The organism is Sunxiuqinia dokdonensis, assembly GCF_001270965.1.
Lineage (GTDB): Bacteria > Bacteroidota > Bacteroidia > Bacteroidales > Prolixibacteraceae > Sunxiuqinia > Sunxiuqinia dokdonensis.
In genome coordinates, this window is sequence record NZ_LGIA01000214.1 from 1 (window position 1) to 46,006 (window position 46,006).

34 protein-coding genes and 1 pseudogene are annotated in these 46,006 nt (G+C 46.2%); 20 read left to right on the top strand and 15 right to left on the bottom strand.

The window, feature by feature from the left end:
- A pseudogene (locus NC99_RS22210) lies at positions 1–260 on the top strand (hypothetical protein); the annotation flags it as partial.
- 3 nt (positions 261–263) lie between these two features.
- Here NC99_RS22210 and NC99_RS20350 read toward each other — a convergent pair.
- The 3 genes from NC99_RS20350 to NC99_RS20360 all read right to left on the bottom strand — a co-directional run bounded on the left by NC99_RS20350 (position 264) and on the right by NC99_RS20360 (position 3,236).
- Positions 264–695, bottom strand: a complete 432-nt coding sequence (locus tag NC99_RS20350) for a hypothetical protein (protein WP_053188434.1) — start codon at positions 693–695, stop codon at positions 264–266.
- 49 nt (positions 696–744) lie between these two features.
- Positions 745–2,163 carry an adenosylhomocysteinase gene (ahcY, locus tag NC99_RS20355; protein WP_053188438.1) on the bottom strand — a complete coding sequence of 473 codons (1,419 nt, stop codon included), beginning with the start codon at positions 2,161–2,163 and terminating at the stop codon, positions 745–747.
- 137 nt (positions 2,164–2,300) lie between these two features.
- Complete coding sequence (locus NC99_RS20360; protein WP_053188441.1) at positions 2,301–3,236, bottom strand: bifunctional riboflavin kinase/FAD synthetase; 936 nt, start codon at positions 3,234–3,236, stop codon at positions 2,301–2,303.
- Positions 3,237–3,400: 164 nt separating this feature from the next.
- Between NC99_RS20360 and NC99_RS20365 the strand changes: the two genes are divergently transcribed.
- From NC99_RS20365 to NC99_RS20375, 3 genes are all read left to right on the top strand, one after another.
- Positions 3,401–4,549 (top strand): TlpA disulfide reductase family protein, encoded by a 1,149-nt coding sequence (locus NC99_RS20365; RefSeq protein WP_053188444.1) that lies wholly within the window; start codon positions 3,401–3,403, stop codon positions 4,547–4,549.
- A 102-nt stretch (positions 4,550–4,651) separates the two neighbouring features.
- Positions 4,652–5,419 carry a UDP-2,3-diacylglucosamine diphosphatase gene (locus NC99_RS20370; protein ID WP_053188447.1) on the top strand — a complete coding sequence of 256 codons (768 nt, stop codon included), beginning with the start codon at positions 4,652–4,654 and terminating at the stop codon, positions 5,417–5,419.
- Between the two features lie 10 nt (positions 5,420–5,429).
- Positions 5,430–6,512 (top strand): 3-oxoacyl-ACP synthase III family protein, encoded by a 1,083-nt coding sequence (locus tag NC99_RS20375; RefSeq protein WP_053188450.1) that lies wholly within the window; start codon positions 5,430–5,432, stop codon positions 6,510–6,512.
- Positions 6,513–6,626: 114 nt separating this feature from the next.
- On the opposite strand, the gene NC99_RS20380 is transcribed toward NC99_RS20375, so the two are convergent.
- From NC99_RS20380 to NC99_RS20395, 4 genes are all read right to left on the bottom strand, one after another.
- Entirely contained in the window at positions 6,627–8,000 is a 1,374-nt protein-coding gene (locus NC99_RS20380) for a dipeptidase (protein WP_053188453.1), read from the bottom strand.
- Between the two features lie 85 nt (positions 8,001–8,085).
- On the bottom strand, positions 8,086–10,260 hold the full coding sequence (yccS, locus tag NC99_RS20385; protein ID WP_053188456.1) for a YccS family putative transporter: 2,175 nt from the start codon (positions 10,258–10,260) through the stop codon (positions 8,086–8,088).
- 174 nt (positions 10,261–10,434) lie between these two features.
- A complete protein-coding gene (locus tag NC99_RS20390; protein WP_204375077.1) occupies positions 10,435–11,979 on the bottom strand; it encodes an acyl-CoA dehydrogenase family protein in 1,545 nt (514 codons plus the stop codon).
- Between the two features lie 164 nt (positions 11,980–12,143).
- Positions 12,144–13,037, bottom strand: a complete 894-nt coding sequence (locus NC99_RS20395; protein WP_053188458.1) for an AraC family transcriptional regulator — start codon at positions 13,035–13,037, stop codon at positions 12,144–12,146.
- Between the two features lie 199 nt (positions 13,038–13,236).
- On the opposite strand from NC99_RS20395, the gene NC99_RS20400 reads away from it, so the two are divergent.
- From NC99_RS20400 to NC99_RS20430, 7 genes are all read left to right on the top strand, one after another.
- A complete protein-coding gene (locus NC99_RS20400; protein WP_053188461.1) occupies positions 13,237–17,856 on the top strand; it encodes a PEP/pyruvate-binding domain-containing protein in 4,620 nt (1,539 codons plus the stop codon).
- An 18-nt stretch (positions 17,857–17,874) separates the two neighbouring features.
- Positions 17,875–18,525 carry a response regulator transcription factor gene (locus NC99_RS20405; RefSeq protein WP_082326614.1) on the top strand — a complete coding sequence of 217 codons (651 nt, stop codon included), beginning with the start codon at positions 17,875–17,877 and terminating at the stop codon, positions 18,523–18,525.
- Between the two features lie 240 nt (positions 18,526–18,765).
- A complete protein-coding gene (gene gdhA, locus NC99_RS20410) occupies positions 18,766–20,118 on the top strand; it encodes an NADP-specific glutamate dehydrogenase (RefSeq protein WP_053188467.1) in 1,353 nt (450 codons plus the stop codon).
- A 251-nt stretch (positions 20,119–20,369) separates the two neighbouring features.
- The gene (locus tag NC99_RS20415; RefSeq protein ID WP_082326615.1) at positions 20,370–22,883 is read left to right on the top strand and encodes a S9 family peptidase; all 2,514 of its coding nucleotides are present in this window, start codon (positions 20,370–20,372) and stop codon (positions 22,881–22,883) included.
- A 163-nt stretch (positions 22,884–23,046) separates the two neighbouring features.
- The gene (gene gpmI / locus NC99_RS20420) at positions 23,047–24,579 is read left to right on the top strand and encodes a 2,3-bisphosphoglycerate-independent phosphoglycerate mutase (protein ID WP_053188474.1); all 1,533 of its coding nucleotides are present in this window, start codon (positions 23,047–23,049) and stop codon (positions 24,577–24,579) included.
- 160 nt (positions 24,580–24,739) lie between these two features.
- A complete protein-coding gene (locus NC99_RS20425) occupies positions 24,740–25,315 on the top strand; it encodes a DUF3109 family protein (RefSeq protein ID WP_053188476.1) in 576 nt (191 codons plus the stop codon).
- Between the two features lie 125 nt (positions 25,316–25,440).
- Entirely contained in the window at positions 25,441–25,818 is a 378-nt protein-coding gene (locus NC99_RS20430) for a hypothetical protein (RefSeq protein WP_157625111.1), read from the top strand.
- Between the two features lie 62 nt (positions 25,819–25,880).
- Here NC99_RS20430 and NC99_RS20435 read toward each other — a convergent pair whose 3' ends face one another.
- From NC99_RS20435 to NC99_RS20445, 3 genes are read right to left on the bottom strand one after another with little or no spacing between them, the layout of a single operon-like run.
- The gene (locus NC99_RS20435; RefSeq protein ID WP_082326616.1) at positions 25,881–27,770 is read right to left on the bottom strand and encodes a sulfatase-like hydrolase/transferase; all 1,890 of its coding nucleotides are present in this window, start codon (positions 27,768–27,770) and stop codon (positions 25,881–25,883) included.
- Between the two features lie 34 nt (positions 27,771–27,804).
- On the bottom strand, positions 27,805–28,194 hold the full coding sequence (locus NC99_RS20440) for a VOC family protein (protein ID WP_053188482.1): 390 nt from the start codon (positions 28,192–28,194) through the stop codon (positions 27,805–27,807).
- A gap of 34 nt (positions 28,195–28,228) precedes the next feature.
- Positions 28,229–28,885 carry an HD domain-containing protein gene (locus NC99_RS20445; RefSeq protein ID WP_053188485.1) on the bottom strand — a complete coding sequence of 219 codons (657 nt, stop codon included), beginning with the start codon at positions 28,883–28,885 and terminating at the stop codon, positions 28,229–28,231.
- 262 nt (positions 28,886–29,147) lie between these two features.
- Between NC99_RS20445 and NC99_RS20450 the strand changes: the two genes are divergently transcribed.
- The 3 genes from NC99_RS20450 to NC99_RS20460 all read left to right on the top strand — a co-directional run bounded on the left by NC99_RS20450 (position 29,148) and on the right by NC99_RS20460 (position 32,500).
- Entirely contained in the window at positions 29,148–30,797 is a 1,650-nt protein-coding gene (locus NC99_RS20450) for an AMP-binding protein (RefSeq protein ID WP_053188532.1), read from the top strand.
- A 100-nt stretch (positions 30,798–30,897) separates the two neighbouring features.
- Positions 30,898–31,605 carry an OmpA family protein gene (locus tag NC99_RS20455; protein ID WP_053188488.1) on the top strand — a complete coding sequence of 236 codons (708 nt, stop codon included), beginning with the start codon at positions 30,898–30,900 and terminating at the stop codon, positions 31,603–31,605.
- Between the two features lie 283 nt (positions 31,606–31,888).
- Positions 31,889–32,500 carry a hypothetical protein gene (locus NC99_RS20460; RefSeq protein ID WP_053188491.1) on the top strand — a complete coding sequence of 204 codons (612 nt, stop codon included), beginning with the start codon at positions 31,889–31,891 and terminating at the stop codon, positions 32,498–32,500.
- 18 nt (positions 32,501–32,518) lie between these two features.
- Here the strand turns inward: NC99_RS20460 and NC99_RS20465 are convergent, their stop codons facing one another.
- Positions 32,519–33,463, bottom strand: coding sequence for a diacylglycerol/lipid kinase family protein (locus NC99_RS20465; protein WP_053188494.1), 945 nt, complete (start codon positions 33,461–33,463; stop codon positions 32,519–32,521).
- Positions 33,464–33,520: 57 nt separating this feature from the next.
- Between NC99_RS20465 and NC99_RS20470 the strand changes: the two genes are divergently transcribed.
- Positions 33,521–34,666: an App1 family protein gene (locus tag NC99_RS20470; RefSeq protein WP_053188496.1), complete on the top strand. Its 1,146-nt coding sequence runs from the start codon at positions 33,521–33,523 to the stop codon at positions 34,664–34,666.
- 13 nt (positions 34,667–34,679) lie between these two features.
- On the opposite strand, the gene NC99_RS20475 is transcribed toward NC99_RS20470, so the two are convergent.
- From NC99_RS20475 to NC99_RS20490, 4 genes are all read right to left on the bottom strand, one after another.
- Complete coding sequence (locus NC99_RS20475) at positions 34,680–34,955, bottom strand: hypothetical protein (protein ID WP_053188499.1); 276 nt, start codon at positions 34,953–34,955, stop codon at positions 34,680–34,682.
- Between the two features lie 355 nt (positions 34,956–35,310).
- Complete coding sequence (locus tag NC99_RS20480) at positions 35,311–35,697, bottom strand: hypothetical protein (protein WP_053188502.1); 387 nt, start codon at positions 35,695–35,697, stop codon at positions 35,311–35,313.
- 203 nt (positions 35,698–35,900) lie between these two features.
- On the bottom strand, positions 35,901–36,497 hold the full coding sequence (locus NC99_RS20485) for an aminotransferase class IV (protein ID WP_053188506.1): 597 nt from the start codon (positions 36,495–36,497) through the stop codon (positions 35,901–35,903).
- The gene (locus NC99_RS20490) at positions 36,481–37,455 is read right to left on the bottom strand and encodes an aminodeoxychorismate synthase component I (RefSeq protein WP_204375078.1); all 975 of its coding nucleotides are present in this window, start codon (positions 37,453–37,455) and stop codon (positions 36,481–36,483) included. The genes NC99_RS20485 and NC99_RS20490 overlap by 17 nt, the downstream gene beginning before the upstream one ends.
- Positions 37,456–37,583: 128 nt before the next feature.
- Between NC99_RS20490 and NC99_RS20495 the strand changes: the two genes are divergently transcribed.
- From NC99_RS20495 to NC99_RS20515, 5 genes are all read left to right on the top strand, one after another.
- A complete protein-coding gene (locus NC99_RS20495; protein WP_053188512.1) occupies positions 37,584–38,255 on the top strand; it encodes a YggS family pyridoxal phosphate-dependent enzyme in 672 nt (223 codons plus the stop codon).
- Between the two features lie 58 nt (positions 38,256–38,313).
- Complete coding sequence (locus NC99_RS20500; RefSeq protein ID WP_053188515.1) at positions 38,314–39,300, top strand: dihydroorotate dehydrogenase-like protein; 987 nt, start codon at positions 38,314–38,316, stop codon at positions 39,298–39,300.
- A gap of 57 nt (positions 39,301–39,357) precedes the next feature.
- Positions 39,358–42,525 carry a PKD domain-containing protein gene (locus NC99_RS20505; protein WP_053188517.1) on the top strand — a complete coding sequence of 1,056 codons (3,168 nt, stop codon included), beginning with the start codon at positions 39,358–39,360 and terminating at the stop codon, positions 42,523–42,525.
- A gap of 216 nt (positions 42,526–42,741) precedes the next feature.
- Positions 42,742–42,951: a hypothetical protein gene (locus NC99_RS20510; RefSeq protein ID WP_053188519.1), complete on the top strand. Its 210-nt coding sequence runs from the start codon at positions 42,742–42,744 to the stop codon at positions 42,949–42,951.
- 535 nt (positions 42,952–43,486) lie between these two features.
- Positions 43,487–46,006 (top strand): family 78 glycoside hydrolase catalytic domain (locus tag NC99_RS20515; protein ID WP_157625114.1); only part of this gene is annotated, 2,520 nt, incomplete at its 3' end.

Sequence of the window (46,006 nt, forward strand, 5' to 3'; positions counted from 1 at the left end):
CGGCATATAAAAAAAAAAAAAAAAAAAAAAAACCTCACCCGCGGGGACAACCTTTTTATGCCTATGATATGACCTGCCCCTATGAAACTGATTTTAATTGCCGGATTAAAGACGATCATGATGTCATTGGAACTTGCCCTTGTTGCGATACGCAATATAACTTGCTGGATGGTGGCTATGTCATCAGCGGTCCATCGGCCGAACCTTTAAAACAATACCGGGTCAATGTATCGGGAGGCCGATTGCATGTGAGCAATTAGTCATCAGCAAATTTCATGAAGTTCGCGTTTGGTTTCTTCCAGAAGAAAAATCCGGTCGAATGATGAACGGAAAACCCAGTTGGTTAGTTTATTGCGATAATGAAAATTCAGCTGATTTTGAAACGAGCGAAGATGAATGAGGAGCCACAGTTCCACCGGTTTGCTCTTTTGGTAGAGATAAATTTTTTCCTCCTTGGCCGAAATGGTATGTTCAATGTTTTGATAAAGCAGCTCGGGATTGTGGTAGTAACCCAGGTTGTCGTAGAAAGTTTGTCCATGCAATTCAGTCAGTTCAATACCAATCACTTTTTTCCGGTTTAGACGAACCAAAAAGTCGGGCGACTCGGTTTGCAACACTTTACCTTTTGGAAAGTCGGCAATCAAATTTCTGAAAATTTGCAGAACCTGTTGCTCATGTGCTTTTTTGTCGGGCATGCCCGAAGATACAAAAAAAAGCAGCCCGTGAGCTGCTTTTTTATATCAATTAATAACGATAGTGGTCTGGTTTGTAGGGCCCTTCCTGCGGAACGCCGAGGTAGCTGGCCTGGTCCTTAGAAAGCTTGGTAAGCTTCACGCCCAACTGTTCGAGGTGCAGGCGTGCCACTTCTTCGTCCAAATGTTTGGGCAAACGGTACACGTCGGTTTCATAGTCGTTTTTCCACAATTCAATTTGTGCCAGTGTTTGGTTGGTGAATGAATTGCTCATCACAAACGACGGGTGTCCGGTGGCGCATCCCAGGTTTACCAGGCGGCCTTCAGCCAGCAAATAAATGGCATGACCATCTTCGTAGATGTATTTATCAACCTGTGGCTTGATATTCAGTTTTGTGATGCCGGGCCATTTTTCGAGGCGCGACACCTGTATTTCATTGTCGAAGTGACCAATGTTGCAAACAATAGCCTGGTCTTTCATGCCAGCCATGTGTTCGGCAGTAATAATATCCTTGTTTCCCGTGGTGGTTACAAAAATGTTTCCTTCGTCCAGTGCCTCTTCCATGGTCTTCACTTCAAAGCCTTCCATGGCCGCTTGCAAGGCGCAAATCGGATCGATTTCGGTTATAATGACCCGGGCGCCGTAGCCACGCATTGATTTGGCACAGCCTTTACCCACATCGCCGTAACCGGCCACCACAACAACTTTGCCGCCAATCATCACGTCGGTGGCACGTTTTATGCCATCGGCCAGCGATTCGCGACAGCCATACAGGTTGTCAAATTTCGACTTGGTAACCGAGTCGTTCACATTAAAGGCTGGAAACAACAAGCTTCCTTTTTCCATCATTTGATACAGGCGATGCACACCGGTTGTCGTTTCTTCTGATACGCCCTTGATTTCGGGAGCCGTGCGATGCCAGCGTTGCGGATCTTCGCTCAGAATGCGTTTCAGAGTTTTATTGAGTTGAATTTCATCTTCTGCTTCCAATTCCTCGTCCAGCAAGGCCGGATTCTTTTCGGCCGCGTAACCGTGGTGAATCATAATGGTGGCATCGCCTCCGTCATCCACAATCAGTGTTGGTCCTTGTCCATTGCCAAAGTCGAGCGCGCGTTCGGTGCACCACCAATATTCGGCCAGGGTTTCACCTTTCCAGGCAAACACCGGAATTCCGGCTGCAGCAATGGCCGCCGCCGCATGGTCTTGCGTACTGAAAATATTGCAGCTGGCCCAGCGCACGTCGGCACCCAGCTCAACCAAGGTTTCAATTAACACCGCGGTTTGGATGGTCATGTGCAGCGAACCCATAATTCGGGCACCTTTTAAAGGCTTTTCCTGTGCGTATTTTTTTCTGATGGATATCAGTCCGGGCATTTCTTTCTCGGCAATTTCAATTTCTTTTCGTCCGAACTCAGCGAGCGAAAGATCAGCCACTTTATAATCCATTTTCTTTTCTGTCATTGTTGTCATAGTGTGTTCAATTTTGGTGTGCAAAGATAGCAATTACAGATGAAACGACCATGAGTTAAAGTAGATTGGGAATGGGAGTTAAAGTAGATTGGGAATGGCGGGCGCGCATGCCGCCAGCAAAAGATTCTGCCCCGTCACTATTCTTGTTCAAAAAAATCGAGGACATCCAATTTGTCTTTCTCCAATTGCGAGCGCAAGCCATCAATCGACCCAAATTTTTGTTCCTCTCGAATTTTGGTGATGAAATTCAATTCGAGCTGTTTTTTATAAATGTCTTTGTCGAAATCAAAAATATGGACTTCGATGCTTCGGTGGTCGGCGTTGTTGTTAATGGTTGGTCGCGTCCCGATGTTTAGCATGCCGCGGTGAACAACCCCGTCGATATGAACAAGAACGGCATAGACACCGTAACCCGGAATGATTTTGTGCGGATCGGACGCTTCGATGTTAGCCGTCGGAAATTGAATTTTTCGTCCCAGTTTTTGTCCTTCTACAACCGTGCCGTGCAGGCTAAACGAATAGCCCAAATACCGGTTGGCTTTTGTGATGTTACCGTTTTGAAGTGCCTGTCGAATTTTCGTTGAGCTGACATTGATGTTGTCGGAAAGTAGCGCATCCAGTTTCTCCAGTTTAAAGTTGAAGGCCATGGCCAGTCCCTGAAGCATGTCAAAATCGCCTTTGCGGTCTTTTCCAAACTTGTGGTCATAACCCACAACAAGGCTGTCAATATTTAGCTGGTTGACCAGAAGAATGCGGACAAAATCGGTGTAGCTAAGTTCAGAAAATTCTTTGGTGAACGGGAAAATAATCAGGTGATCGACACCAGCTTGATCAAGAAGCTCAATTTTTTCATCCAGCGTGGTAAGCAGGCGCAAACTTCCGTGGTCTTTGTTTAGCACCAATCGCGGATGTGGCGAAAAGGTAAAAATGACAGACTCTCCCTGTTTTTGTCTGGCAATTTCGTTGAGTCGATTAATGACTTTCCTGTGCCCTAAATGCACACCGTCAAATGAACCGACCGTGAGAACCGGTTTGCTTACTTTGAATTCGTTAACGTCGCGATAAACTTTCATTCAAGTTTTGTTTTGCAGTGCCAAAAGTAGTATAATTTTGCATTTCTGAATAGTGGTCGATTGCGAAAACAAGCCCAGTGTCAAAAGATTTCACACGAGCCGGTGATTTGATTGGTAATTTATTATTTTTACCCACCATTTTAAGAATTGAAAAAAACTGAATCGTGAAAAGATTATTTGTATTGGTGATTTCGATTGCTGCCTTTGTTGTAGCCTGTGATGATTCGACGCATTACAAAATTTCGGGACGCATTAGTAATGCCGAGGGACAGTATGTTTACCTCGATAAGTTGAAGGTAACTTCGTCTGAAAATGTCGATTCAGCAAAAATAGGCAAGTCGGGAGAGTTCGAATTTGATGGTATTGTTCAGCATCCTACTTTTTTTCTATTAAAGCTTAGCGAGCGAAATTTTATCACGCTGCTGGTTGATTCTGCCGAGCAGGTTGAGGTATCCGGCGATGCAGCTAATTTTTCGCGCGATTATTTGGTGACCGGCTCTGAAGGATCGAAGCAGGTGCAGGAGCTAAACCAGCGACTCAGCCGGACCAAGCACCAGTTGGATTCTATCAGCTCGCTGCATGTGCTGTTTCGCACAGATCCGAATTATCCGGCCCTTCAAAAGAAATGGGAACAGGAATACAATCAAGTGGTGGAGGAGCAGATCAAATATTCGCAAAATTTTGTGACCTCCCATCCTTTTTCAATGGCCAATGTTTTGGCGCTTTATCAGAAATTCGACAACGATAATTTTGTTATTCAGGATATTCAATCATTGAAAACGGCCGCCTCGGCTCTAAATTCTTTCTACCCGGAGTCGGAACACGTGAAAGCACTGTATGCCAACACGATTAAACTGATGCAAGATGAGCGCAATGCGCGAATTCAGAAACTCATTCAGGAGCAGGGCGAAAATAGTCCAGACATTGTACTGCCGAATCCCGATGGAAAGGAAGTTGCTTTATCGTCCCTGCGTGGGAAATATGTGCTGGTTCAGTTTTGGTCGGCGCAGGATCGCGGATCGCGGATTATGAACCCGGTTTTGGTGGAGCTGTACAATAAATATCACCGCAAAGGTTTCGAAATTTTCCAGGTAAGTATCGATGAAAATCGCTACGAATGGATTGATGCCATTGATCAGGACAAGCTTTCCTGGATTAACGTAGGTGACATGGAAGGCAGCCGGACGGCGGTGATTAATTATAATGTGCAGCAAGTTCCCTTCAACTATTTGCTCGATCGGGAAGGCGTTATTATTGCCAAAGATTTGAAAGGACCGGCTCTGGATCGTTTGCTGGGCGAAAAGTTGAAATAACCGCTGCCGTTATTTTGTCCCGTATTCTTTGACGAAACCAATTCGTGTTACTTATTTTTTACTGGTATATTTGTCCGGTTTTTTTTGATAAAAGAATAGAAATTGACTGATTATCAAGATAAAATATATTTTATTTCTGACATTCATTTGGGAGCTCCGGCCCTGAAGAATAATCGGGAGCGCGAGAAATTGTTTGTATCCTGGCTCGACGAAATTAAAAAAGATGCTTCGGCACTTTTCTTAATGGGTGATATTTTCGACTACTGGTTTGAATACAAAACCGTTGTCCCTCGTGGATTTACACGCACTTTGGGTAAATTGGCCGAAATTGCCGATTCGGGGATTCCGGTTCATTTTTTTACAGGCAACCACGATGTTTGGGTGTTTGATTATTTGCCATCCGAATTGGGCGTGCATGTTCATCGCGAAGAAATGCGGGTCGCCTTTTCAGGGAAGAAATTTTTCCTGGCTCATGGCGATGGCTTGGATCCTTTCGACAAAGGTTATCACCTGCTGAAGAAGCTTTTCACAAACCGTTTTTTGCAATGGCTGTTTTCCTGGTTGCATCCCAACTGGGGCGTGGCGCTGGCGCATGCCTGGTCGAAAAAAAGCCGCTTAACCAAGGGAATGTTTGTGCCTTTTCATGGCGAAGAAAAAGAAGGACTTTACCTTTTTGCAAAATCAACCCTTGAAGATGAAGAAGTTGACTATTTTATTTTTGGTCATCGGCATTTGTTATTAGATTTGCCCATTGGAAAAAACACACGCTACATTAATTTGGGCGATTGGATTTCGCATTTCTCCTATGGCGTGTTTGATGGTGAAAAATTTGAATTGAAAACATATAAAGGTCCAGGCGAAAGCCTATGAATTGATTGTTATGGCTAAGAAGATCTACACAAAAATTATTGGCACAGGAAGTTACATTCCTGAGCAGGTGGTAAAAAATGAATACTTTTCTGACTACAAATTTTATGATCCTTCCACTCGGGAACCTTTCGATAAAACCAATGAAGAGATCATTGAAAAATTTCATGAGATTACCAATATCGAAGAGCGCCGTTGGGTGAATGAGGACCAGGTAAATTCCGATATTGCAGCTGAAGCCATCAAAAGAGCCTGCCAGGCAGCCGGAATAAGTTTGGATGACCTGGACTTCATTATTGTGGGGCACAATTTTGGCGATGTGGCTTCCGGCAGAACCCATACCGATATTGTTCCGTCGTTGGCCAATAAGGTGAAAGGAAAGTTGAATCTGAAAAACCCATTTTGCATTTGTCACGATGTCATATCCGGTTGTCCCGGCTGGACCCAGGGAATGATTATCGCTGACGCATACATCCGCAGTGAAACCTATAAGCGGGGTGTCGTGGTTGGTTCCGATGTGCTTTCCCGCATTTCCGATCCGCACGACCGCGACAGCATGATTTATGCCGATGGAGCTGGCGCAACAATCGTTGAAGGCACCTGGTCGGATGAGCCAATCGGAATTTTGTCGCATGCCAGTCGTTCCGATGCCATTCCATATGCCAATTTACTGACCATGGGTGTTTCGTCAAATCCGGATTACGAAGGCGATGACCTGTTCATAAAAATGATAGGCCATAAATTGTATGTGTACGCTTTGAGCTTTGTGCCTGGGGTTGTAAAAGACAGCCTGGAGAAAGCCGGCCTGCAACTGGGCGATATCAAAAAAGTGCTGATTCATCAAGCGAACGAAAAGATGGATGAAGCCATCCTGAAAGGAGTTTTCAAATTATATAAGGAGAAGCATATTCCCGATGGAATTATGCCCATGAGCATTAACAAGCTTGGAAATTCATCAACGGCCACGGTGCCAACCCTGCTTGATCTGATTGTTAAGGGGAAGATGGAAAACCAGGAAATTTGTCCTGGCGATTATGTTATTTTATGCTCGGTGGGAGCTGGAATGAATATCAATTCGATTGTGTACAAGTGGTAGCAACGATTGCTTGACTTAAATATTGAAGCTGTCTCATCAATTGGGGCAGCTTTTTTTTGTTTACTGAGGGCCTCATTTTGAACGAGGCCCTCAATAAATGTTTCCACTTTACGACTACACTTCGCTCATTTCGGCAAAGTATTTATAAAACAGAGGAATGGTTTGAATGCCTTTGTAAAACTGTTCCAGCGGATAGTTTTCGTTGGGTGAATGAATGGCATCCGCTTCGAGGCCAAAGCCCATTAAAATGGTTTTGATTCCCAGCACTTGCTCAAAAGTAGAGATGATTGGAATCGACCCTCCACTGCGGTTTGGCAGCGGTCGACGGCCATATACATCGAGGTAGGCTTTTTCAGCGGCTTGATAAGCCGGCAGCTCAATCGGGCAGGCATAGGCTTGTCCGCCATGCAAGGGAGTCACTTCAACCTTAACGGTTTTGGGAGCAATACTTTGAAAGTGCGATTGAAACATTTCCGCAATCGCCTCATGGTTTTGGTTGGGCACCAAGCGGCTACTGATTTTGGCAAAGGCTTTTGATGGCAGCACGGTTTTGGCACCTTCGCCGGTATAGCCTCCCCAAATGCCGCACACGTCAAACGAAGGGCGGATGCCGGTCCGTTCGATTGTTGAATAACCTGCTTCGCCGGCAACCTCCTCAATGTCCAGTGCTTTTTTGTAGCTGTCCAAATCGAAAGGCGTTTTGGCCATCAAAGCCCGTTCTTCTGCCGAAACTTCCAATACATCATCGTAAAAGCCCGGGATGGTAATGTGTCCGTTGTCGTCGGTCATTTGCGCAATCATTTTCGACAGCACATTGATGGGGTTGGCCACGGCACCGCCAAACATGCCCGAGTGCAAATCCCGGTTGGGGCCGGTAACTTCCACCTGCCAATAGGCCAAGCCACGCAAGCCAGTGGTAATGGTGGGCAGGTCGGGCCGAATCATGGTGGTATCGGAAACCAGAATGACATCGGCTTTCAGCATTTCCTTGTTTTCTTCGCACCACTTGCCCAGGTTGGGTGAGCCAATTTCTTCTTCGCCTTCAATCATGAATTTTACATTGCAAGGCAAGGTATTGGTTTTCACCATCAGCTCGAAAGCTTTGGCGTGCATCATGCTTTGGCCCTTGTCGTCGTCGGCCCCGCGTGCCCAGATTTTCCCATCGCGTATTTCGGGTTCAAACGGCGGCGATTTCCATAGTTCAAGTGGTTCAACCGGCATCACATCCATGTGCCCGTACACCAGCACGGTGGGCTTTGCCGGGTCAATAATCTTTTCGCCATAAGTCACCGGATTGCCATCGGTTTCAAATACTTCTGCATGATCAGCGCCGGAGCTCATCAGTAACTCTTTCCAATACTCAGCAGCCCGGTACATGTCGGGCTTATGAGCCGATACGGAACTGATGGATGGAATGCGGATCAACCCAAACAATTCATTCAGAAATCGATCCTTGTTTTCTTCGATGTATTTTTCAATCAAATTCATGCTTTTTCTTTTTGTTTATTTCAGAATCAGTAAAATTAAAGTTTTCAAAGGAGAATGAAGAAGAGAAAACTCATGGAATTCGGATTCAGATTTTGACGATGCTCGGTTCTTCACTTTTGCCGAAGAGTTTAGATTGTTGCAGCATTTGAATGGAGACGTCGGCAATATTATACAGCAAGGTAAATTGCATTTTGCTGAAACTGTGTTCGGCTGATTGCATGTGTTGACGAATCTGATTCTGGATGGCCTTCAGGTCGTTGTTCGTCATCGGATTGGCTGAGGAGCCGGAGTGATCGTCACGCTGCAAGGCTTCCAGAATTTGTTTGGCAAAATGGATTGATTCTGCGTTGGGCGTTTGCTGTTGCTCGCGGTGGGCACCAAAGGCCGAGAGGTACGACAGCAGAGCATGGTTCAGGTAGGTTAACGTAAAAGCTTGTTGCTGAAACTGCTGACGTTTTTGTGGTTCCACTTGCATGTCTTGCCAGGCCAATACCAGGGCGTTGTCGGCCCGGTGTGCTTCGCGGCGAGCAATCCGGTAGTCCAAGTCATCGCCGGTGGTCGGTTGCTCATATTCGAGAATGATGGCCCGAAAGTAGGCCGTGTTTTTAATCAGTGCGTGTTCCAGTAACTTGGGCAACCGTTTATGTTGCCAGTCGGGCCACAACAGCCGGACGGTGGCAAAGGCCAGGGCGGCGCCAATCAGGGTGTCCAGCAGTCGGGGCCACATCAGGGCCACACCTTTGTCGGCAATCAGGTTGAAGGCGCTGAGTACAAAAATGGTGATGAAGATCACTGAAATGGCATACCTTCGGCGCAGCCAAACAAAAAAAGCAAAGGCAGCAGACAGCAACAAGATCAGTTGGCCAGCCGTTGTTGGCAGCAGCTGAACGATTAGCACACCTCCAATGACACCGCTGATGGTCCCCAGTATTCTTTGAAAAAGGCGACGACGGGTTTCACTATAACTGGGTTGGCACACAAACAGACTGGTCAAAATAATCCATTCGCCTTTGGCCAAATCAAAGCCTTCGGAAATGGCAAAACCAATCAAGAAACATAAGCTGAGCCGGATGGCATGTCGTAGCCGCGGATGATTAAAGTTGAGTTGGCTGCGCAGTCGTTCTCCAATGGTTCGTTTGTCTTTTGCCAGCTGGGGCGTGATACTCCTTTGTTGGTTTTCGCTTAGATTGACCAACGACTGGTGCGAGCGGGTGAGGTTTCGAACCAGCAATGCGAGCGGGTGTGCCTGGCTGGCGCCGCGTTTCTCCAGTTGGTCGTTCAGCACGTTGACCACCCAGCCCAGCGATACCGGGTGACGGTAGGGAATGCCGGTCAGCAGGCTGTTGGCCAATTGTTTGGTTGCCTGCGACAGCTGAACCAGCGTTTGCCCAATGCCTTCCAGCAATTCATGGTTTTGCGGGTCGCTGCTCAGCAAATCGTACCGGTCGTGGCTCGATGCGGCCCGTTCATGCAAACCCTGCAACAACATGAAATAACGGAGATAGGGTTTCAGCGGGCCATCGTCCTGAAGGGCGTCGGAGTAACTGTTGAGCACTTCTTTACAGCCTTCCAGCGCATCAACGACTTGCACATTTTGCAGAGCGAGCTGGTTGCGCAGTTTCCCTTGCAGTGCTTCGTCGCTGGGGAACAGGCTGGCTTTGTAAACGAGGTATTTTGACAGGGCCAGAAAGCCGCGGGCTAGGCGTTCTTCGAGCAAACGCCAGGGGTGTAGGTATAAGAAAGCTAGCGAAATGAGGCCATAGAACAAAGCTCCTGCCGGCAGCAGAATGGGTTGCCAGTACCAAGCAGGACTGATTTCGGTGCCCAGCATGGCATAGATGCCTACGAGGATTGCGCCGAAGGTTACCCCGCGATAGCGTTCGCTAAGTCCGCCAATCAGTAAAAAAACAATGGTGGAAACTGCAAGCCCAAGTCCCATTACGATGGGGTAGGGACGAAGCAACTCAACGGCCAGACTCGAGATCCCGAAACTGACGACCTTTAAAGCCAGCGATTTGATGCGGCCTTTGGGGTGATCATCTGTCTCGGACAAGGCGCCGGCTAAGGCTCCCAGCGCCAGGGTGATGGCCATAAACGACTGGCCGGCAACAACAAGCGGAACAGCTAGCAGGGCAATGGCAAAAGTGGCTTTGGCTGCCATCAACAGGTCGGGCCTGCTGAGAAAAGCCTGACGATAGGCGTTGTACCATGCTCGGCTTGTGAGTCGTTCGGCCAGCCGTTGGGTTTTATTTTTTGTCATTCGGTATGTTGTTTTTTTATGTGTGGCTTTCAAAATTAACAAAAAAGAGTGGACGCCGTTTTCTGCCCGTTCGTAATGTTCAATGCGAATGATGTGTTTTATTTTATTCTGAAAAAAAACAAAAGCACCAATCTCCCGGATTGATGCTTTCGTGATATCTTGTTTGTGCCTATTTTAAAGCGAATACTTCAGCCACGAGCTGTTTTCCTGATAATCTACCACAGCAACATCGTTTGTTTGCAGGTGGAAACTGCTCATGGTTTGCTGAATTTCCTGCCGAAGCATGTTCAGGCCACCTTCAATCATGTCGCGTCTGAAACCCTCGTCAGCCAGTCGGTGAACCATGTCCATGGAGATGACTCGGCCCAACACCTGGCCAAGTTCAACCAGTTTTCGCTGCGGAAGTTGTAGGTCCATTTCAAAATTGAACAGCTCCTTTAATTGATCAGCTGAACGGTTGGTCAGTTCATATTCCTTGAGGAAATTGAATAAATTTCGTTGTTTTAGTTTGCGCATTTGTTTTACGATTCCCTCTGAAATTTGTGCGTACAGAATATCATTTGATCCTTCAAAGATCTGGAACGGGCGGCTATCGACAATGCCTCGGCCTCCCAAGTGGCTCAGTTTGTATGCTTCGGCACCCACCAACTGGGTGATGGATTGGGCAGCCTGCTGCATCAGGTCGGTTACCACCGATTTTACGGCGTTGGCTTCAATTCCAATGCCGGTCAGGTCGTTTTCTACGCCGGCTTTTTTGGCGCTGTTCGAGCACATGGCCGAGCAGATGGTGAACGAAGCTTGCAGCTTAGACAGGCGTTCCTGAACCTGGTCATAGGAAAACAGGCTTTTGCCGCCAACGAAGCGCTGCTTGCAATGGCTAATGGCTTCGTCCATAATTCGGTGAATGAATCCGATGGCCATGCCCGGGAACTGCATGCGCGAGCGGTGCAACAGGTCGAGCATCATTTTCACTCCGGTTGAATGGGGTTGTAAGTGCTGAACTTCAGGGATTTTTACGTCGATGTGGTTTCGCCCGTATGGAATTTGATACAAGCCCAGGTTGTCGTAAAATTCTTCCACTTTAATGGATTGATTGGGCTGGGTCACATCGCAGATAAAAAAATCGATGTCGCGTTGCAAATCGCCATCGCTGTTTTTTCTTCGGGCGGTCAACAGCCAAAAGTCAGCCCATCCGGTCAGTCCGGCCCAGTGTTTCTTTCCTTTGATATGGAACTGGCCTTCTGATTCCTGAAAATGCGTCTGCATGCTCAAGGCATCACTTCCAAAGTCGGGCTCGGTTATCATCAATCCGCCCATGTTCCGATGTTCAATAAAGCGTTTGAAAACAGAGGCTTTCGCTTCTTCCTGGGCGTATTTTCCTACCGGTTGTAAAAATAAAGCAGAATTAATTCCAAAGGTAAGTGATAGTGCCAGCGACTCGTACGATGCTGCTTCCAGAAGGGCCAGGTTTTCATTCATCAGGGCGCCTCGTCCGCCATAAGCTTTGGGAATACCGATTGAAAGCGGGTTGCATTCCATGATTTCGCGCAGTACAAAGGGCGGAAGGCCCCGTTGCTGGCTGTATTTGTCAATATCACCCCGCTGGTGATAGACTTGTTTCATTTTTTCTTTTAGTTTCCCCAAAAATTGCTGGATGGGTTCCTGTGTGTTTTTTTTGTTCTCCGGAGAGTTCGTCTTCATCTCAATAATCTCATTCATTCGTTGTTCTTTTAAAGCATGGCAAATTAAACCTCGCAAAAGTTCAGAACACTTGATCTTCGATATTGTTCTTTTCCGGTTGAAATTAGATTGCCTCTTATTATGTGAGCTTGTTGACGGCCAGAGCTGGAGCTTGTCGGCTGGTTCCGATCGTAGTTTCAACTTCAGCTCGCAGAATTAACAGGTTGATTGGCCTGGTGAAATTGGTTTTGATACTGAACCGGCGACAGGGATGTTGTGCGTTTAAAACAGCGGTTGAAGTTGGATAAGTTGTTAAAGCCACTCTCAAAACAAATTTGTGATACGCTTTGCTTGCCTTCGAGCAAGAGTTTGCAGGCGTAGCCAATGCGCATTTCATTGACGAATTCGATAAACGATTTGCCGGTTTTTTCTTTGAAGTAGCGGCAAAAGGCCGTGGTGTTCATTCCAATGTGGCTGGCAACCATATCGAGTTTAATGGCTTGCCGGTAGTTGGCATTAATAATGTGCATCACTTTGTCGAGTCGTGTGGTTGACCAATTGTCCAGGTTGAGGCGATAGCTTTTGCTGGCCAACAACTTGTATTGGTTGGTTTTAGACAGTTTTTCGAGAATGTTTAGGAATAGCAAGGTACGCTCCAATCCTTTCTTTTTTAGTAGTTTTTTCAGCTGGGGGCCCAGGCGGTCGGCCACCGATTTCTGAAAACTCAAACCGCGGGCAGCGCGTGACAGCAAATCACGGATGGCCAAAAACTCCGGATAGTTTTCCAACTGGTCTTTGAAAAAGTGAGCTGGAAAATGGATGACAATGGCGTTGACCCGGTAGTTGGGATCATTCAGAAAGAAGGCTTCGTCGTTTTTCCAAAAATGTGGAAGGTTGGGGCCCAGCAGAACCAAATCGCCATCCTGAAAATCCTCGGCGTGGTCGGCTACAAATCGTTTCCCAAAGCTCCTGATCACGTAAACCAGCTCATATTCAGAATGAAAATGCCAGGGAAAGGTGAAATGCGGAAAATCATCCCACTTAATATTGAAGGAGTTTGTTCCCCGAAAGCTGAGTTGTTCGTGCATAATTTTCATGGGCAATTATTCTGGGATTGAATGCAAATATAGTATTTGTCTATGTAAATATACCATCTACACTCTTGCTTATGATATTCCTTTTGAGCGCTTATTCGTTCACTTCGCTATATTTGTATTCTCCCGGAAGTGCTTTTGCGTTTCGGAGTGGATTCGTTATTTTGATTTTTCGCTTTATTTGAAATAAACACCAGCAGTTATGAGGGGCAGGTCAGGAAAAAATAAACAGGAACAAACCGCCGGCAATGAGCCGGCCATTTCCGTACACGCGAGTCAACTGGCGGCTATTGGGCCAGCTATTGTGAGCCAGGTTGAGCGAAAGCCGAAACTGCCGACTTTGCTGAAAGCGGCGGCCAACAAAATTGTGGAAGGAGCCTCGCCGGCGGTCATTGCGGTTGCCATTACTTACAATAAGCAGGAGTTTTTGAGCAAGGGCTTTAAACATTCTGCCATGGTTTTGCGCAGTTTAATTGAAACGTCGGAAGATCCCGAAGGCGTCATCGAAGTTTATTTCAACACGGATTTGGTGGGCTCTGAAAATATGCAGGATTACCTGGCTGTTAAGGAACACTTGCCGTTTTGGCGTACGATTATCAGCGGAGCGATTGCCAATATCAGGCTAAAAGACTTGACTCACCGGCATGAAGAGCGCAAAAAGGAACTGACCGGAATTGACCGGGCCAACGAGATTTTAACGAACTCGACCACGCTGTCTGAAAGTTTAGCCGAATTGTGCGAGTTTCTGCCCCATGCTTTTCAGCACGCCAAACATGCGCAGGCGAGAATCGTTTACAATGGGGAAAGCTACACCAGCAAACGATTTAAAGAAAGCCAGTGGAGCCTCAGGCGAACTTTTGAAACGCCCGATCAAAGGCAGGGCAGCGTTGAAATTTTTTACACCCGCCAATTTCCGGATGCTGATGATGGCCCTTTTCTGAATGAAGAGTGCAATTTTTTGAAAAATCTGAGTTCGCTCATTTTGGGCACCATCAGCCAATATGCGCTCAAAGATCTCCTGTTTGAAAATACCGAACGATTGAAAGAACTAAAGGGCATTAACAGCACCTATGAAATTCTGAAACGCTCAAGAAAGCTGGAAGACAGCCTGCCGCAAATTTGTGCCATTATTCCTGCTTCATTTCAATATCCTGAGGATACCGTTGTACGCATCAATTATGGGGGAAATAGCTATAAATCTGTTGGTTTTAAAGAGACTCCCTGGATGATTAAGCAGTTTTTTCAGACGGATACTACGAAAAAAGGCAGCATTGAAGTGTTTTATACCCGACAGTTTCCGGAGCTTGACGAAGGCCCTTTTTTGAAGGAAGAGCGCAACTTGCTGAATAATTTGGCTGAGCTGATTGCCGGGCGGGCCGTGAAAAACATGTTTACCCGCTTGCATCGTGTGAATACGGAACGGCAGAAAGAACTTCAGGCCATCAATCAAACTTCAAAAATTATTGAAGAAAGCAACAGTGTTGACGAAGCGCTGCAGCGCATTTGTAACATTTTACCGCAGTCGTGGCAGTACCCGAAATTTACCGCTTGCCGGATCCGTTTCGAACGGCGCGAGTACATCACTTCCAATTTTGACGAAACACCGTGGGTGCAGCAGGAAGGCTTGATGACGATCGACAATAAAAAAGGGAGCATCGAGGTGTTTTATCTCAAACAATTTCCCGATGAACAGGAGGGCCCTTTTTTGCGCGAAGAACGTGACCTGATCCGAAACATCAGCAAGTTGGTCAGTGGCTACCTGAATAGTCACAAAGGTCTTGAAATTATCAACAACAAAGGTGTGGTGATCAGCAGCCAGCACCGGTCCGACGAATTTCGAAAATCGCTGGTGCGCACCAAAAAGCCGCTGCAACTTTATTTTAACCAGCAGTCGCTCGAGAAGTATGTCTATCTCGATATGATGAAGTACAAAGTGAAGCACATCTTGTTTGTTTCAACCCTGTACGATGCGTTTATGCTCGAAAGTGAAGATTCATTTTTTGAGAAATTTCTGGGTGAAATCTACCAGTACAGCCTGTTTTCGCTTCCGCGAATTACCGGTGTCTCGTCGGCTGAAGAAGCGCTCGAATTGCTGGAGACCACCAACTTCGACCTGGTCATCCTGATGGCAGGCCTCGACCGGAAGGCGCCGATTGATTTGAGCGAACAAATCCGCGATAAAAATAAATCCATTCCAATTTATTTGTTGCTCAATAAAAAGAGCGACCTGAAGTATTTCGAAGGCTTGCTTCCGACCATCCACTCCGTCGATCAGTTGTTTGTTTGGAATGGCGACTCACTCATTCTTTTCGCCATCGTCAAATCGATTGAGGATCGGGTGAATGTTGAAAATGATACCCGCGTTGGCTTGGTGCGCGTGATTTTGGTGATCGAAGATTCGCCCTTGTACTACTCCAAATACCTGCAATTTTTATATTCTATTGTGTTCGACCAGGTGCAGCAAATTTTGCCTGAGGTGGAGAAAAATGAGCTCGACAAAATCGGACGCATGCGTTCGCGCCCCAAAATTTTGCTGGCAAAAAATTATGAGGAGGCCACCGCAATTTTCAATAAGTACAAAGATTTTATTTTGTGTGTGATTAGCGATATGGAATTTGAGCGTGCCGGGCGAATGGATAAAAAGGCAGGAGTCAGTTTTATTCAATATGCCAAGGCCAATATCCACAAATTGCCGGTTGTGCTTCAGTCGTCGGAGGTAAGTAACCGGAATTACGCCAAAAAGCTCGACGCTGTTTTTCTGGATAAGAATTCGGAAACGCTATTGCAGGATTTGAAGCATTTTTTGAAAAATTATTTGGGCTTCGGAAATTTTGTTTTTCTGAATGCCAAGGATGAAAAAATAGCCGTCGCCAAGTCGTTACGCGAGTTTGAGACCCTGTTGCAGAAAATACCGGATGAGTCGTTTTATCTTCATGCCCTCGAAAATAATTTCTCACTTTGGCTGATGGCCCGGGGCGAAATCCAGCTGGCTCGAACCCTGAACCCGGTTCCGGTCAATTCGATCGAGAACGTGGGCGAGTCGCGCAAATTTTTCCTCGAAACGATTAACCGATATCGGGAGGAGAAGAAGAAGGGACGAATTATGGGCTTTGATGAAACCGCCACGCTTGATGAGCGCAATATCGTGTCGTTCTGCGCGGGTTCGCTGGGAGGAAAAGGACGCGGATTGGCTTTCATCAATGTGTTGATTTATAACTACGATTTTTCGGCCCTGGCGTCGCAGATTAATATTTCCACACCAATTACCGTTATTGTTGGCACCAATGAGTTTCAAAACTTTATCAACAGAAATAACCTGATCGAGGTGGTTACTGACCCGGATATCAGCTACAGTGAACTTCGAAAACGCTTTTTTGAGGCCGAACTGTCGAGTTCGCTTATGCGTAAGCTGAAAATTCTGGCCAATCAAATCGACAAACCCATTGCTGTTCGCTCATCCAGCACCTCCGAAGATTCAATTACGCATCCTTTTTCGGGCGTGTTCGACACCTACATTATTCCCAACAGCAAGCAAAACAAGCGTAAGGTCGCTGAACATTTGTCCAATGCCATCAAGATGGTGTACGCTTCAATCTATTCTGACGGGGCCCGCACGTATTTTGAAGCCATTCAGCATCGGGTGGAAGATGAAAAAATGGCCATCGTTTTGCAGGAATTGGTGGGCTCGTATCATGGCGACCACTATTATCCACATATTAGCGGGGTGGCCCAGTCGTACAATTATTATCCGGTGGCCGATATGAAGCCGGAAGAAGGTTTTGCCGTGATCGCCATCGGGCTCGGAACCTACGTGGTGGGAGGCTGGAAGTCGTACCGTTTTTCGCCAACCTATCCCAAGGTTTCGGTCTATGGAATCAAGGATTTGCTCAACAGTACCCAAGTGAAGTTTTACGGGCTGAATTGTACGAACCTTGACCTCGACTTACTGAACAAAGGCGAATTGGCCTCGCTCGATTTGCTGGATATCGAAGAAGCCGAAAAACATGGCACCCTGAAACATTGTGCTTCGGTTTACAACCCCGACAACGACCGCATAGAACCGGGGCTCGATACCTACGGACCGAGGGTTGTCAACTTTGCCAACATTCTGCAATACGAATACATTCCGCTGGCCAAAACCATTGATGCGATTTTAAATGCCGTTGAGGAAGCTTTTGGTTCGCCGGTTGAAATTGAATTTGCCGTTGATCTGACACCGGGCAAGCATGGTCTTCCTACGTTCTATCTGTTGCAAATAAAACCGCTGCTGGCCAGCCTCGAGTCGCATTATTTTGATTTTAATGCCATTGATCCGGAGAAAATGCTGCTTCGCTCGGGAATGAGCCTGGGGAATGGTGAAATCAATAAAATCACGGACGTCATTTTTGTTGCTCCCGATAAGTTCAACAAGATGAAAACCATGGAGATGGCCGCCGAAATAGAATCCTTGAACAACAAAATGGTGAAGGAAAAGCGAAAGTATATTCTCATTGGGCCGGGACGCTGGGGCACACGCGACCAGTTTTTGGGCATTCCGGTCAATTGGGCACAAATATCGAATGCAAAGGTGATTGTGGAAACCAGCCTCGAAAACTTTCCGCTGGATTCGTCGCTGGGCTCGCACTTCTTCCACAACGTAACCTCCATGAATATTGGCTATTTTTCGGTGCTTCATCATTCTTCAACCGATGTGATTCGTTGGGATCTGTTGAACGAGCAAACCCTTGTTTCAGAAACAAACTACTTTAAACACGTACGTTTTAAAAATCCGCTACGGGTGGTGATGAACGGAAAAACGAAAACGTCGGCCATCATCCTATAATGTTTAAACCCCAGGAGCATGATTCACATTGGAATATATAACGAGCATAAACTAATGGGCACGGGTCTGGCGGCCATTCTGGAGCAAGTCCCGGATTTTGATGTGCTGTTTTGCACCGAAAATAAGGACAAGCTGATGGTGTTTGCCCAAAACGGAAATCTGAATATTCTGGTGCTCGCCATTCATGATACTTCCGTGCGAACCATGAACCTGATTGTGCGCTTGTCGCTGATTAATCCCAAAGCCCGGCTGCTGGTCGTGTCGTTCGACAACAGTGAAGAAACCATTATCAAAATCGTGAAATCAAAAGCCAAAGGCGTTTTGGGGCGCGAAGCGTCGAAAAAGGAGCTGATTGAAGCCATTTACACCTTGCGAAATGGCTTCGATTATTTTACGAGTTCAATCAGCCAGATGGTACTCAACCAGTATATTAACAAGCTGGAAACCCCGGAAAATAAAAACGAGGGCTTGGACAGTTTGAGCGAGCGGCAGATTGAAGTACTCCGGCTTTGGGGAAAAAGCTATTCGAACCAGGAAATTGCCGATGAATTGTTTATCAGCGTCCGGACTGTTGATGCCCACAAAAACCACATCATGCAGAAGCTCCAGCTCAAAAGCATGGTCGAGTTGGTTAAATTTTCAATTAAAAATAACATCATTGAAATTTGAAAACGACGGCAGCCCATTGGTAACTGCCAAACGCAACTGTTTTCAAGGGGCTGCAACCGCCTTCCATTATTTATAACCGTCTTCCTTCTATAGGTGAATCACCTAATTAGGCCCCCAAATTTAAGGTTTGCCCGCTTCTGTATTATTTTTGGTGAAACGATTCGATTTGGCTGTTCACTTCGGTAAAACAGCTGATTTCATAGTATCAAAGGAATTAAATAAACCAAAAAATATCGTATTATGGCTGATTTGTTAAATGTAAAAGTAGATGAATTGATGGCAAAAGTAATTGCCAAAAATCCAAACGAAACTGAATTTCACCAAGCAGTGCAAGAGGTTGCTGCTTCGTTGATGCCTTTTATCAATGAAAATCCAAAGTACCTCAACAATAAAGTGTTGGAGCGCATGGTTGAGCCTGAGCGTGTCATCATTTTTCGGGTGCCGTGGATTGATGATAAAGGTGAAGTGCAGGTAAACCGTGGGTTTCGTATCGAAATGAGCAGCGTTATTGGACCTTACAAAGGCGGCTTACGCTTTCACCCAACGGTGAATCTTGGAATCCTGAAATTTCTGGCCTTTGAGCAAGTCTTTAAAAATAGTCTGACTACCCTGCCAATGGGTGGTGGAAAAGGTGGTTCCGACTTCGACCCAAAAGGAAAATCGGACAACGAAGTGATGCGTTTTTGCCAAAGTTTCATGACGGAACTGCAACGCCACATTGGGCCAAACACCGACGTGCCTGCCGGTGACATTGGTGTGGGCGGAAGAGAAATTGGCTATTTGTTTGGCCAGTACAAACGGATTAAAAACGAATTTACCGGTGTGCTGACCGGCAAGGGAATTGAATATTCGGGCAGTTTGATTCGGCCAGAAGCAACTGGCTATGGAACCGTTTATTTTGCTCAGGAAATGCTGAAACTGAAGAACGACAGCCTGGAAGGAAAAGTGGTTGTGATTTCAGGATCGGGCAACGTAGCCCAATTTGCCACCGAAAAAGTGCTGGATATGGGTGGAAAAGTCGTGACTTTGTCTGACTCTTCTGGTTTTATTTACGACAAAGATGGCATTGACCGCGAAAAGTTGGAATACGTGATGCAACTGAAAAACATTCGCAGGGGCCGGATTAAGGAATATGCCGACAAGTATGGCGCCGAATACCACGAAGGCAAAACCCCGTGGGGAATTGCCTGTGATGTGGCTTTGCCGTGTGCCACACAAAACGAGCTGAACGAAGACGATGCCAAAACCTTGGTTAAAAATGGCTGTTTCGTGGTTGCTGAAGGAGCCAACATGCCATCGACTGCCGAAGCGATCGACGTCTTTCTGGAAGCCAAAATCCTTTATGCTCCCGGAAAAGCGGCGAATGCTGGTGGTGTAGCCGTATCGGGACTCGAGATGACGCAAAACTCCATGCGCCTGCCATGGACCCGTGAGGAAGTTGACGAGCGCCTGCAGCAAATCATGACAAGCATTCACGATACCTGCGTGAAATACGGACGGGAAGATGAAAACTACATCGACTACCAAAAAGGAGCAAACATTGGTGGCTTCATCAAGGTGGCTGAAGCGATGATTGCCCAGGGAGTGGTATAAGAATCGCTGTTGTTTCGACTGTGATCCGGACAACCGCACAATTCAACATACATTGGTTCTTTCCAAAATGTTGGGCTGTGCGGTTTTTTTTATTGCTTCCGTACTGCCGTTGGTCGCGCCTTACCCCGCAGTTATTTCAAACGAATTCAAATTCACAAATAAATATCATGTTGATTATGGCCTGTAGTTGCTATTTTAGCGCTTTAATGAATTGATCCATACCAAGAGGTCAGAAATCTTTTTAGAAAATAATGATGAAACGAACAGGATTTTTATTGCTATTCCTAATTGCTGCACAAGTGATGTTGGGGCAGAACCAAATTGATTTGAGACAATGGAATTTAACAGTTCCACAGAAATTAAATTTGCCTGCTTTTGCAGACAGTCCAAATGTTGAAGGAGAGAAATTTGAAACGGCTGATTTGCTGAAGCATGCTCAAATTTCATTAAAATTTGCCGACTACTCCTGGACATCGATTGAATTGGGCCAGGACAGCCTGATAACGGCCAATGCCGGTGAGATGGTTGTGCTGACTGGTTTTCTTTCGACTGATCGCTGGACGAAAGGTTCATTGAAATTGGCAACCAACGCGGTTTGTGAAATTTATGTCGATGGCGAACTTCAGAAGACACAAAAGGAAGCTGGCCTATCGGAAAATAAAGTCGAACTCAAGCTTCAATCGGGCAAGCACCCGGTACTCGTCAAGTTGGTTGCGGGCGAAGATTCTTTGAAGTTCCGTGCCGAATTTACTGCCGAAGAAGAATTCGAAACTGCGGAAATAGACTGGAGTTTATCGCCCAATCGCTATCTAACGATTTACGACGTGTTGGCTGGGAAAGACCTGTCGTCGGCCAAGGTTTCGCCTTCCGGAAAGTACGTGTTGACCAGTTATTCAGAGAAGGTAGAGAAAACGGGAAAAAGCAAATCGTGGCAGGAGATTTATGATTTGGAGCAAAAGCGATCGGTTGCCATTCTTCGGAATCCCGGAATCTCACAAATAAAATGGCTGCCCACATCGGATCGCCTGAGTTATGTGCTTTGGTTTGACGGGAAAGCCGATTTATATGTTTACGATCTGGCTTCGGGGGTTGAAACGCAAGTGGCTGAAAATCTGGAGGATTTTTCCGGATATACATGGGCTGACAGTGAGGCTTTTGTGATCTATTCGAGAAGCGTGAAAGCAGAGAAGGCGGGCGACTTAAAGCGCATTTTTGGGAACGACGATCGCCAGCCAAGTTTTCGCAACCGTTCATTTCTAAGTAAAATTGATGTGGCAACCGGGCAAGTTGTGCCACTGACTGCCGGCAGTTTTTCGTCGAGTTTACACGATATTCATCCTGATGGAAGCAAAATTCTGTTTTCGACCCGCAGAATGGATTACGCCGAGGTGCCCTTCTCGAAACAGGATTTGTACGAAATGAACCTGAAAACGCTGGTGCTTGATACCATCTGGAAAGATAAACTGTACGGCGGATCCTGCCAGTATTCGCCCGATGGGACACAATTGTTGGTAAAAGGCGGGCCCGAGTGTTTTGGCCCGCTTGGGGTGAATGTGAGTGACGGCCGCATTCCGAACAGCTACGATTCGCAGCTGTTTCTGTTTGACCTCAAAACCCGGGAAGCTGAACCCATCACCAAGAATTTTGACCCGTCGGTTGATGATGCAAGCTGGACTCAAGGCAATCGGATTTTCCTGTCGGCTGTTGAGCAGGATTTTAAGGTTTTGTATGAATTCGATCTGAAAAAGAAAGGCTTTCGGAAAATTGAATTGCCGGTTGAGGTGCTCAATTCCATTGATTTTGCCAATAGCAAGCCAGTAGCCGTTTTCACCGGAAACAGCCAGCAAATGCCCAAAAAACTGTTTGCGCTCGACTTGAAGAAGGAAAGCAGCAAGCTGATGGCTTTCCCGCAAAAGGAGCAGTTTGAAGACATTGAGTTCGGAACAACCAAAGACTGGAATTTCACCAACAAAAGCGGAACAAGCATTTCCGGGCGCGTGTATTATCCTCCGGGTTACGAAGCCGGGAAAAAGTACCCGGTCATCGTGAACTTTTATGGCGGAACATCGCCAACTGATCGTTCGTTTGGCGGACGCTATCCGAAAAATGTATGGGCAGCTGGCGGTTATTTGGTCTACGTGATGCAACCCAGCGGAGCAACCGGCTTTGGCCAGGACTTTTCGGCCCTGCATGTTAATGGCTGGGGCGCTGAGGCGATTGATGACATTATTGAAGGAACGGAAAAGTTTTTGGCTGCACATCCCGAAGCGGATGCCGCCAATGTTGGCTGTATTGGTGCGTCGTATGGCGGATTTACCACCATGCTGTTGCAAACCCGGACCGACTTGTTTAAAACAGCCATTTCGCATGCGGGCATCAGTTCCATCACCAGCTACTGGGGCGAGGGCTACTGGGGCTATTCCTACAACGCCGGAGCTGCCAAGTTTAGCTACCCCTGGAACCGAAAAGATATTTTTGTGGACAACAGTCCGTTGTACAATGCCGACAAATTTAACAACTCGATCTTGTTGCTGCACGGAACGGCAGATACCAATGTACCGGTTGGCGAAAGTTTACAGTATTACGCTGCTCTAAAGCTGCTGGGCAAAGAGGTGGAAATGGTGTTGGTTGAAGGCGAAGACCACTGGGTGTTGGATTACGACAAACGGCTGAAATGGCACTACACCATCATGTCGTGGTTCGATAAGAAACTGAAAAACCAGCCGCAGCAATGGGGCGATCTGTATCCTGAGAAAAATTTGTAGGCGCAAAACGATCATACAATCAGACGATGGAGAACACTAAGTCAATCAGGAGATCAAGGAATCATTAAATTTTGGGCGGACCTTGTTTTCTGGTTTTCAATCCACCTGAAAATTGAATACTTTTGTGCCGCAAATAGTTAATTATTTAAAACGATTATAAATTATGGCTTCTGTACAAAAAACCTTTTTGATGATTCTGGATGGCTGGGGAATCGGTGACGGCTCGAAAAACGACATCGTGGCAACCGCTCCAACGCCGTTTATGGATTCATTACTGAAAGAATATCCCAACTCACAATTGCTTACTTCAGGCGAAAACGTAGGCTTGCCCGACGGACAAATGGGTAACTCCGAAGTGGGACACCTGAATATTGGTGCCGGCCGTGTGCTGTATCAAGACATGGTGAAAATTACCAAAGCAATACGGGATCGTTCATTGTGGGAAAATCCACAATTGCTGAAAGCTTATCAATACGCCAAAGACAACAATAAGAAAGTGCACCTGATCGGGCTGGTTGGCCCTGGAGGTGTGCACGCACTGAGTTCGCATATGGTGGCCCTTTGCCAAATGGCTACCGATTTGGGACTCGAAGATGTATTTGTTCACGGACTGACGGATGGCCGTGACACCGACCCGCGTTCAGGCTACGGTTTCCTCGAAACTGACCTGGAAGCATTGAAGGGAACGAACGGTAAATTCGCTTCTATCATTGGGCGCTACTACGGCATGGACCGGGATAAAAATTACGACCGCCTGAAACTGGCTTACGATTTATACACCAAAGGCAAAGGTGAAAAATCAACGGATTTGTTGGCTTCCATCCAGGCTTCGTACGACGCCGGAGTAACCGACGAGTTTATCAAGCCCATTTGTATGGTGAAAGAAGATGGCAGCCCGGTTGGGGTGATTGAAGAAGGAGATGTGGTGATTTGCTACAACTTCCGCACCGACCGTTTGCGTCAAACCACCATCGCATTTACGCAACAGGATTTACCTGAATTCGGCATGCACACCATGAACCTGGAATGGTACACGATGACCAGTTACAAAGCGGATTTCAAGAATGTCAATGTCATTTTTGAAAAAGAAAATCCAACCAACACCATGGGCGAAATCGTGTCGAAAGCCGGCTTGAAACAAATCCGGATTGCCGAAACCGAGAAGTACGCACACGTCACCTTCTTTTTCAGTGGTGGCCGCGAAGAGGAATTTGAGGGAGAAAGCCGCCTTCTGGTCCAATCGCCGAAAGTTCCGACTTATGACCTTCAACCCGAAATGTCGGCACCCAAAATTAAGGATGCCATCATTCCTGAGTTGCACAAAGGCGAAGTGGATTTTGTTTGCCTGAACTTTGCAAACGGTGATATGGTTGGCCATACCGGCGACTATGAGGCAATCAGCAAAGCCATTACGGCGGTTGACGCCTGTGCCAAAGAAGTGGTGGAAGCTGCGCGTGCCAACAACTACAATGTGCTGATTATTGCCGACCACGGAAACGCGGACAATGCGGTTAACCCTGATGGATCGCCCAATACCGCACACTCGTTGAACCCGGTTCCTTGCATTTATGTGAGCGACGACAAAAATTTGAAGCTAAGCAATGGGGTTTTGGCTGATGTTGCTCCCACGCTACTTTCGGAAATGGGATTGGAAATTCCGAAGGAAATGACCGGAAAAGTTTTGATTGAACGATAAATAGTTGGGAAGGTTGCATTAAGATCGTTTCGTTGATCCCGTCACCCTGAACTTGTTTCAGATCTTTCCAGAGATTGAAACAGGTCCTGAAACAAGTTCAGGGTGACTCTTTAACTGAAATTTTAATACAACCTTCCTTTCTCATTATAGGATCGAGCACATGCTGGAAATTGGAAAAGCCCTTGTAAGTTTGGATTTGTTGGAGGAACACTTCCTTTGTGATTTATTTAAATGCAAAGGAGCCTGCTGCGTGGAAGGTGATTCGGGAGCACCGCTAACTCAGGAAGAGGCCATTAAGCTTGAAGAGATTCTGCCGTTAGTGGAACCATACATGACATCTGAGGGAAAAGCCGTTGTTGGGCACCAGGGAACCAGCGTGGTGGATTCGGACGGCGATACGGTAACGCCGCTGGTGAACAACCGCGAGTGTGCGTTCACTTTTAAAGACGAGCATGGCATTGTGAAATGTGCCGTCGAAAAAGCCTTCCTGGATGGCAAAACCGACTTTCGAAAGCCGGTGTCCTGTCACCTTTTTCCCATCCGCATCTCCGAGTACAAGCGTTTTGATGCCGTGAACTACCAGGAACTAAAAATCTGCAAGCCGGGCCGTGAATGTGGTCGCGGTCAGAAACTTCCCTTGTACAAATTTCTGAAAGAACCTTTGATCCGTAAATACGGCGAGAGCTGGTACAAACAGCTTGAGGTTGCTGCCGAGGCAGAGCCCTGGAAGAAATAGCTTCTCTTTTTTTAATTCACCCAATTCGTATTTCTTTATTTCATAAATTTGGTGGTGTTATGGGGGCTTGAGTCGAAATTTTTTTGAGATTCATTCCAATGTGTAATCCAATTAAACCAAATGAAATGAGACAAATCTGTTTATTTTTTGTGCTGGCTACCGTCAGCTTGCTGATTGCCGTTCCGGCGAGTGCATCCGAAAACGAAAGTATAAAAGGTACCTGGGAATATCAAGTTCCGGCGGCGGCATACGAGTACAGTAAAGGGCAGTTGATTATTGCGGAAAAAGATGGTGAGCTGACCTTAGTTGTTAAATTTATGGATGGAACCAAAATTCCAGGTGAACAAGTGAAGTTCGAAGACAACCAACTAACATTTGGCGTAACGCTCGACAATGAATTCATTAAGGTGGCCTGTTTGCTTGACGATGGAAAACTGGCTGGTGAAGTTCAGTCGCCCGAAGGACCTACCCAGCTTACCGCAACAAAGAAGAAGCAGGAATAGCCTCAAAAAAAGAAAAAAGCATCGCTGGTGTTTCAGCTTCTGCACGACTGGCGATGCTTTTTTTATAAGGCAGTACCCGTATCGAGCGTGCTTTTGTCAATGTTGTTTTTATCCAGCAGCCATTCTACTACGCGCAGGTCGTACCGGTTAGGGCTTCTGTCGTCCTTGAATTTTTCTGTCATGGTCATAATCGCATCCTGAACCTCAGGGGTGAATTCGTTGGTATAGTCGATGGCATTCAGCGCATGCGTGCGTGCAAACGGGTCGGGATGATCCAGCACATTTAGCAAGGCCTCGAGCGCTGTTTCTTCTTCACCCAAATAATACAAAGCTTCGGCGGCCACAGTGACTACATTGGGCGATGAATCTTCCAAGGCGTTTTTCAATGGGTCTTTCGCGGATTGTGCATCCGGTCCCAAGCTCAAAAGTCCTGTTGCTCCCCAGTATCGAATGATTTCACTATTATTGCTAAGCAGCTGAATGAGTTGCGGAAGGTTTTCCTTTTTGCCCAAAGTGGCCAGCTCGGCTGTTGCGATAATCTCTTCGAGTGGAAGCTGGCCTGTTCTGAGTAAATCATAAATCGGTTGATTTTCAGCCATCATGTTTCGTTTGGCTTCGGGAATAAACCCGGTGTCGAAAATACGAATCATCCAATCATTATTGGCTTTCCGCATCCGTTCCATGACTTCGCTGTAGTTCGGGTCTTCAGCCAGGTTGTTAACCTCCCAAGGGTCATTTTCGGTGTCATACAATTCCTCTGCGGGTTTGGTATTCCAGAAAATCGATTGTTGTTCGTTGCATTCACCATTCAAATAAGCCTGTTCCCACGAAGGCATGGACGGCGCTTTCCAAAGGTAGTTCAAGTGCTGCCCGTAAATGCGGTAGGGCATGTAGTTACGGATGTAGCGGAACCTCTGATCGCGCACGGCACGGCTCATGTCGTAACGCTCGTCCATACGGCCACGGAACATGCAGGCGTATTGCGGATCTGCTGTTTTCTGGTTTCCCAGGAATGCATCTCCTTGCATGTAGTCGGGTATTTCAACCCCTATAATGCTTAGCAGCGTTGGCGCCAAATCGACAAAGCTGATGAGTCGGTTGATTTTTGAACCTGTTTTTTCTGCCGGAAACAGGTGTTTGTATTTCTCGGGGATGCGAACGATAAACGGGACGCGGGTGCCGGTTTCGTAAACAAATCGCTTGCTTCGACCCAATACCCCGCCATGATCGCCATAATAAAAAACGATGGTATTGTCGGCCAAGCCTGATTCTTCCAGTTCTTTTAGCTTTTCGCCAATCCAGGTATCCATGTCTTCCACTTTGTCATAGTACTGAGCCCAGTCGTGTCTCATTTCCGGCGTGTCAGGATGGTAGGGCGGCAACTGTACTTCTACCGGGTTATGCCGGAGTTCTTCCGTTGGAACCCATTTGTGCAAGCTGCTCTCGTGGCTGATAGTGGAATTGAAAATAGCAAAAAATGGTTGGTCTGGGCGGCGGTTTTTATAATGTGCATTCCCGCTGCTTTCGTTCCAAATCGAATCTGACTGTTCCGCTGCGATGTTGTAATCTTCTTTCGAGTTGTTGGTGCAGTAATAACCCTTTTCCCTTAAAAATTCAGGAAAAAGCCGGATAATATCCGATTTCTGGTAGTAGCTTCGCATGTGCTGATGGCCCCCCGAATTGGCGTAAACACCAGTAATAATGGTATTTCTTGCAGGTGCGCAGACTGGCGCATTCGCGTAAGCGTGGGTGTATAAAAAGCCCTCCGATGCCAGTTGGTCCAGGTTTGGAGTTGTGGCAAATACATCACCGTAACAACCCAATAGCGGGCTATTATCTTCGCTGGTAAGCCATAAAATGTTGGGCAATTCTTTCGCTTGCTGGCTCTGGCAGGCGTTCAGTCCAATTGTTGTAAGCAGAGCCAGGCCCAGGAATTGGTTGTTTTTTTTCATTGTCAATATAGACAGTTTCGTCGTTTAGTCTAATTCAGGCAACAATCTCTACCCGGTTGCCTTCCGGGTCAAGAATGACCGACTCATAAAAGCCATCGCCCGTGGTTCGGGGCTCGCTCACCACCTGAAACCCATCTTTTCGAAGTTGCTCAGTTAGTGCATTTACTTTTTGTTTTGAGCCCACCTGTATGGCGAAGTGGGTCAAGCCTGAAAACTGTTTGCGCGGATCGTTCTTCGATTTGGGAATGCCCGGCATTTGCATCAGTTCAATAGCGCAATCGCCATCAAACCGGAGGAAGTAGGATTTAAAGTCTCTGCTGTGGTTGAAATACGCCTCGTCAGAGCTGGCATCGAAGTAATGGATATAAAAATTCCGCATTCCTTCCAGGTTAAACGTCCAAATTGCAAGGTGTGAAATTTTCATTGTCTGTTATTTATGAGGTTAATGTTTGGTCTTCTTATGAGGTTAATGTTTGCTCTTCCATATTCCATTCCCGAAAAAAATGCTCCAGGTAGGTTTCCATAAACCGATGACGCTTTACTGCAATTTTCTTCGCTGTTTTCGTATTCATTCGATCTTTGAGTAATAACAATTTTTCGTAGAAGTGGTTAATGGTTGGCGCCGTTGATTTTTGATATTCTGAAAAGCTGGCGTGCATTTCCGGCTGAACCTTGGGGTCGTAAATCAAGCGGCCTTTATGTCCACCATAGGCAAAGGTGCGGGCTATGCCAATGGCGCCCATGGCATCAAGCCGGTCGGCGTCCTGAACGATGCAGGCTTCGATTGATCCGGGGACGGTGTCCACTTCGGCCCCTTTAAAGGAAACTTGGTTGATGATGGTTTGAATTTGAGTTCTGTGCTGCTCATCGAGTCCGATCTGAGTCATCCACGCCATCGCCTTCGATTCCGATTGGGAGCCCAGCTTCCAGTCGTCCATATCGTGCAACAGGGCAGCCATTTCAATTATGAACAGACGACCACCTTCCTTGGCCGCAATTTGTTTTGCCAATTGCCATACCCGGTACAGGTGCCACCAATCGTGCCCGCTGCCTTCGCACGCGAAGCACGACCTGACGTGGTGGGCTGTTTTCTGTATTTGTTCTTCCTTTTTCATCGCGTAACCAAAGCTACATAAATCTATCGACAAGTATAATCGGTAGCCGATCTTTTGTATGAAGATTTAATGGTGCTGATTGGTGCTGAACTTCATCATTCATCCCGACGGGTAGTTGCTTCATTTTGCCAGTAGGCCTACATCTCCTAAAACATGTTAAAAAGGGTTTGCATGTCACAGAATTGTGTATTTTTGCTGATCTTTAATGGTGTTCTCTTGTTGTAGAGGATGTTATGATTGAGGGGATTATAGAATGGAAGAAATGAAAAAATTAACGATGCCCGCCATGTTGCAGGCTAGTTTTAAAAAATTTGCCAATCAGAATTCATTGAGTTTTGTGGGCGAGGAAATAAAAACATACAGCCAGTTACAGGCTGAAGTTGAAGCATTGGGAACTTATCTGCGAGGACTGGGAATCGAGAAAGGAACCAAGGTGGCCATCTTAAGTACGAACATGCCCAATTGGGGAGTGGTCTTTTTTGCTATTGCATCGATTGGTGCCATCGCCGTTCCAATATTGCCAGATTTTCATCCGGCTGAAATTCGAAACATCATCCAGCATGCGGAAGCAGAGGCTGTTTTTGTTTCCGAAAACTTGATGAGTAAGCTGGAGCCGGAAGAATACCCGATGGTGAAGATCATTCAGATTGAAACACTGAAAGAACGCCATGCTGAGGATTATCCCGGCCAAGCAGTTGAAACACCAGAGACCTTTCAGTATACAGATGTTGACGAGGAAGACTTACTGTCGATTATCTATACATCGGGCACAACAGGTAAGTCGAAAGGGGTGATGTTGACTCACAAAAACATCGTTTGGACAGCCAAACAAAGCCGGACCTTACAGTTTATCGATACGACAGACCGGTTTATATCTGTACTGCCACTTTCGCATACCTTTGAAAATACACTGGGGCTTATTTTTCCGGTGATGTTTGGCGCATCGGTTTATTACCTTCGGAAACCGCCCACAGGCCCGGTATTGTTGCCAGCCTTGCAAGTGGTTAAACCAACCATTATGCTGGTGGTACCGCTGATTATTGAGAAAGTTTACAAGGGAAAAATTCTGCCTCAAATCAATAGTAAAGCCATTACGCGGGCACTTTATAAAGTCCGGCCATTTCAAATTTTGCTGAGCCGCATTGCCGGCAAAAAGCTATACAAAACCTTTGGTGGTGAGCTGAAGTTTTTCGGCGTGGGCGGCGCAAAATTGAACGATCAGGTGGAACGTTTCCTGATGGATGCCAAGTTTCCCCTGGCGATTGGCTACGGATTAACTGAAACTTCCCCTTTACTGGCTGGTGCAGTTGGGCAAAATGTTTGCTTTTTATCAACTGGAATCCCCATGGAAGGCGTTAAGTTGAGGATTGCCAATGCCGACCCGGTAACCGGCGAGGGCGAAATTCAGGCAAAAGGCGAAAACGTGATGAAAGGCTATTACAAAGAGCCGGGGCTGACCAAAGAGGTTTTCACCGAAGATGGTTGGTTTAAAACCGGTGATTTGGGTCGATTCGACAAGTCAGGACTTTTGTACATCCGCGGACGGATTAAAAATATGATCGTGGGATCGAGTGGCGAAAACATTTATCCCGAAGAGATTGAATCACTCATCAACCGCATGGAATACGTATTGGAGTCGTTGGTGGTTGAGAAAAAAGGTCGCTTGGTGGCTATGGTTCACCTCAATATGGAAGAGATTGAGATGCGGGTAAAGAACATGAAATCGATGCGAGACGAAGCCGTCAGCAAAATTAATTCACGTGTTGATGAAATTCTGGGTGAAATCCAGAAAAAAGTGAACGAAGAAGTGAATAAGTTCTCACGTATTCAGATGGTTGTTTTACAGCCTGTTCCGTTTGAGAAGACACCCACTCAAAAAATTAAGCGTTTTCTGTATTATCAAGGAGAATAATTCTTAACATTGGCTTAGAATTTGATAGTGAAACAAGTTCAGTTTCGAACAAATTTTAAGAACAATTATCAGTTTAAAGATTAGAAAAGGAATTATTCAGATGAAAAAAATGAATGTTTTTGTAGCCTTACTCATGAGTGGGGCTATTTTAATGGCTGGCTGTTCAAGTAGCCAGTGGGCAACACAAAACAATAAAACCAAGGGTGGTGTGTTAGGTGGAGCAGGTGGAGCGTTGCTGGGTGCCGGAATTGGCGCCATGGCCGGAAAAGGCAAAGGAGCGGCTATTGGAGCTGCTGTTGGTGGCGCGGTAGGCGCCGGAGCTGGCATTCTGATTGGCAAGAAGATGGATCAGCAACAGGCCGAGTTGGAACGAATTGAAGGAGCTCAGGTGGAAGCAGTGACGGATGCCAATGACTTGCAGGCGATTAAAGTAACGTTTGACAGTGGGATTCTGTTCGCCACCGGCAAGAGCGACCTCAGTGCCAGCTCGAAGGAGGCTTTGAACAGGTTTGCCAACTCGTTGAAAACGACATCGGAAACAGATGTCACCATTTATGGACACACCGATAATACCGGATCAAGGGCAATCAACGAGAAACTTTCCAATGAGCGAGCCGAAGCGGTTGCCAAATTCCTGATCGGTAACGGCATTCATGGTGAGCGTTTGACGACAGCCGGAAAGGCTTACGACGAACCGGTGGCTGATAACACAACCGTTGAAGGTCGGGCTAAAAACCGTCGGGTTGAGATTTACATTGCAGCCAATGCAACCATGATACAGCAAGCAGAAGAAGGCAAATTGAATTAGAAATATCAAGAATCAGTTGAACAGGCTATTTCCATTGGGAGTAGCCTTTTTTCTGAAAAGAAATGTTCGGTTCGGGTTGAAGTTTTACAGCTGTTGCAAAAGTACTGTTTGTCTAACATCTTCATGGTAGTAATCATAAGTCCTTTGTTTTTTTTTGAGGCTTTAACCAAACATTTCACGCATTCGTCGGTATAAGGAAAGACATGGTTTTCTGTTTCAGCTGTCTTTCGGCAAGCTGGTAGCGATTAACCATTTTTTAGTGTCCACCAATAATCCTGATGCCATGAATTTTCAAGAGCATGCCATATACCACATTTACAACCGGTCAAATGAAACGCTGTTTCGGTCGCGGGAAGATTATTTGTTTTTTGTGCAAAAGCTTGAGGCATTTCTGTTGCCCTGCTGCGATGTGCTTGCTTGGTGTTTATTGCCCAATCATTTCCACCTGATGATCAAAGTGAAAGCCGAAGGTGTTGCCTGGACCGATTCGAAGTTTCGGCGCAAGACTCAACGGCTTACGGAAAAGTTGAGTTTTCTGGCTGGCGCTTATACCCAGGGATTTAACCGACGTTATGGGCGACGCGGACATTTATTTGCGCATTCAACCAAAGCCAAACGGCTGAATGATGAGTCGGTGTCCATTTTTAACGATTTTGGCCAGGTCGATTATGTGACCACCTGTTTCCTGTACATCCATCAAACTCCTGTGATGGCAGGCTTGGTTAACGATCCCGCCCAATGGGAAATGTCTTCGTTCAATGACTATACGGAAGGCAGGAGTGGCTCGTTTGTCAACAAGGAAATGGCTTATCAGCATCTTGCCCTTGCTCCGCACGAGGTTGAAATTCAGTCGACAAGTTACCTGGATGATGTGCTTTTGAACGAGCTTTACTGATTTTGGTTCGTTAGCGTCTCAGCTTTCGTTGGTTATTGTTGAAAATAAACCTTTGCCTTTGCGTTCCGGGACTAAGATTTCCAAGGCCTGAGGATTTATTTCTACGTTTATTTCCTTCAATCGTCCAATAAGTTCCCCATCGATCTGAAGTTCTTTTTTTTCATAATTGTGAATAGTCGCTTTTTTGCCACTGAAGCTTTTGATGTAATCCAATTCATGAATTTTTCGGGTGAAGAATGGAACGATCATTTGGAACAGATGCCAAACGGAGTACGGTCGGACAAAGATAATTTCAAACTGGCCGTCGCTGATGTTTCCCCGGGGGTTAATCATGGCGCCGGTGCCGTATTTGGTCGCATTGGCAATCACAACCATATAAGCTTTCTTAATGATTTTTCGGCCATCGAGGGTCACCTTAAATTTGAGCGGTTTGGCAGCAAAAAGCTCTTGAATGAAGTGCTTGGCATAGCCCGGAAAGCCACGGATTTGATCCCGCTCGAAGCGCTTGACAACTTGCGCATTAATACCAACATCAGCGAGATGCATGGAGATGTATGCTCGGTTGATGACCAGCAAATCGATGGCTTTGGTTTTATCTGCAACAATGGTTTCCAACGCTTTGTCTGGATTTTGTGGAATTTCCAGCTCTTTGGCCATTCCGTTGGCCGATCCAAGCGGAATAATTCCCATGCGAATATTTTTATTCATCAGTATCTTAGCCAGTAAATTGCAGGTGCCGTCACCGCCCACGGCCACCACTTTATCCGGTTCATATTTTTCAATCGATTCGGAAATGAGCTTGGCATCATGTTGCCCTTTGGTATGATACACTTCAAAAGTAAAATGTCGTTGTTCCGAAAAGGTTTTTATTCTCTCCAGCAGATCGTTTTTGTCAATGTCGCCCGAAATGGGGTTGATGACGAACAGGATTTTTTGCGGTTTATTTAATTGATTATTTGGCATGTGTTATGCAATCTTTTTCCCTATAACTTATAAATCTCATGCCAAAAAAGCAGGCTTATGGTGAAGGCGACCAAAACATTTCGATATTTTAAAAAGATAACCCAAAGTGTTTATAAGCGAATCAAACTGTTTGTCAAGTACCGTTTGGGATGGTTGGGTGTCCCCATCATTATTCCGTACCATGGCTATGGCAATGGGAAACAGCTGCTGGTTAGTGGCTACGTGACCGAAGATAAGGGCATGGCCAAGCCCGATGAGAAGCATACCCGATGGGAGAATCTGTTGGCGATGATCAAGCGATATTCGAGTGATGAAATTCCAGGTGCAAACGTTGAAGTTCAGGTTAATGGCGAACGGCAGGAGGCGATTACCGGTGAAACAGGCCTGTTTAAAGTTCGGTTCGATTCCGTTTCGCCGGTTACCAATCCGAATTCGGTGTGGCTTCCTTACGTGGCTACCCTTCATTCTGACATTACCGGCGAGGAACGAAAGGTGAGCACCCGCGGTGAAATCCTGATTCCGGGGACAGATGCCGAATTTGGGGTGGTGTCGGATGTGGATGATACGATTTTGGTGAGTCACGCCACCCAGGCGTTGCGCAAACTATGGCTCATGCTTTGGCGAAATTCGCGCACCCGAAAACCGTTTCCGGGTGTGGCGGCTTTTTATCGGGCTCTCCATGTGGGGCAAGACGGCAAACAATCCAACCCATTTTTTTATGTGTCAAGCAGTGAGTGGAATTTATACGATTTGCTCGAAGATTTCTGCATTCACCATGGGTTTCCGAAAGGGGTATTTTTGTTGCGTGAGCTGAAGGTAAATATACTGAAGTTCTGGAAGTCGGGAGGCGGCGATCATCAGCATAAGTATCGTAAAATTAAGACCTTGTTCGAAACTTACCCTGCCATGTCATTTATCCTGATTGGCGACAACGGACAGCACGATCCTGAAATCTACAGCCAAATTGCCGCGGAATATCCCAACCGTATTCGCGCTGTGTATATTCGGGTGGTACGCAAGAAAGCTCGGGAGCAGCGGTTAAGCAAGATTTTGTTCCAAATGGAGCAGTTGAATGTGCCCATGATTTTAGCTTACGATACGATTGAAGCTGCCCGCCATGCCATTGAAAACAACTTTATCGCGCCTGATTCAGCGACTGAAATTGCACGCGATGCACAAGGCGACCTGGAAGAAGGATCGTAGCCGCAGGCCAGGCCTATTTTTGTTCTATTTTCTCTTTGATGAATTCGTCAGTTTTTTCTTCCATTTTTTTGACCTTGTTTGTTGGATCTTTCTTTTCGACAAACTTAATGAGCCGTTTCAGTGCCGGGATTGCCGGCGAAAGCAGAAAGGCTCCGATGCCCAAACAAACATATCCGAGCGGAATGAATGGAACAAACATAAACAGGATGCCAAGCAGGAAAACGAGGCCACCAATCAGGTAACGAATATTGGCTTTGATTTTATTTTTCCAGTGACTTAATCGATTCATGGGGTCCAAAATTTTATTCTGTCATTGACTATCAAGAGCAGTAAAAATGATGCCAAAAGAAAATAGCGGGCGATGGACTGCCTGTTCGTACCCCTTCACCAAGGGGTGACTACCCCTTCCCTAAGGGGTAATTATCCCTTCCCTAAGGGGCGATCACCCGTTCACCAAGGGGTAATAGCCCCTTGTCTAAGGGGTAATCACCCGTTCACCAAGGGGTAGTAGCCCCTTGTCCAAGGGGTCATCACCCCTTATCGAAGGGGCTGTCACTCGTTCGGAAGGGGTAAACGCGCGACAGGAAGCATAAAAAAAGGATCACCTACCCGGCAATCCTCCAATATTTTATGGTTTTGAACGATTAGATATCATCATCATCATCATCATCGTCATCCGCATCGTCGTCGTCATCATCATCGGCTGCATTATCTTCCAAATTTTCAGCAATGTAGTCCAGCTCGGCATACTTGTCTTCGTAAATTGAACGCGACTCATCTTTTAAGGTGCCGTCATCGTCGTAGTCATCGTCATCGCTAATAATGTCTTCGGCTTGTTGGGTCGTCATTCGCACCAAATAATACTTTTCGTCTGTTTCAAACGGCAGCGCACTTACCAGCAAACCGTCCTTGTTGGTAAATGTGATCAGGTGCTGGCTGAATCCTTCAGGATACACCAACTTAATCTGTTCCTGGATTTTATTTTCCAGCTTTTCGAAATCTTTAATTACTCTTGGTTTGCTGACAGTCATGGTTTTATCCTCCGTATCTTTTGCGCCCAGAAAGGCAGTTATTAGCTATTTTTTTGTGTTATAAACTTGTCGAAAAATACAAAAATGAGTCAATAAAAAAATAGGTTTGATAGCATTCCCTGTGTTTTTTTTGATTTTCATTCAGATGATTCACGACCTGTGCTTCCAGGACGGGTTTAAGTTTCTGATTGTTAGTCGTTAGTTTACCATTTTATTTGGCCTGTTTCTAAACGCGGCATGTTGTCTAAATCAAAAAAAACATTGATCAGGCCGATTTCCTTGAAGCTATTCAAGTCATTTTTGGTGATAGGCGCTTCGTGAATTCGACCCTCGGCAAGCAATTTCTGACGTTGGGTTCCGTGCAACAAAGGCTGGTCTGGTGTCCACCATTTTTGACCATCAAACAATACGAGGTTGCCAATAAAGCAGTCGGTCACCAGACCTTTCTTGATAATGATGATTTCATCGGCGGGTCCACGTTGGTCGTACAGTGCTTGCAAGTTGGAACGGTCGGCGTATTTGTAGGCGTATTCAATCGAATCGTCATAAACCACCTGCAAACTTTTTATGTCTCGGGCTTGATAGGCGATGAATTCAATTGTTTCGATTGTTTCGCCATAAAGGATCCGGCATCGAAAAAGTCCGTTCCGGCAATTTTCAGGAATCACAATCACATCCTGCAAATCGATTTCAGGCAGCGAAAACAAGTCTTTTCTGGCTTTGTTGAAGCGCCGGTTGTGCCACGGCATGTTTGCCGGCTTTCCGTTTTCAATTTTTATGGTTTCAAGCAAGAGGGACATAGACTTTGTTTACTAGTTCTTCGTATTCCTGCTGGCAATTACTCTGGAAAGTAATACCACCGCCACTCTTAAAGGTCAGCTGTTCATTGTGTTGCTCAAGGTAGCGAATTAAGACACAGCTATCCAGGTTTTCTCCATCAAAAACACCAAATATGCCGGTGTAGTAGCCGCGATCGTATTTTTCGGCTTCTTTAATAATGGCTACTGTTTTCTTTTTGGGTGCCCCGCTGATTGAACCAGCAGGCAGAAGCGTGGCAACAATACTACCCAGGTTTTGATGGTAATCAGGTGTCAGCTTCCCGGTAATTTGCGAACTCATTTGCAGCAGTTCACTCCGGTTCGACTTGATGTGGTCGAGGTAGCGGTATTTTTTTACCTGCACCTGGTCCGCCACCATGCTCAGGTCGTTTCGGATCAGATCAACAATGGTATTGTGCTCGGCCAGTTCCTTTTTATCATTTTTCAGAATGAAGGCGGCATTTTCAAGCCTTGCGTCTATGGTCCCTTTCATGGGAAAGGACGAGATTTCCTGGTTTTCAATCCGGATAAAGATTTCGGGCGAAAAACAGACAAACTCATTTTTTAGCAAGAGCTTATAAGGCGAATGGCTGGCCTGAAAAATTTCAGCAAGCGATAAACTGGTTTCGATACGGCTGGGCATGGTCAGGTTTAGTAAATAACTGTCGCCGTTGTGCAGGTGGTGCTGTACAAGCGCAAAGGCTTTTTGATAGCGGGCGTAACTCACCGGACAAACCTTCCAGCTGATTGGCCCGGTTGTTTTTTGTACGGGCTCAAAGTTGCTGTGTTTTGGCGTTTGCCAAAGCAGGTGCTGTCGGCTTTCTTCCCACTCCCAAACCCGGGCTTTCTGAAAATCGAAGTCAATCAGGAAAACGAAAGGCTTTTTCGCTTTTCCCAACTCATTCATCTTGAGTATCGTCTGTTCTTTGTTCGTTTGCATGAAGGGTGCAAAGATAGAAAAATGCATAGCAATCCGTGATCTAAACATTGCCGGTCAACCTGAAATATTTGGGGTTTTAGCTGGGCAATTTCCACCGCTTTTGTAGATTTGTGGTTCAATCTGTTACTATGGGAATTGCTGAAAACATAAAACAAGTAAAGAAGGAATTGAATGAAGGTGTTTGCCTGGTGGCGGTGTCGAAAACCTGGCCGGCACAAGCCATCATGGAAGCCTACCAAACGGGACATCGGGTGTTTGGCGAAAACAAAGTGCAGGAGTTAATTCAAAAGCAGGAAGAACTGCCGAAAGATATTGAATGGCACTTTATTGGGCACCTGCAAACTAACAAGGTTAAATATCTGGCACCATTTATCAGCCTGATTCATGGTGTTGATTCGCTCAAACTTCTGAAAGCCATCAACAAAGAAGGACGGAAAAATAAGCGGGTAATTCCGTGTTTGTTGCAGTTTCATATTGCTGAAGAAGAAAGCAAGTTCGGGCTCAGTTTGGACGAAGCCAAAGCCTTGCTGTCCAGTCCCGATTTTGCTGCGCTGGAGTTTATTGAGCTTCGCGGAGTCATGGGCATGGCGACTTATACCGACGACTTGGATCAGGTGAAAAAGGAGTTTCTGTCGCTTAGTCAATATTTTCAGAACTTAAAAGAACACTACTTTCAGGATCAGGCGTCGTTTTCGGAGATTTCCATGGGCATGTCCGGCGATTATCAGTTGGCTGTCGAAGCCGGGAGTACCATGGTTCGTGTCGGGAGTAAAATCTTCGGAGAACGGGAGTATCATTGAATAATATCAAAACAGAGTAAATTTTTTAATATCTTCGGATCATAAAAAAAAAAGCAAAATGGTGAATTTAGAGACAACATATATGGGTTTGAAATTGAAAAACCCAATTGTAGTGGCCAGTTCAGGCCTGACCAATTCAGTAGAAAAAATTAAGTCGCTCGAAGAGGCGGGGGCAGCAGCTGTTGTTATTAAATCGCTTTTTGAAGAGCAAATCAACAGCGAAGTGAGCCACTTGATTAACAAAGATCCGCAAAACCTCTATCCCGAGGCCGAAGATTATATTTGGAACTACACCCGCAACAACTCCATCACGGCCCACCTGGAGCTGGTGAAGGCTGTCAAGAAAGCGGTGTCTATTCCCATCATTGCCAGCATCAATTGCGTCACTTCCAAAGAATGGACAAGTTTTGCCCACGATTTTGAGAAAGCCGGCGCCGATGCGCTGGAGCTTAACCTGTTTGTTGTTCCAACCGACCGGAAGCAGTCGGGCGCCGATATTGAGCAGTTGTATGTTGACGTGTTGGCGAAAGTGAAAAAGGAAGTCAACATTCCGGTGGGCGTAAAAATCGGTTCCTACTTTTCAAACCTCCTGAATATGGTTGAAAAATTGATGGCCAATGGCGCTGCATCGGTGACCATGTTCAACCGGTTTTATGAGCCCGACATTAACCTCGACAAGCTGGAGCTTTCTTCCTCCGAAGTGTTTAGCTCGCCAGCCGAAATGAGTCGTACGCTGCGTTGGGTTGGATTGGTGAATTCGGCGCTTCCAAAACTCGAGATCGCTGCATCAACTGGAATTCACGATGGAGCAGCGGTTGCCAAACAATTGCTGGCCGGTGCGCAGGTTGCTCAACTTTGTTCGGTGGTTTATATTGAAGGGGCACAGGTGCTTAACGGTATTCTGTCCGATCTGGAAGCCTTTATGGAAAAATGGAATTTCGAAACCATCGATGCCTTCCGCGGACGTCTGTCTTACGCCAAACTTGAAGATCCGATGCTCTATGAGCGTGCCCAGTTTATGAAGTACTTCTCCTCTAAAAATTGATGATTATTCGGTGACCAAACAACCCATGACCAGTAACGAATCGCTAAACTCTGTTTTATGAAAGTTAATTTGCTGGTCATTGTTTTTTTGTTTGTTAGTCAACTGGCGGTTGCTCAAACTCAGATTAGGGCATTGGAAGATGCACAGCTTGATTATTGTGGTGATCCGGTGGAAATTGGTTCACTGGTGCTGATCATCAGAGAAGATATCCCCGGGCTAAAAATCTCCATTTCCAATTACATACATGGCGAAGATCAATTGAGTTTTGCGGAAACTGAAAAGATCAAAGCGGATTGGGATACCAATTTAGGTTCCCTTTTTCTTACCGGCAATGCTACGGCAGCCGAATACCGGGCAGCGGTCGGGCAGGTGGAATATACCAATCTGGCGGCTTCGCCCACAAATGGTGTTCGGTCGGTTGCAGTCACCTTGCAGGATGCCGACTACTTGCCGGCGACGGGCCACTTCTACCGGTACATAAATAAACCTGGTATCACCTGGACGGATGCAAAAGCAGAGGCGGAGTCGGCGGAGATGAAATACAATGGCTTGCAAGGCTATTTGGCAACCATTACTTCTAAAGCGGAGAATGATTTTATTCGCGACAAGGTAACCGGCTTTGGCTGGATTGGTGCGAACGATGTTGAGGTGGAAGGCGACTGGCGATGGGTAACCGGCCCGGAAGCAGGAACTCTATTCTGGCGCGGTCAGTCGAATGGACAGCGTATAAACAATCAGTATTCTTTTTGGAGCGCCGGCGAACCAAACAACTCCTATCCGCAGAGCAATGGAGGACTGGGAGAAGATTATGCCCACGTGACTCAAAATCCAGGCAGTGCGCCGGGTTCATGGAATGACTTGCGAAACGAAGGAGATGGGCCAACATCACAGTATTATAACCCACAAGGCTATTACATCGAATATGGTGGAATGACCGGCGATCCGGATATCAGCCTTTCAGCTTCTTTCAATATCAATGTGTGGAATATTGAATTTGATACGGAGCTGGATAAAGCTATTTGCATGAACGACGAAGTTCAGCTTAACCACGAGTTCGTTGGTTCGTACGAGTGGTTCCCAAAAGCGGGGCTTGACGATCCGTATATTTCCAATCCAATCGCCAGCCCGACAGAGACGACGGTTTACAAAGTGGTTTCGACCAATGGCAGCTGTGTTGATTCTGCCTTCTTTACGGTTGAAGTCAGATCGCTTCCCGTGGTTGATTTTGGTGGTGACCGCAACATTTGCCTGGGCGACAGCACCGAGCTCGATGCCGGGGTTCACTCCATTTACCAATGGAATGACGGTTACGACCAGCAAAAGTTTTACACTTCCGAAGCGGGAAACTACAGCGTCCGTGTTGAAGATGAATTTGGTTGCGAAACCGAAGCCGAAGTGAGCGTCACGGTGCACGCGTATCCGGTCATCGATTTAACAGCCACGGACACTTTGTTTTGTGATGAAATGAGCGGACAGATTGCTGTTGAGGTAGACAAGGGGCAATTGACGTGGCAGCCGTTGGCTTCGGCTTTAAGTTTTTCGTCCAATTCAAACCCAAGTGAAGCCACCGCCACCGATTGGGGCACCTATAAAACGTATCTGACAGCGACCGACCAATTCGGATGTGCGACGACGGATTCACTGAATCTGAGCTTCTACAAAACCCCGAAAAGTACCTTCAGTATTGATAGTGCAGCGTGCTACGGTTATAACCTTGATGTTCTTTATACCGGTGATGGAACCTTGGAGGCCGAGTACAATTGGTTTTTCTTTGATTCAATTTACGCATCCGGAACCGGATTGACTGAGGTGAACGTTGCGCTGGGTTTTGATAGCCGCGATAACCGGACTTTGGGCCTGATGGTGAATGAAGGGGGCTGTTTAAGCGATACTGCTTGGGAACACATCAAAGTAATTCCCAAAATGGAGATCAGTGCCCTTGATTACGACCACTGTGAACCATTCGAGGTTGAATTCAAATCGGATTCCCCGGAAGAGGTGGTGAGCTACAGTTGGACATTTGGAGATGGGGGAACCAGTGCTGCCCAAAATCCGGCTTATACTTATATGGAAGATGGCATTTTTGATGTGGGTTTGCGTATTGTTTCGGACGAAGGTTGTGAGAATTATGGTCTGATGGAAGATCTGATCAGGGTTAACCCGGTGCCCACCGTGGAGACCTCGCTTGATCCGGATTCCTGCTTCGATCATCAGTTTGAAGTGCGCTACACGGGTACGGCCAACCCGCAGGATACTTACCACTGGGACTTGTCGGCATTGGATGCGGAAGAGCTTGTCAATGATCCGGGAACAGGGCAGGGGCCATTTGAAGTTCAGTTGTTGAACAAGCCGCAGGCCACTATTGGTCTGCAAATTACAACAGCGTATCAATGCGAAACTGAGCAGGTATTTTTTCCGGTTAAACGCAAGCCTTGGGTGCAACTCAATGCTGATGTGCTGGAAGGTTGTTCGCCTCTGGAGGTGAACTTTCAGGCTATCGCTGAAGATCCGGTCGATGAGCTGAACTACTTCTGGAACTTTGGTCAGCAATCCGCCTACGAAGCTGAATCGGATGCGCCGTTTCGCCGTTTTGGAACGCCCGATCAGGAATTGGTCATCTCGGCCGTTGCCGTTTCGAGCCTGACCGGTTGTGCCGATACCAGCTGGCTGGCGCAGTCGGTTCGCGTTTTTCCAAAGCCCAGCGCTGCTTTTCGTCCAAATCCGCCTGAAGTCAATATCCTGGCGCCCACAATTCAGTTTGAAAACGAAAGCCAAGCCGCGAGCTCCTACTCTTGGAGTTTTGGCGACTCCATTGGATTTTCCGAAGAACACAGCCCCAGCTACAATTACACCAAATTGGGTTGGTTTGAAGTGGAATTGATTGCCGAAAATGAATTTTTTTGTGTCGATACCGTGACGCAGCTTGTTTTGATCGCCCCCGACCGGGTTTTTCCTCCCAATGCGTTCAACCCAAACAGCTCGAACCCTGAAAATCGCGTGTTCTTGCTTCGGCACGATGGAATTTTGGAAGAAGGCTACCACCTGCAAATCTTTAACCGCTGGGGCGAAAGGATTTACGAAGCCAGGAACGAGTTTGCTGGCTGGGATGGCAAAATGAAGAACGGACAGAATGCGCCGACCGGAGTTTATACCTGGGTGCTGGTTTATCAGGATTTTCTTGGCAAGAAACAAAGTCAGAGCGGAACGGTTACGCTGGTTTATTAGATTGAACTTGCAGCGTAAAGCTGGACGTCAAGCAAAACGATGGTGCCTTTTTTTACCGTAGGCAGTTTGCGCACAACCTGCAATCCCGATTAATTTTCTTTTCAAAAAATACTGACGGTATGGGGTGATTCGAAAAATCGAAGTAAATCATCATGCAAACAATTTTAATTGCTGATCGTTCTAATTTTTAGAATGAAACTTTAAAGCATTAATAATATGGAATTTAACGAGAAAATTAAAGAGGAATTGGAAAGTCGAATCAGAAAGTTGGAAAATTTTATTGCAGACAAAGGAATCGGTTCGAAACAGCTTAACAAAGCAAGAAATGCGCAACGCAATGTGAATATAGCTGTCTTTGTGGGCAGTTTGATTGCTATTGGCGGAATTGGTGTGTGGGCCATGCGTCGCAACAGGAACGAAAACTAGCCATTTATCGCATTAAAGTACCTGTGCGCCTATTTTGCCAGCCAGCCCTTGTTTTTAGGAGATTAATATCCAAGTACAAGCTCCTGTAAATGTTGTATTTACAGGAGCTTGTGTTTGGTGTGGCGAAGCTGCCGGAGCCGACAAGCAGTGTCTTTCGGTTTGCCAATGAATGGTGGTCGGGCGAGTCATCGGATTGTGTCTCTGAACAATCGACTTTTTCTTATAAAGTATTTATCTTGAGTTTATGACGAGTGTTCCCAGTTGGGTTTGACCATAAGCACCCCTTCAATTGAAAAGTCGGGATTGACGATCAAAAAATCGTGTATGGGCAAGTTTCTTTTACCAGATGGATTTTTTGAAGCGCTATGGGGTGATCACTTTGATCGGTTTTTTTTCAATGATTCTGACCGCCTATCGCCCCCTTCACATGTGAAAAATTGTTCGATTTTGATTCTTTTGGAAAAATATCCGTCCGTAAGATGCGCGATACTTCAATGATTGCTAAATTTATGAATCATTTAATCAAACCTATACTATGGATAAGCCAGATCTTTCTCTCAGTTTAAAAAAATGCTCCCCATGCCACTTCATATTTTATGCAGCGCTCCTATTTTCTTTGGTTTCTTGTTCTTCGCGAAATATTGCTGTTGAAGATTTACGCTGCGAATATCAATCCAACCCTTTGGGAGTTGATGTACAAAGTCCCCGTTTTTCATGGAAAATAATGTCGGATGAGCGGGGTGTTTATCAGCGTTCATACCAGGTTTTGGTAAGTAAAAGTTTGAAGGAAATTGACCAGAAGAACGGGCAAATATGGGATTCGGGCATAGTGGAATCGGCAAAAACCGTAAATGTCGAATATGAAGGAATTCCGCTGGAGAGCAACCAGACCTACTTTTGGAGCGTTTGCGTAAGGGCCGATGATGGTGCGGAGTATTGGAGTAAGCCAGCATCGTTTCATACCGGGTTTTTTCATCCTGCTGACTGGCAAGCGAAATGGATTACAACCAATGAAGAAATTGTGGATGCCAGTCCCATCTTCAGAAAAGAATTTTCATTTGATAAGAAGGTCAAACAGGCTTTTGCCTTTGTTACAGCTGCAGGCTTTTACGAGCTTTATTTGAATGGACAAAAGCTTGGCGAACATGTGTTGGACCCTGCAATTACCGATTACAGAAAGCGAGTCCTGTATTCGACTTTTGATGCCACCGAACTTTTGCAGAAAGGCAAAAATGCTTTGGGTGTGATGCTTGGGAATGGTGCCTACAATTTGCGTAAAACTAACGAGCGGTATAGTTGGGGAAGTGACGGCAGCCAACTCGGAAACCCATGTTTTATTATGCAGCTCAACATCACGTTTGACGACGGCAGCCATGACGTGGTTACCACCGATGAAACCTGGAAATATACGGAAGGGCCAATTAGTTTCAACAATATTTATGGAGGCGAGGATTATGATGCCCGCAAGGAAATTGACGGATGGGCTTCGGCCAACCTCACCGCTGATGACTGGGCGAATGCAAAACTGGCACCGGATCCGGGAGGAAAGCTCAGGGCGCAACTATTGCCGCCCATTCAAGTAGCGGAAACTGTTCTTCCGGTTACTTCAACTCAAATATCTGATGGTGTTTACTTGTTTGATTTGGGACAAAATATTGCCGGATGGTGGCGTGTGGAAATGAAGGGAAAAGCAGGCCAGTCCATTCGTGTACGGGGCGCAGAAACCTTAAATGATTCGCTGTTTCCAAAACCGTTGGAGGCCGGCGACTGGTTAAGTGAGAAGGACAGGTATCATGCGTTGACATGGACCGATTATACTTTGAAAGATGACGAAGATGCTATATATGAACCCCGTTTCTTCTATACCGGTTTTCGCTACATCGAAGTGACTACAAGTGATCGCAAAAATTTGGACAAACTAAAGGTTGAAGGCAGAGTGGTGCGTTCAATGATCGAGCGAAATGGAACCTTTGTATCCTCAGATTCGTTGTTGAACCAAATTCACAAAGCTGGTCTATGGTCGCAAAAGGCAAATAATATTTCGTACCCAACTGATTGTCCGCAGCGGGAAAAAGGGGCGTATAACGGTGATGGGCAGGTGATTGCAGAAACATCAATCCATGATTTTCAAATGGCTTCCTTTTATACCAAATGGCTAAACGATATGCGCGATGCGCAGGAAGAAAACGGCCGTATCCCAAATACATCACCCACGCTTGTTGGTGGAATGGGTGGGGGAGTTGCGTGGGGAAGCGCGTATATCCTGATTCCCTATTGGATGAACCATTATTATAATGATACACGGATTTTGAAGGAACATTATCCAGCCATGAAGAAATACCTGCAATACCTGATCAATTTGGCCAAAACAGATGCCAATCCTGATGAACCGTACATTGTTAATGATTTTGATAGTTACTGGTATTCGTTGGGGGAATGGTGTGCGCCCGGGGAGTCTGATTGTCCCAATCATCTGGTTGTCAATACGTTCTATTATTACTACAATGCCAAACTCTTTTCAGAAATTGCTGCTCTTTTGGAAAATACGGATGATGCCAGGCGTTTTACAGCCTTGAGCGACACCATCAAACAGGAATTCAATAAGAAGTTCTTCAATCCGGAGACCTTCCTTTACGGAACGGACTCTACCTACCAAACTTATCAGCTTTTGGCGCTTCATGGCGATGTGGTCCCATCGGAATATCGGGACGATGTACTAAAAACCATTGTCGATGATATTCATGCCAGAAATGGGCATTTGCATACTGGCATAATCGGAACAAAATACCTGTGGCCTGTTTTGGTGCAGGGGAATCAAGCAGACTTGGCTTTTCAGGTAGCCACCCAAAAGACCTATCCAAGCTATGGATATTGGATTGCCAATAACTCAACCACTTTTGTTGAACATTGGGATGGCAGAGGTTCGCATAATCATCAGATGTTTGGCTCAGTAGTCGAATACTTTTATAAATACTTGGCGGGCATTCAATCTCCAATGGAAGGAAAAACTTCAAAAGGTTACCGGCAAGTCTATTTGCGCCCTTCAGTTCCCATG

Bases quoted from the DNA above. Each gene is read 5' to 3' on its own strand.
- NC99_RS20510 (WP_053188519.1), top strand. From the start codon at position 42,742: ATGGAATTTAACGAGAAAATTAAAGAGGAATTGGAAAGTCGAATCAGA.
- NC99_RS20435 (WP_082326616.1), bottom strand. From the start codon at position 27,770: ATGAAAAAAAACAACCAATTCCTGGGCCTGGCTCTGCTTACAACAATT.
- NC99_RS20425 (WP_053188476.1), top strand. From the start codon at position 24,740: ATGCTGGAAATTGGAAAAGCCCTTGTAAGTTTGGATTTGTTGGAGGAA.
- NC99_RS20495 (WP_053188512.1), top strand. From the start codon at position 37,584: ATGGGAATTGCTGAAAACATAAAACAAGTAAAGAAGGAATTGAATGAA.
- gpmI (WP_053188474.1), top strand. From the start codon at position 23,047: ATGGCTTCTGTACAAAAAACCTTTTTGATGATTCTGGATGGCTGGGGA.
- NC99_RS20430 (WP_157625111.1), top strand. From the start codon at position 25,441: ATGAGACAAATCTGTTTATTTTTTGTGCTGGCTACCGTCAGCTTGCTG.
- NC99_RS20490 (WP_204375078.1), bottom strand. From the start codon at position 37,455: ATGCAAACGAACAAAGAACAGACGATACTCAAGATGAATGAGTTGGGA.
- NC99_RS20350 (WP_053188434.1), bottom strand. From the start codon at position 695: ATGCCCGACAAAAAAGCACATGAGCAACAGGTTCTGCAAATTTTCAGA.
- NC99_RS20415 (WP_082326615.1), top strand. From the start codon at position 20,370: ATGATGAAACGAACAGGATTTTTATTGCTATTCCTAATTGCTGCACAA.
- NC99_RS20460 (WP_053188491.1), top strand. From the start codon at position 31,889: ATGAATTTTCAAGAGCATGCCATATACCACATTTACAACCGGTCAAAT.
- NC99_RS20445 (WP_053188485.1), bottom strand. From the start codon at position 28,885: ATGAAAAAGGAAGAACAAATACAGAAAACAGCCCACCACGTCAGGTCG.
- NC99_RS20405 (WP_082326614.1), top strand. From the start codon at position 17,875: ATGATTCACATTGGAATATATAACGAGCATAAACTAATGGGCACGGGT.
- yccS (WP_053188456.1), bottom strand. From the start codon at position 10,260: ATGACAAAAAATAAAACCCAACGGCTGGCCGAACGACTCACAAGCCGA.
- NC99_RS20505 (WP_053188517.1), top strand. From the start codon at position 39,358: ATGAAAGTTAATTTGCTGGTCATTGTTTTTTTGTTTGTTAGTCAACTG.
- NC99_RS20360 (WP_053188441.1), bottom strand. From the start codon at position 3,236: ATGAAAGTTTATCGCGACGTTAACGAATTCAAAGTAAGCAAACCGGTT.
- NC99_RS20440 (WP_053188482.1), bottom strand. From the start codon at position 28,194: ATGAAAATTTCACACCTTGCAATTTGGACGTTTAACCTGGAAGGAATG.
- NC99_RS20450 (WP_053188532.1), top strand. From the start codon at position 29,148: ATGAAAAAATTAACGATGCCCGCCATGTTGCAGGCTAGTTTTAAAAAA.
- NC99_RS20480 (WP_053188502.1), bottom strand. From the start codon at position 35,697: ATGACTGTCAGCAAACCAAGAGTAATTAAAGATTTCGAAAAGCTGGAA.
- NC99_RS20400 (WP_053188461.1), top strand. From the start codon at position 13,237: ATGAGGGGCAGGTCAGGAAAAAATAAACAGGAACAAACCGCCGGCAAT.
- NC99_RS20470 (WP_053188496.1), top strand. From the start codon at position 33,521: ATGGTGAAGGCGACCAAAACATTTCGATATTTTAAAAAGATAACCCAA.
- NC99_RS20465 (WP_053188494.1), bottom strand. From the start codon at position 33,463: ATGCCAAATAATCAATTAAATAAACCGCAAAAAATCCTGTTCGTCATC.
- NC99_RS20395 (WP_053188458.1), bottom strand. From the start codon at position 13,037: ATGAAAATTATGCACGAACAACTCAGCTTTCGGGGAACAAACTCCTTC.
- NC99_RS20475 (WP_053188499.1), bottom strand. From the start codon at position 34,955: ATGAATCGATTAAGTCACTGGAAAAATAAAATCAAAGCCAATATTCGT.
- NC99_RS20455 (WP_053188488.1), top strand. From the start codon at position 30,898: ATGAAAAAAATGAATGTTTTTGTAGCCTTACTCATGAGTGGGGCTATT.
- NC99_RS20390 (WP_204375077.1), bottom strand. From the start codon at position 11,979: ATGAATGAGATTATTGAGATGAAGACGAACTCTCCGGAGAACAAAAAA.
- ahcY (WP_053188438.1), bottom strand. From the start codon at position 2,163: ATGACAACAATGACAGAAAAGAAAATGGATTATAAAGTGGCTGATCTT.
- NC99_RS20500 (WP_053188515.1), top strand. From the start codon at position 38,314: ATGGTGAATTTAGAGACAACATATATGGGTTTGAAATTGAAAAACCCA.
- gdhA (WP_053188467.1), top strand. From the start codon at position 18,766: ATGGCTGATTTGTTAAATGTAAAAGTAGATGAATTGATGGCAAAAGTA.
- NC99_RS20375 (WP_053188450.1), top strand. From the start codon at position 5,430: ATGGCTAAGAAGATCTACACAAAAATTATTGGCACAGGAAGTTACATT.
- NC99_RS20485 (WP_053188506.1), bottom strand. From the start codon at position 36,497: ATGTCCCTCTTGCTTGAAACCATAAAAATTGAAAACGGAAAGCCGGCA.
- NC99_RS20380 (WP_053188453.1), bottom strand. From the start codon at position 8,000: ATGAATTTGATTGAAAAATACATCGAAGAAAACAAGGATCGATTTCTG.